This is a genomic window from Saccharopolyspora mangrovi (genome assembly GCF_035320975.1).
GTDB lineage: Bacteria > Actinomycetota > Actinomycetes > Mycobacteriales > Pseudonocardiaceae > Saccharopolyspora > Saccharopolyspora mangrovi.
In genome coordinates this window covers 63115-120785 of sequence record NZ_JAWLNX010000020.1, presented here as the reverse complement: position 1 = coordinate 120785, position 57671 = coordinate 63115, and the positions used below count along the sequence as shown (strand labels likewise).

Here is a 57671-nt window from a genome sequence, read left to right as displayed (position 1 = left end):
ACTCGATGGATCCGGCGACCGTCAGCACCTCGCGGACCTGCGCGGTCAGCGCGGGGTGGGCGGCGGCCAGTTCCTCGTCGGTGAGCTCGTCGAGGCCGACGCCGCGCGTCTCGGCGGTGCGCACGCACTCCCCCGACGCCTCGTGGGCGACCCGGAACGGAACGCCTTGGCGCACCAGCCACTCGGCGATGTCGGTGGCGAGGGTGAAACCGGCGGGGGCGAGTTCGGCCATCCGCTCGGTGTGGAAGGTGAGGGTGCCGAGCATCCCGCTCATCGCGGGCAGCAGCAGGTCCAGCTGCTCGACGGAGTCGATGACCGGTTCCTTGTCCTCCTGCAGGTCCCGGTTGTAGGCGAGCGGGAGCGCCTTGAGGGTGCTCAGCAGGCCGGAGAGGTTGCCAATGAGCCGGCCGGACTTGCCCCGGGCGAGTTCGGCGACGTCGGGGTTCTTCTTCTGCGGCATGATCGAGCTGCCGGTGGCCCAGGCGTCGTCGAGGGTGATGTAGCCGAACTCGGCGGTGTTCCAGATGATCACCTCTTCGGCAATCCGGGAGAGGTTGACCCCGAGCATGGCCAGGCAGAACGCGGCCTCGGCGGCGAAGTCGCGGGCCGCGGTGCCGTCGATGGAGTTGTCGGTGGCTCCCCGGAAGCCCAGGTCGGCGGCGATGGCCTGCGGGTCCAGGCTCAGCGAGGAGCCGGCCAGTGCGCCGGAGCCGTAGGGCGAGTAGGCGGTGCGGGCGTCCCAGTCGCGGATCCGGGAGACGTCGCGCAGCAGGGCCTGGCAGTGCGCGAGCAGGTGGTGCCCGAGCAGCACCGGCTGGGCGTGCTGCAGGTGGGTGCGGCCGGGCAGCACCGCGTCCGGGTGCGCGGCGGCCTGCGCGACGAGCGCGTCGACGACGTCGAGGACGCCCGCGGCGACGCGCCGGTTGGCGTCCCGCAGCCACATCCGGAACAGGGTCGCGACCTGGTCGTTGCGGGAGCGGCCGGCGCGCAGCTTGCCGCCGAGGTCGGCGCCGACGCGCTCCAGCAGGCCGCGTTCGAGGGCGGTGTGCACGTCCTCGTCGTCGATGACCGGGGTGAAGGCGCCGGATTCGACGTCGGCGGCGAGGGTGTCGAGCCCGGCGAGCATGGCGTCGAGCTCGTCCTGGGTCAGCAGCCCGGCGCGGTGCAGGACGCGGGCGTGGGCGCGCGATCCGGCGATGTCGTAGGGCGCCAGCCGCCAATCGAAGTGCGTCGACAGGCTCAGCGCGGCCATCGCCTCGGCCGGGCCGGAGGCGAAGCGGCCGCCCCAGAGCTTGGTGGGCTCACTGCCTTGCTGCGTCACGTTCGGTTCCTCGGTGCTCTCTCGGTTGGTTGCGGGCAGTTCCAGGTCAGACTGCCCATGATCGATGTCCCGGTCAGTCCTCACCAGTACTGACCGCGGGAGACCGCGCCCTAGTCCTCATCCTCGGGTTCGAGGCCGCCCGCTGCCATCGCGGTGAAGCGCTCGGCGAGTTCCTTGCCGGTCAGGGGCTCGCGAGCGACGATCATGACGGTGTCGTCGCCCGCTATCGAGCCCACGACCTCGTTGAGCGCGGCGCGGTCGATGGCGCTGGCCAGGAACTGGGCGGCGCCGGGCGGTGTGCGCAGCACCGTGAGGTTGCCCGACCCGTCGGCGCTGGCGAGCAGTTCGCCGAGCAGCCTGCTCAGCCGCGAAGTGCCGCCCTGGACGCCGCGCACAGGACTGCCGTCCTCCGGGATGACGTAGACCGCCGCCCCGCCGTCCGGGCCGCGCAGCTTCACCGCGCCGAGCTCGTCGAGGTCCCTGGACAGCGTGGCCTGGGTGACCTCGATGCCGGCGTCGCCGAGCAGCTTGGCCAGCTCGGTCTGGCTGCGGATGTCCAGCGAGGACACGAGTTCGACGATGCGCGCCTGCCGCGCGACCCGCGTCGTGCTCATGATCGTCGCACCAGCCAGGCCAGCAGGGCCTTCTGCGCGTGCAGCCGGTTCTCGGCCTCGTCGAACACCGCGCTGGCGGGTCCGTCGATCACCTCGTCGGTGATCTCCAGGCCTCGGTGCGCGGGCAGGCAGTGCAGCACGCTGGTGTCGGACTTGCCGGTGGCGGCCAGCAGCTCGGTGTTGACCTGGTACGGGCGGAACGGGCTGACCCGGTCCTTGCCGTCGTTCTCCTGCCCCATCGACGTCCACGCGTCGGTGACCAGCACGTCCGCGCCCTCGACGGAGCTCTGCGGAGTGGTGTGCAGCTCGATCGAGCCGCCGGTCTCGGCCGCGCGCTTGCGGGCGGCTTCGAGCACCCACTCGACCGGGCGGAACCCCTCGGGCGCGCCGATGCGGACGTGCATGCCCGCGGTGGCGCCGCCGACCAGCAGCGAGTGGGCCATGTTGTTGGCGCCGTCGCCGAGGTAGGTCATGGTCAGCCCGGCGAGCTTGCCGTGGCGCTCGCGGATGGTCTGCAGGTCGGCGAGGACCTGGCAGGGGTGGAACTCGTCGGTGAGCGCGTTGATCACCGGCCCGCGCGAGGCCGAGGCCATCGCGTCGATGCGCGCCTGGGCGAATGTCCGCCACACCACGGCGTCGACGTAGCGGGACAGCACGCGCGAGGTGTCCTCGATGGTCTCCTCGCGGCCCAGCTGCATCATCCGCCCGTCCACCACGATCGGCTGTCCGCCGAGCTGGTGAATGCCGACCTCGAAGGACAGCCGCGTGCGGGTGGAGTTCTTCTCGAAGAGCACCGCGATGGACTTGCCCTTGAGCACATCCGACCCGAGCGGGTTGGCCTTGAGCTCGTCGGCGAGGTCGAGGACCTCGGCCTGCTCGTCAGGCGTGAGGTCGTCGTCGCGGAGGAAGTGCCGGGACATCTCAGTTCTCCTTGGCAGCGTTGAGCAGTTCGGGAAGGTCGGTGAGCAGTCGCTGCACCTGCTCACCGCGAACGACCAGCGGCGGGCACAGCCGGATGGCGTCCGGCTGGATGGGGTTGACCAAGTAGCCGCGTTCTTGCGCGGCGGCGGCGACCTTGGCGGAGACGGGCTCGGTGAGGCCGATGGCGATCAGCAGACCGGCGCCGCGCACCTCGCGGACGAGCGGGTGGCCGAGCCCCCGCACACCGTCGACGAGGTCCATGCCGACCTGCTCGACGTGGTCGAGCAGCCCGTCGTCCGCGATGGTGTCGAGCACCGCGAGCGCGGCGGCGCAGACGATCGGGTTACCGCCGAAGGTGGTGCCGTGCTGGCCGGGGTGCAGCAGGTCGCCTGCATCGCCGATGCCGATGCAGGCGCCGATGGGCAGACCGCCGCCGAGGCCCTTGGCGAGGGTGATCACGTCGGGGGTGACGTCTTCGCGCTGGAAGGCGAACCAGAAACCGGTGCGGCCGATGCCGGTCTGCACCTCGTCGAGCACCAGCAGGGCGCCGTTGCGGGTCGCGATCTCGCGGGCTGCGCGCAGGTAGCCCTCGGGCGGGACGACGACGCCGTTCTCGCCCTGGATCGGCTCCAGGAACACCGCGGCGGTGGTGTCGTCCACTTCGGACTCCAGCGCGGCGACGTCGCCGTAGGGCACGTGCACCACACCGGCCGGCATCGGCGCGAACGGCTCCTGCTTGGCGGGCTGACCGGTCAGCGCGAGCGCGCCCATCGTCCGCCCGTGGAAGCCGCCCTGAGTCGCGACGATCTTGGTGCGCCCGGTCAGCCGGGCGATCTTGAACGCGGCTTCGTTGGCCTCGGCGCCGGAGTTGCAGAACAGCACGCGTCCCCGGCCGGTGGCCCCGGCCAGCTCGAGCAGCCGCTCGGCCAGCGTCAGGCCGAGTTCGTGCACGTAGAGGTTGGAAACGTGGCCCATCTTCGCGACCTGGTCGGACACCGCCCGCACGATCGCGGGGTGGGCGTGGCCGAGGGCGTTCACGGCGATGCCGCTGACGAAGTCCAGGTAGGTCTTGCCGTCGGCGTCGGTGAGCTCGGCACCGGAACCGCTGACGAAGGTCAGCTTCGGGGTGCCGTAGTTGTCCATCATGGACGCCTGCCAGCGCTGCATCCCGGTGGCGTTGGTGGTCATGCGTCCTCCGATTCGACGGGGAACACCATCGTTCCCACTCCGGCACTGGTGAAGACCTCGAGCAGGACCGAGTGCGCCAGCCGCCCGTCGATGACGTGCGCGCGCGGCACTCCCCCGCGCACGGCGCGCAGGCAGGCCTCCATCTTCGGCACCATCCCCGAGGCCAAGCCCGGCAGCAGCTCCGCCAGCTGGTCCACGTCGAGCCTGCTGACCAGCGACGACTTGTCCGGCCAGTTGGTGTAGAGGCCTTCGACGTCGGTGAGCACCACGAGCTTCTCGGCGCCGAGCGCGACCGCCAGGGCACCGGCGGCGGTGTCGGCGTTGACGTTGTGCACCACGCCGTCGGCGTCGGGCGCCACCGTGGACACCACCGGGATGCGGCCCGCGCTGATCAGGTCGAGCACGGCCTCGGCGTTGACGTCGACGACGTCGCCGACCAGGCCGACGTCGACCGGTTCGCCGTCGACGGTGGCGGTGCGGCGGGCGGCGGTGAACAGCCGTGCGTCCTCGCCGGACATGCCGACCGCGTAGGGACCGTGCTGGTTGATCAGGCCGACGAGCTCGCGCCCGACCTGCCCGACCAGCACCATCCGCACGACGTCCATCGTCTCCGGCGAGGTCACCCGCAGTCCGCCGCGGAACTCGCCCTCCATGCCGAGCCGGTCGAGCATCGAGGTGATCTGCGGTCCGCCACCGTGCACCACGACGGGGCGCAGGCCCGCGAGCCGCAGGAACACCATGTCCTGCGCGAACGCGGCCTTGAGCTCGTCGTCGATCATGGCGTTGCCGCCGTACTTGATGACGACGGTGGCGCCGTTGAAGCGCTGCAGCCACGGGAGGGCTTCGACGAGGACGCTGGCCTTCTCGGCCGCGGTGGCCAGCCGATCGCTGGTGTCACTGGTCATGAGGAGTACGCGCTGTTCTCTTCGACGTAGTCGTGGGAGAGGTCGGTGGACAGGATCGTGGCCGCGTGCGAGCCGAGGTGCAGGTCGATGACGATCTCGATCTGCCGCCTGGACAGGTCGGCCTCGCTGCGGTCGCGGGCGGTCGCGCCGTCGGCGTAGAGCGTGACTCCGTTGGTGGCGATCTCGACCTTGTCCACGTCGATCTCGGCCTGGGCGCGGCCCAGCGCCATCGCGATGCGGCCCCAGTTCGGGTCGGAGCCGAACATCGCCGTCTTGACCAGGTTGTCCTCGGCGACGATGCGGCCGATGGTCACCGCGTCGGCTTCGCTGACGGCGCCGCGCACGGTGATGTCGATGGTCTTGGTGGCGCCCTCGGCGTCGTCCTGCAGCTGCCGCACCAGGTCCTGGCAGACCTCGGTGAGCAGCGCGGTGAACTCCTCCTGGGAGGCTTCGACGCCCGAGGCGCCGGAGGCCATGACCAGCACGGTGTCGTTGGTGGAGGTGCCGCCGTCGACGTCGAGCCGGTCGAAGGTCACCCGGGTGGCCGCGCGCAGCGCCTCGTCGAGGTCGGCTCCGCTGATCATCACGTCGGTGGTGATGACGCTGAGCATGGTGGCCATGTTCGGCGCGAGCATGCCCGCGCCCTTGGCGAACCCGCCGATCGACCAGCCGTTGTCGTGCGCGCGGTGGGCCTGCTTGGCCTTGCTGTCGGTGGTGAGCACGGCGGTGGCGGCGTCCAGGCCGGACTGCTCACCGGTGTCGAGGGCCTTGGCGGCGGAGTCGACGCCGGGCAGCAGCGCGTCCATCGGCAGGCGCTCGCCGATCAGGCCGGTCGAGCAGACCGCGACCTCGATCGCGCCGACGCCGAGCACGTCGGCGACCTTCTCCGCGGTGGCGTGGGTGTCCTGGAAGCCGCCGGGGCCGGTGCAGGCGTTGGCGCAGCCGGAGTTGAGCACGATCGCGTGCAGCTTGCGCTCCTGCAGCACCTGCTGGGACCACAGCACCGGCGCGGCCTTGACCTTGTTGGTGGTGAACACGCCGGCCGCGGACTGCTGCGGACCGTCGTTGACCACGAGTGCGAGATCGCGCGCGCCCGCTGCCTTGATGCCTGCGGCGATCCCCGCCGCCCGGAAACCGGCGGGACCGGTCACGCTCATTTCTTCTCCTCGGTTCTGGTGGCGGGGCTCACGGCGCGATGCCGGCGGTGGGCAGTCCGGTGGTCTCGGGAAGGCCGAGCGCGAGGTTCATGCACTGCACGGCACCGCCCGCGGTGCCCTTGGTGAGGTTGTCCTCGGCGCCGACCACGATCAGCCGACCGGCGTCCGGGTCGACGGTGACCTGCAGGTGGACGGTGTTGGCACCGAGCGTCGAGGAGGTCTGCGGCCAGGCCCCCTCGGGCAGGACGTGCACGAACGGCTCGTCGGCGTAGGCGTCGAGGTAGACCTTGCGGGCGGTCGCGGTGTCGACGTCGCCGCGCAGCGGGGCGGAGCAAGTGGCGAGGATGCCGCGCGCCATCGGCGCCAGCACGGGCGTGAAGGAGACCTTGACCACCTCCCCCGCCGCCGCGCTGAGGTTCTGGATCATCTCCGGGGTGTGCCGGTGGGCACCGCCGACGCCGTAGACGCTGGCCGAGCCCATGACCTCGGCGGAGAGCAGGTGCGGCTTGAGCGCGCGGCCCGCGCCGGAGGTGCCGGTGATCGCGGTGACCACGGCGTCGGGCTCGACGATGCCCGCGGCCAGGGCGGGCACGACGGCCAGCGACGACACCGTCGGGAAGCAGCCCGCGACGGCGACGCGCTTGCTGCCGCGCAGCCGCTCGCGCGCGCCGGGCAGTTCGGGCACGCCGTAGGGCCAGGTGCCGGGGTGGTCGCCGCCGTACCAGCGGGTCCAGTCCTCGGCGTCGTTGAGCCGGTGGTCGGCACCGCAGTCGATGACCACGACGTCGTCGCCGAGTTCGGCGGCGATGGCCGCGGAGTGCCCGTGCGGCAGCGCGAGGAAGACGACGTCGTGGCCGCGCAGCTGGTCGGCGGTCGTCTCGGTGAGTTCGCGGTCGGCCAGGGGCAGCAGGTTGGGGTGGTGCTGACCGAGGCGGCTGCCCGCGTTGCCCCCCGCCGTCAGCGCGCCGATCTCGACCTCGGGGTGCGCCAGGAGCAGGCGGAGCAGCTCTCCGCCCGCGTAGCCACTGGCACCCGCTACAGCAACCCTCACCGTCATGCGGATGATTATGCACTGCTATGCAAAATCAATCAAACGACTTGTGGCGGCCCGCCCAGTTTCCCACGTCACGTCCCCGCCCGACCTGTGATGTTGCGCCGAGCCCACACCCCCGGCCACCTGCGTCGCGGGGTGCGGCGTCGGGGGCCGGTGGCAGGATCGGCGGGGTGGGTGAGGTCACGGGGTTCCGCGAGGCGGCGTTGCGGCTGCTCGAGGAGCACGCCGTGGCGGAGGACGCGCCCGCGATGCAGCGGTACATGAAGTCGGAGATGCCGTTCGTCGGGGTGCGCAAACCCGCGCGCGTGAGCATCGTCGACGAGCTGTGCCGGCGGTTCCCCTTCACGACGCAGCAGGACCTGGTCGATTCCGCGCGGGCGCTCTGGCGGGACGCGACCTACCGGGAGGAGCGCTACGTCGCGCTCTCGGTGACCGGGCACCGGGCGCAGCGGCGCTTCCAGGACACCGGCGCGCTCGGGCTCTACGAGGAGTTCGTGGTCACCGGGGCGTGGTGGGACTTCGTCGACGAGGTCGCCAGCCGGCGCATCGGACCGCTGCTGCTGAGCGATCCGGACGTGGTGCGCCCGATGCTGCTGCGCTGGTCCACCGACGACGACCGCTGGCGCCGCCGCACGGCGATCATCGCACAGCTGCGCGCCAAGGACCGCACCGACGTCGAGCTCCTGCGCCGCGCGGTCCAAGCCAACCTCACCGATCCCGACTTCTTCCTCCGCAAGGCGATCGGCTGGGCGCTGCGCGAGCACGCCAAGACCGATCCGGAATGGGTCCGCGACTTCGCCGCGAACCACGAGCTGTCCCCGCTGTCCCGGCGCGAAGCCCTCCGCAACATCGGCGGATGACCCGATCTTCACCGTTCGCGATCGCCCGAGCAGGTGCGCGTCACCAAATCACCCGCAATGACGGCATTTCGGGCTCCGGCGTTGACACCGGGTAACTCGCGGGTCATCCAGGTTTCACAGCGCTTGCACGACGTCACAGCACGTGGACCCCCCTGTGGATTCGGTCGGCCCAGGAGGGCATCATCGAGATCGATGACGATGATCCCGCCGCACCCGAACCTGGGGGCCCGCCACGGCGCGGCGCCGATCACGACGTCGTCCTGGGTCGGGCGGCAGGTGCTGTTAAGGCGCGTCGCCGCCGCTGACAGACGCATCCTGGCCGGTTTCGACCAGGACCCCACCCGCGCTCCGTACGCGCAGACCGACGGGTACCGCCACTGGGCGGCGCACCGCGCGAACCACGCCGACTCCCCCGACGACTTCCAGCTGGCCATCGAAACCCGCCGGGACCAGGTCCTCGTCGGCTCGATGTGCACGAGCAAGGCCGACGAACCAGGCGTTTTCAGCTACGGCGTCGGCATCGGCCCGATGCACCGCAGGCACGGCTACGCCGACGACGCGATCATCACGCTGCTCGCGGTCATGTTCGGACGCCGCAAGTTCCGCAAGTGCCAGGTCGGCATCTACCAGGAGAACGTCGCGTCCCTGGCGCTCCACACCAAGCTCGGCTTCCGCGAGGAAGGCCGCACCAGCGAACCCGACTCCCTCTCCGACGGCATGCTGCACCTGGTCATCATGGGCCTCACCGCCGAGGACTTCACCGCGAAGCACCTCCCCCGCAACCACTGAGAACGCGAGAACGGCCCCGTCCCGGGACTTCCCGGGGCGGGGCCGTTCTGCGTGGTGCGTCAGGCGCGGAGGGTGGCTCCGAGGCGGTCGGTTGCGGACTTGACCGCTGCGTCCCTGGCCTCGGTGGCTTCCTCCTGCTTGAGGGTGCGGTCCGGGGCGCGGAAGCGCAGGGCCAGGGCCAGCGACTTCTTGCCCTGCTCCAGCTGCTCGCCCGCGTAGACGTCGAAGAGGCGGACGTCCTCCAGCAGCTCGCCACCGCCGGTGCGGACCGCTTCGACGACGTCGGAGGCCGCGACCGAGGCGTCGACCACCAGCGCCACGTCCATCAGCACCGGCGGGTACGCCGAGATGTCCGGCGCGGTGCGGCGCTCGACCAGCGGCAGCGCGTCGAGGTCGAGCTCCATCGCGCTGGTGCGCTTGGGCAGGCCCAGCGCTTCGACGACCTTCGGGTGCAGCTCACCGGCGTGGCCCACGACCTGCTCGCCGACCAGCAGCTCGGCACAGCGGCCCGGGTGCCACGGGGCGTGCTCGGCGTTGCGGACCGCCAACTCGACGCCGGCGGCCGAGGCCACCACGCGAGCCGCCTGGATGGCGTCCGCCCAATCGGCGGCACGGCCCTTGCCCCACCAGCCGGCCAGCTCGCGCTGACCCGCGAGCACCGTCGCCACGCGCGTGGGCTGCTCGGGCAACGCCGCCAGCAGCCCCGCGATCTGCTCGTCGGTGGGGCGGCCGTCGACGCCGACCTCCGGCACCGCGGGCTGGTCGGCCGACGGCTGGCTGACCTGTCCGATGTGGAACAGCGCGACGTCGCGGTGACCGCGGGAGACGTTGCGCTGCAAGGTGTCCAGCAGGCCCGTCAGCAGGGTCGTGGTCAGCTGCGACTTGTCGCTCTCCAGCGCGTTGAGCACGTTCACCGTGCGGCGGCGCTCGTCGTCCTCGGCGAGGCCGAAGGCGTCCAGCGTCTCCTTGCCGGTGAACGGGAACGGCAGCACCTCGACGTAGCCGGCACCGGCCAGGGCGCGGGAGACCGCGCGCTTGCGGCGCTGCGCGGCCGACAGGCCGTGGCCGGGCGGCGCGGCGGGCAGCACCGACGGGATCGTGTGGTAGCCCTCCAGCCGCAGCACCTCCTCGACCAGGTCGAACGGCTGCGTCAGGTCCGGACGCCAGGACGGCGGGGTCGCGGTGATCAGGCCGACGCCGTCGTCGGAGGTGCCCAGGTCGATCTTGCAGCCGATCTGGGTCAGCCGTCGCGCGGTCACGCCGCGCTCGTAGGAGACACCGGCGACCTTGTCCGGCAGCGCCAGCGGCATCGTCACCGGGGCCGGCGACTTCGGCTCGCCGACGTCGGTGCGGCCTGGTGCGATCGTGCCGTCGCCGTAGCGGACCAGCAGCTGCGCGGCCAGCTCGGCGGCCACCGGCGCCACGGCCGGGTCCACCGTGCGCTCGAAGCGCTTGCCCGCCTCGCTGGGCAGCTTGTGGCGGCGGATGGTGCGGGCGATGTTGGCCGGGTCCCAGTTCGCCGCCTCGATCAGCACGTCGTGCGTGCCGTCGCCGATCTCGGTGCTCTCGCCGCCCATGACACCGGCCAGCGACACCACGCCGGAGTCGTCGGCGATGACGATGTCGTCGGGGTCCAGCGCGCGGACCTGCCCGTCCAGCGTGGTCAGCTTCTCGCCGCTCTCGGCGTGGCGGACCACCAGGTCACCAGCCACCTTCGTCGCGTCGAAGGCGTGCAGCGGCTGACCCAGCTCCAGCATCACGTAGTTGGTGACGTCCACCGACAGCGAGATCGAGCGGATGCCCGCCAGCGCCAGGCGGCGGCGCATCCACCACGGGCTCGGCGCCGTCGGGTCCACGCCGGTGACCCGGCGCAGCACGAACCGCGAGCACGCCTGGGAATCGCGCAGCTCGACACCGCGCGAGGGCTTGTCGTCCTCCGGCACCGGGCGGGTGCCCGGGTCGCCGAACGGCACGTCCAGCGCGTTGGACAGCTCGCGGGCCAGTCCGCGCACCGAGAAGCAGTAGCCGCGGTCGGGCGTGATGGCCAGCTCGATGATCGAGTCGTCGAGCCCGACCAGGTCCACCGCGTCGTCACCGGGGTCGGCCGAACCGGGCGGCAGCACCAGGATGCCGTCGTGGTCCTCGCCGAGGCCCAGCTCCTTGGCGGAGCAGATCATGCCCTCGCTGAGCTTGCCGTAGGTCTTGCGCGAGCTGATCTCGAACTCACCCGGCAGCACCGTGCCGGGCAGCGCGACGACGACCAGGTCGCCCTCGGAGAAGTTGCGAGCACCGCAGATGATGTTCTGCAGCTTCTGCTCGCCCTCCTCGGAGGCGCCGATCTCGACCTTGCAGTACCGGATCGGCTTCTTGAACTCGGTGAGCTCTTCGATCTCGGCGACGCGACCGGCCACGAGCGGGCCGCGCACCTGCGTCAGGTGCTCGACCTCCTCGACCTCCAACCCGATCCGGATGAACGCCTCTGCCAGCGTCTCCGCGGTCGTCTCCTCGGGCAGCTCGAGGTGCTCGGCCAGCCAGGAAACCGGAATCCGCACTTGGTCAGGCCCTTCTCTCGTTCAGGTAAGTGATGTCGGGGACGGTCGTGACGGGTGTCCTCGAAGCGGCGGAGCCGCAGCGCGGATCAACCATCGGCAGACCTGCTAGATGCCGTACGGCTGGGTGAAGCGGATGTCACCCTCGACCATGTCGCGCATGTCCGGGATGCCGTTGCGGAACATCAGGGTGCGCTCCAGGCCCATGCCGAAGGCGAACCCGGTGTAGACGTCGGGGTCGACGCCGCAGGCGCGCAGCACGTTGGGGTTGACCATGCCGCAGCCGCCCCATTCGACCCAGCCGGCGCCGCCCTTCTTCTCCGGGAACCAGATGTCCATCTCGGCCGACGGCTCGGTGAACGGGAAGTACGAGGGCCGCAGCCGGGTCTTGGACTCCGGCCCGAACATCGAGCGGGCGAAGGCGTCCAGGGTGCCCTTCAGGTGCGCCATCGTCAGGCCCTTGTCGACCGCCAGGCCCTCGACCTGGTGGAACACCGGGGTGTGGGTGGCGTCGAGCTCGTCGGTGCGGAAGGTGCGGCCCGGGCAGACCACGTACACCGGCAGGTCGCGGTTGAGCAGCGCGCGGACCTGCGACGGCGAGGTGTGCGTGCGCAGCACCAGGCCGGAGTCCTCCGGCGCCACGTAGAAGGTGTCCTGCATGGTGCGCGCCGGGTGGTCCTTGCCGAAGTTCAACGCGTCGAAGTTGAACCACTCGGCTTCCAGCTCGGGACCCTCGGCGACCTCCCAGCCCATCGCCACGAAGGTGTCCTCGATCTGCTCGGCGAGCTGGGTGATCGGGTGCCGGGCGCCGGTGGGCACGCGGTCCCAGGGCAGCGTGACGTCGACCGACTCCTCGCGCAGCACGCGCTCGTCGCGCTCGGCCTGCAGCGTGGCGCGGCGCTCGTCGAAGGCGCCCTGGATGGCCTCGCGGGCCTGGTTGACGCGCTTGCCCGCTTCGGAGCGGGCCTTGGGCGGCAACGCCCCGATCTCGCGGCGAGCGGTCAGCAGCGGCGAGCGGTCGCCGAGGTGAGCGGGCTTGACCGCGGCGAGCTCGTCCAGATCGGCAGCGGCGACGAAGGCCTTCTTGGCCTCCTCGACCGCGGCGTCCAGCGTCTCCTGCGACAGCGCGGCGACCTCTTTCGGGTCGTACGAGTCGTTGGCTCCAGACATCGTTAGTGCGTGACTCCCGTTGATCCCACAGGCATCATCGGCCAGGTCCCTGTTCTGCCAGGTGGCTGGGCCTGCGAACCTGCTGAGGTTGCATACGACTCTTCGGTGCGAAGCCGCAAGCTGACATGGGCGATTCTAGGCGACGGCGTCCATCGCGTTGCGCGGTGATCCGTTCCGCCCGAGCTCAGCGGTGCTGGGCACGCGCCGAAGCGTAGAGGCAGACGGCGGCTGCCGTGGCCAGGTTCAAGCTCTCCGCCTGGCCGTAGAGCGGCACCCGCAGCGTCGTGTCCAGCTGGGCCTTGACCTCGTCGGACAGGCCGTGCGCCTCGCTGCCGAACACCCACGCGGTGGGTTCGGCGAGCTCACCCGCCCGGTCGGCGGTGTCGAGGTCGCCGGTGGCGTAGCCGTCGGCGCCGACCAGGCGCAGCCCGGCGTCCCGGCAGGCCGCCAGCACCGCGCTCACGTCGCGGTCCCGGGCCACCGGCAGGTGGAACAGGCTGCCGGTGGAGGCGCGCACCGCCTTGCCGTTGTAGGCGTCGACGGTGTCCCCGGCGAACAGCACCGCACCGGCACCGGCGGCGTCGGACACCCGCACCACGGTCCCGGCGTTGCCCGGGTCGGCGATGCCGACCAGCACCGCGACCAGCTCCGGCCGCTGCGCCAGGGCGCTCGCGGGATCGGTGCGGGGCAGGTCGCAGACGGCGACCACGCCCTGCGGGGTGACCGTCTCCGACAGCGACGCGGCGGCCTTGTCGGTCACCTCGTGCACCGGAACGCCGGCCAGCACGGCGCGCTCGGAGAGCTCGGCGTGCCGCGGCTGCTCGGTGACGAACAGCTCGCGCACCCGCAGCCGGTCGTCGGCGTGCGCGGTCAGCGCCTCGCCCACGGCTTGCGCGCCCTCGGCGAGGAACGCGCCGGCCTTCTCCCGGCCTGCGCGGCGGGTGAGCTTACGAGCGACCGCGACCCGGGACGATCGCTCGGTGAGCGGGGTCCCGGGTCGCGGATCGGAAGTGCGTTCGGCGATCAGGCCGCACTCTCCGGCAGGTTCTTGCGCGCCACGTCGACCAGCGCCTCGAAGGCCTGCGGGTCGTTGACGGCGAGCTCCGCCAGGATCTTGCGGTCGACCTCGACCTCGGCCGCCTTCAGGCCCTGCACGAACTTGTTGTAGCTGAGGCCGTGCTGCCGGGTCGCGGCGTTGATGCGGGTGATCCACAGCTTCCGGAACTCGCCCTTGCGGGCGCGGCGGTCCCGGTAGGAGTAGGTCATCGAGTGGAGCATCTGCTCCTTGGCCTTGCGGTACAGCCGGGAGCGCTGACCGCGGTAACCACGGGCCGACTCGAGAACTGTGCGGCGCTTCTTCTGGGCGTTGACCGCCCGCTTGACGCGTGCCACGGGGTCCGTCCTGTTATCTCATCGGGGGCGGCGGTTTCGACCGCCCAATGCGGGTGGCTGGATGGCTTGCGATGCCGGACTACTGCTCCCTCGGGGGTGCAGCGGGGAAGTCGGCGTCAGCGACCCAGCAGCTTGTTGATGCGCTTGACGTCGGCCTTGGCGACGGCTTCGGTGCCCTCGAGGCGACGGGTGACACGGCTGGACTTCTTCTCCAGGATGTGCCGGCGACCGGCCTGCTCGCGCCGCAGCTTGCCCGAACCGGTCACCTTGAAGCGCTTCGAGGTGCCCTTGTGGGTCTTGTTCTTCGGCATCTTCCGTCCTCGTTTCGTACTGGAGCCGGGCGGGGGCGCTGTCGGCGTCCCGACCCGGCCTCACATCACGAGCCCTGGCGCAGTGCTTACGCGTTGGCCTTGGGCTTGGTCTTGTTGGTCTTGTGCGGCGCTAGAACCATGATCATGTTCCGACCGTCCTGCTTCGGGTTCGCCTCGATGAACCCGAGCTCGGAAACGTCATCGGCCAGTCGCTGCAACAGGCGGAAGCCCAACTCGGGCCGCGACTGCTCGCGACCGCGGAACATGATCGTCACCTTGACCTTGTGACCCTGACCGAGGAAGCGGGACACGTGGCCCTTCTTCGTCTCGTAGTCGTGCGGGTCGATCTTCGGCCGGAGCTTCTGCTCCTTGATGACGGTCTGCTGCTGGTTGCGACGCGATTCGCGAGCCTTCTGCGCGCTCTCGTACTTGAACTTGCCGTAGTCCATGAGCTTGCAGACCGGCGGGCGCGCCTGCGGGGCGACCTCGACAAGGTCCAGATCCGCTTCCTGGGCAAGGCGCAGGGCGTCCTCGATGCGGACGATCCCGACCTGCTCACCGTTGGGTCCGACGAGTCGGACTTCCGGAACCCGGATGCGGTCGTTGATGCGCGTCTCGGAGCTGATGGGGCCTCCTCGGTTCGATGGCTGTGTTACTGCACACCACGGCGTGTAGAGCTCACCCCGGAATGCAAAAGTCCCGCCGGCCGTTCGCTCGCGCGAACACCGCGGGACCCTGACTCCAAACCGATCGAACCGGTATCAGCCGATACCGTTCGCACCACCGACGCCACACGGGACGTCGACAGGACCGGAACCCGGCGGCCTCGGCGGCTGCTCGGGTGGGAGCGGGGCTCCACTTTGCCGCCCCCGCCGCAGCGGGGGCTGGTCGTGCGTGTCAGGGTAGCAGGCGTGACCGAACCGCAGCCAACCACTCCCCCGAACACCACGACCGGCGCCGGCGAGCCGGCACACGACGCGGATGTCGACTTCAACGTACGCGACCTCTCCGATGTTCCCAGCGTCGAGGTGATCAGCCGCGCTGCGGTGATGCTGATGTCCGCCGCCGCGGAGAAGCTCGGGCTCGCCGACGAGGACCCCGACACCGCCCCGGTCCGCGACCTCGACGAGGCCCGCCGCCTGATCACCGGGCTGGCCGGCCTGATCACGGCCTCGGTGGAGTACCTGGGACCGCACGCCGGCCCGCTGCGCGACGGCCTGCAGTCCCTGCAGCGCGCGTTCCGCGAGGCCTCGACCCACCCCGACGCCCCGGGCCAGGGCCCGGGCGAGAAGTACACGGGTCCGGTCTACTGACGCTGGCCGAGCTCCCGGGAGATGTCCGCCGCCGTGCGGCTCAGGTCCGGGAGCCAGCCGAGCAGGTCGTTCCAGGACAGGAGCACCTTCGGCACCGAGATGGACATCGCGGCCACCGCTTCGCCCCGGTGGTTGCGGACGGGGGCGGCGATGCAGTGGGTGAACTCCTCGTGCTCGCTGCGGTCCACCGCGTAGCCCTGCGACCGGACCTGCTCCAGCTCCGCGAGGTAGCGGGCGGGTGATTCGATCGTGCTCGGGGTGAGCTTCGGGTACGGGATCCGCTGCGCGAGCCGTTCGCGCTTCTGCTGCGACAAGTCCGCCACCAGCGCTTTCCCCACCGCCGTGCAGTGCAGCGGGGCGCGGCGGCCGATGCGGGAGTACATCCGGACCGGGTGGATGCTGTCGACCTTGTCGATGTAGACGACCTGGTCGTCGTCGAGGGTCGCCAGGTGGACCGTGTGGCCGCTGCGCTCCCCCAACCCGGTCAGGAACGGCCGGGCCACGTCGCGCACGTCGAGGTCGTCCAGCGCCTGGTGGGCCAGGGCGAACACGGTGCTGCCGAGGCGGTAGCGGTGCGCGTCCTCGCGGCGGACGAAGCGTCCGGATTCCAGCGTGCGCAGCAGGCGCATCGCGGTCGTCTTGTGCACGCCGAGCCGCTGCGCGAGGCCGTCGAGGGTCTGCGGACCTTCGGCCAGCGCGGTGAGCGCGGCCAGTCCGCGTTCCAGGCTCTGACTCACCGGCGTCTCCGATCATCGTTGACTCGACGAAGCGGGCAATGCTACACACCAGAGTCGTTCGTCGCGCAACATTCGTTGCAAAATGCGCAATAGGAGGCGGCAGTGCCCGCAGGGATCAACACAGGAGCGGTCCGCGCGTTGCGCGACGAGATCATCGACTGGCGGTTCAAGGGCATGCCGGCGGATTCCTCCGGCACGACGGTGGGCGAGTTCCTGGCGCGGCGGCCGAAGCTGTTCGAGGCCGGTTTCGTCGGACCGCTGCTGACGCTCGACGACGCGGCGATGGAGCACAACCTCCGGACGATGGCGGCCTGGTGCGGCGAGCACGGCTTGGAGATCGCACCGCACGGCAAGACCACGATGGCGCCGCGGCTGTTCGAACGTCAGCTGGAGCACGGCGCGTGGGGCATCACCGCCGCCAACGTCAGCCAGCTGCGGGTGTACCGGGCGTTCGGGGTGCAGCGGGTCCTGTTCGCCAACGAGCTCGTCGACCCGCACGGGCTGGCCTGGCTGTCCTCGGAGCTCGACGCCGACCCGGACTTCTCCTTCTGCTGCTACGCGGATTCGCTGCGCGGGGTCGAGCTGATGGCCGCCGCACTGGCCGAGCACGGCGGGACCCGCCCGGTGGACGTGCTGGTGGAGTTCGGCGTTGCCGGCGGCCGGACCGGCACGCGGACCGCGTCGCAGGCGCGCGCGGTGGCGGCTGCGGTGGCCGCCGAGCCGCGGCTGCGGCTGGTCGGGGTGTCCGGCTACGAGGGCGAGGTGGCGCACGACGTCGAGGCGTCCTCGTTGTCGGCGATCGACGACTACTTGAACGAGTTCCGCGACCTGGTGGCGGAATTCGCCGAGGCCGGCTACTTCGACGGGCTCGGCGAGGTCGTCGTCAGCGCGGGCGGCAGCGCCTACTTCGACCAGGTCGCCGAGGCGCTGACCCGGCCGTGGCCGGAGGGCTTGCCGGTGGTGCCGGTGCTGCGCAGCGGCGGGTACCTGCTGCACGACGACGGCTTCTACCGGGTGCGCTCACCGTTCGGGCGGGAGCACCGGCTGGCCGGGGCCGAGCCGCCGTTCCGGCCCGCGATGCGGATCTGGGCGCAGGTGATGTCGCAGCCGGAGCCGGACCTGGCGCTGCTGACGATGGGGCGCCGCGACGTCTCCTTCGATCAGGGGCTGCCGGAACCGCAGGTGGTCCGGCGCGACGGCGAGGTGTGGGAGTTGGCCGGGGATTCCTGCCACCTGTCCGGCCTGGCCGACCAGCACGCGTTCCTCAAGCTCACCGGGGCCGAGGTGCGGGTCGGCGACTGGATCGGCTTCGGCTTGTCCCACCCGTGCACGGTGCTGGACAAGTGGAGCCTCATCCCGGTCGTCGACGGCGACGAGGTCGTCGACCTGGTCCGCGCCTACTTCTGAGCGGGTGGAAGTTCCCACCGAAACTTCCACCCGCCTCACCCGGCTCAGTCCAGGACGGCGAGGGCGTCGATCTCGCAGAGGAGACCGGCGGGCAGACCGACGTAGACGGTGGTGCGGGCCGGGAAGGGCTCGCCGACGACGCAGGCGTAGACCTCGTTCATCTCGGCGAACTGCGAGGTGTCGGTGAGGTAGACGCGCAGCATCAGCACGTCCTGCAGCGATCCGCCCTCGGCCTCGATGATGGCGATGACGTTGCGCAGGCACTGCTCGGTCTGCTCGGCGACACCGCCCTCGACGACCTTGCCGGTCGCCGGGTCGACCGCGGTCTGACCGGAGACCTGCAGGATGTTGCCCTTGCGCACGCCCTGCGACAGCGGGATGTTCGCCGGTGGCTTGGGAGCGGCGTCGGTGCTGACCACGGTCCTGCTCATGTCGGTGTCCTTCCACGGATTTCGGTGTCGTGAAGCGGGAATTCGGCCGGAATCGATCTCCATTGCTTTCCCGGGGAATGGTACTTACCATTCGACCACCCGGCGCGGACCGAGTGCCCGGCGTGTGACCGGAGGAACAGATCCACTGTGGACATCGTCTTTCGCGGCGCGCGAGTCGTCGACGGTGACGGCGGCCCGGCGTTCCTCGCCGACGTCGGCGTGGCCGGCGGACGCATCGTCGAGATCGCCGGAGCCGGAACGCTGAGCGGCCGCCGCCGCATCGACTCCGACGGGCTCGTGCTGGCGCCCGGGTTCGTGGACATGCACGCGCATTCGGACCTGCGGCTGCTGACCGAACCGGACCACACCGCCAAGGTCTCGCAGGGCGTGACGCTGGAGGTCATCGGCCAGGACGGGCTCTCCTACTCCCCCGTGGACGACGCCACCCTGGACACGTTGCGCACCCAGCTGGCGGGGTGGAACGACGATCCGCAGGACTTCGACTGGAACTGGCGCAGCGTCGCCGAATACCTCGACCGGCTCGACGCCGGCATCGCCACCAACGCCGCCTACCTCGTCCCGCAGGGCACGCTGCGCCTGCTGTGCGCCGGTTACGAGGACCGGCCGGTCACCGAGGACGAGCTCGACCGGATGCGCGAGGTCCTCGCCGACTCGCTCGCGCAGGGCGCGTTCGGGATGTCCTCCGGGCTGACCTACACGCCCGGGATGTACGCCGACACCGCGGAACTGACCGCGCTGTGCGAGGTCGTGGCCGCGCACGGCGGCTACTACAGCCCGCACCACCGCAGCTACGGCGCGGGGGCGCTCGCGGCCTACGAGGAGATGGTCGAGGTCAGCCGCGCCTCCGGCTGCCCGCTGCACCTGGCGCACGCGACGATGAACTTCGGCGTCAACGCCGGTCGCGCCGGAGAGCTGCTGGCGATGCTGGACGCGGCGCTCGACGACGGCTGCGACATCACCCTCGACTCCTACCCGTACCTGCCGGGCAGCACCTCGCTGCACGCGCTGCTACCCAGCTGGGCGATGGCCGGTGGCGTCACCACCACCCTGGAGCGCCTGCGAGATCCCGCGCAGCGGCGGCGGATTCGCGACGTGCTGGAGGTCGAGGGCTCCGACGGGTGCCACGGCGTTCCGGTCGACTGGAACACCATCGAGATCAACGGCGTCCGCGAGTCCGGCAACGCGCACCTCGTGGGCCGCAGCGTCGCCGAGTCCGCGCTGGCCGTCGGCGCGCAGCCCACCGAGTTCTACTTCGACGTGCTCGTCAGCGAGCAGCTCGGCGCGTCGTGCCTGATGCACGTCGGGCACGAGGACAACGTGCGGGCGATCATGCGCCACCGCACCCACACCGCGGGCAGCGACGGACTCCTGGTCGGTGCGCGCCCGCACCCGCGGGCGTGGGGCACCTTCCCGCGCTACCTCGGCCACTACGTGCGGGAACTCGGCGTGCTCGGGCTCGAGGAGTGCGTGCGGAACATGACCTCGCGGCCCGCCGACCGGCTCGGCCTCGCCGACCGCGGCCGCGTCCGGGAGGGCCACGTGGCCGACCTGGTGCTGTTCGACCCCGAGGCGGTCCGAGACACCGCGACCTTCGACCAGCCGCGGCAGCAGGCCGTCGGCATCCCGCACGTGCTGGTCAACGGTGTGCCGGTGATCGACGGCGGGAACCGCACCGACGCACTCCCCGGACGCGCGCTGCGCAAGGACCGCTAGGAGATCCCGTGTTCCTCAACTGGCTGCAGCACGAGACGTCCGGATTGCTCACGTTGTGCGCGGCCGGGATCGCGGTGCTGCTGGTGATGATCATCCGGTTCCGCATCGAACCGTTCATCGCGCTGCTGGTCAGCGGGCTGCTCATCGCCTTGGCCGCCGGGCTGCCCGTCGAGGACGTCGTCGGCACCGCGCAGAAGAGCAGCGATTCGCTGCTCGAAGGCGGTTTCGCCAGCATCCTCGGGCACATCACCGCGATCATCGGTCTCGGCACCATCCTCGGGTCGATGCTGGAGGCCTCCGGCGGCGCGCAGCTGCTGACCCGCAAGCTGCTGGCGGCGTTCGGGGAGAACCGGGCTCCGCTGGCGATGGGGCTGTCCGGGCTGGTCTTCGGCATCCCGGTGTTCTTCGACATCGGCATCTTCGTGCTCGCGCCGCTGGTGTACGTGGTGGCGCGGCAGGGCAAGCGGTCGATCCTGCTGTACTGCCTCCCGCTGGTGGCCGGGCTGTCGATGACCCACGCGTTCCTGCCGCCGCACCCCGGTCCGGTCGTGGCCGCCGGGCTCTTGGGCGTGGACCTGGGCTGGATCATCCTGATGGGACTGGTCTGCGGGCTGCCGGCGTTCGTCGTGGCCGGGCTTCTCTACCCGGTGTGGATCGGCAAGCGGATCGATCTGCCGGTGCCCGCCGACATGCTGGCCACCGCCGACGAGCTCGCGGCCAAGCGCGAGGGGCAGCGCGACCCTTCGCTCGCGGTCGTCGCGCTGATCATCGGGTTGCCGATGGTGCTGATCCTCGGCGCCACCTTCGGCAGCATCACCCTGCCGGAGGGAAGCGCCGTGCTGTCGGTGCTGACCTTCCTCGGGAACCCGACCGTGGCGCTGACGATCGCCGTGCTGCTGTCGTTCTGGCTGCTGGGGACGCGGCGCGGGATGACCGGGCGGGACCTGTCCGAGCTGACCAGCGGTGCGCTGCGCCCGCTGGGGATGTTGCTGCTGGTCGTCGGCGCGGGCGGGTTCTTCGGGAAGGTGCTCGCCGAGACCGGTGTCGGGGACGCGCTGGCCGGGTCGCTGCAGGGCGTGGGGTTGCCGATGATCGTGTCGGCGTACGTGATCAGCAGCGGCCTGCGGATCGCTCAGGGGTCGGCGACCGTGGCGATCGTGACCACCGGCGGGATCGTGGCTCCGCTGGTGGGTTCTGCGGGGTTGTCGCAGGCGCAGCTGGCGTTGATCGCCGTGGCGATCGCGGCCGGGTCGATCATCGCCTCGCACGTCAACGACGGGGGTTTCTGGATCATCTCCCGGTACTTCGGGATTCCCGTCGCCGACATGCTCAAGACCTGGACCGTGCTGGAGACGCTGTTGTCGCTGGTGGCGTTCGGGATGGCTGCGGGGATGTCGCTCCTGGTGGCGTGACGGCACGCCCCTTCGGCGGGGGCCGAGTTAGGCCGTTTTGGTCTAGTCCACCTTGTCCGCGCTGCGACAGACTTCGCTCCTGCTTTGTCGTCCAGCAGGGAGAACGTTGTGGGTGGTTCGTTTTCGCGTCGTGGGTTCTTGAGCGCGGTCGGGGCGTTGGGGGTCGCCGGGGCGACCGCCGGGTGCGCTTCCGCCGCCGGGCGGCAGGGCGCGGCCGCCGCGCACCAGGTGCACCAGGCGCACGCAGGGCTGATGACCTTCATCGGCAGCTACACCAGCTCGCAACCCGCGGGGCGGGGTGTGGACATCGCGATGCGGGACATGAACGGGCTGCTCACGCCCTCCGGAACCCTCCCGGGCGTCGCCGACGCCTCGTTCTTCGCCTGGTCCCCCGACCACGAGTTCCTGTACGTCACCAACGAGCGGCCGCAGGGGTCGATCACCGCGATCGACGTCAGCTCGCACGAACCCCGGCTGATCAACAGCGCGCCCAGCGGTGGGAACGCGCCCACGCACCTGTCGGTGCACCCGAGCGGGGCGTTCATCCTCACCGCGAACTACGGCGACGGGACGGTGGCCGCGCACCGGCGCAAACCGGACGGGAGCATCGGCGAGAACACCTCGCTGGTCGAGCACCCCGGCGCCGAGCCCCACGCGCACCAGGTCCTCGTCGATCCCAGCGGGAAGTGGGTCGTGGCAGTCGATCTCGGGGCCGACTCGGTGTTCGTCCACGCCTTCGAGGGCGGCGAGCTCACCCAGCACCAGCAGCTGACGCTCCCGGCGGGCACCGGTCCCCGGCACCTGGTCTTCGAGGGCACCACGGCCTACCTGCTGGCCGAGCTGAACTCGACGATCACGGTCCTGGGCTGGGACCCCGAGGCGGGCAACCTCACCGCCGGGCAGGTCATCAGCAGCCGCGCGCCCGAGGCCACCGGCGAGAACTTCGCCGCGGAGATCGCGATCTCCCGCGACGGCCAGTTCGTCTACGCCTCCAACCGGGGTGACGACACCATCGCCACCTTCGCGGTGGAGAACGGCTCCCTGGTGTTCAAGGCGGCCACGCCCACCGGAGGCAACTGGCCCCGGCACTTCGCGCTGGACCCCGAGGAGACCTCGCTGTTCGTGGCCAACCAGCGCGCGGGCACCGTCACCCGACTGGCGCGCGACGCCAACACCGGTGCGCTGTCCCCCACCTCGGACAGCTACGCGTGCCCGTCGGTCGCGGCGATCACCTTCCACGGCTGATCCGTCCACAACAGACCCTTCACCGATTTCCCAGTGATGTACGGCAATTTCACAGTGCTCGGCTCGGCCACAGTTCAGCAGCGGAGGACGGTCCGGACCTTGCTCCGGCGAGGTCCGGATCCATAACATCCGCTTTCCCGACACCGGGGCCGACGACCGAGCAGCACAACGGAGACCAGCCATGCGCGCAGGAAAGCCCTCATCGTCGCCGCCGTCGCTGCGCTGCTCGCGGCGTGCGGACCTCCCCAGGTCCAGCAGGCCGGACCGGCCGTCGACGAGCGGTCGGGAACCCTGCGCGTGTGGCTGTTCGACGAGGCCAACCGCGCACCCAAGCAGGCCACTGTGGACGAAGCGGTGGCGCGGTTCGAGCGCGAGCACGCCGGTGTGGACGTCGACGTGCAGTACATCCCGGTGGAGACCAGATCCGAGCGCTTCACCGGCGCCTTCAACGACCCCGCCAGCGCGCCCGACGTCGCGGAGGTCGGCAACACCGACCTCGCGGGCTACGTCGCCGCGGGCGGCCTCGCCGACCTGACCGAGAAGTTGCCGCAGTGGCCCGAATCAGCCGACCTGTCCCCCTCCGCGCTGGACACCGCGCCGACGAGCGGCCCGAGCTCTACGGGATCGCCACCGGCGGCAAGTACCACTACGCGCTGATGCCGTTCATCTGGGCGGCAGGCGGTGCTCTCGCGCGCCAGGAGGGCCAGCGCTGGGTGTCCACCATCGACAGCCCCGCAGCGCAGCGCGGCATCGAGGCCTACGCGAAGCTGATCACCAGCGGGGCCTGCCCGCCCGAGCAGTGCGCCGACATGACCGGCAGCCAGAGCGTGCAGGCCTTCGCCTCCGGCGAGGCCGCGATGACCATCGGCGGCGACTTCAACCGCAAGGCCGTCGACGCTGGCGTGGCGGGCAAGTACGGCGTGGTACCGCTGCCCGGTGACACGACCGGTTCCACCGCACCGGCTTTCGCGGGCGGCAACCTGCTGTCGGTGCTCAAGTCCTCGCAGCGCTCGACGCTGGCGCGCGAGTTCGTCCAGCTGCTCGGCGGCAAGGAGTACCAGCGCAAGATGTACGGCTCGATGGGCAACCTGCCCACGTTCATCGACGTCCAGGGCGAGGTCGCCGATCCCGACCCCGCTGCGGCGCCGTTCGTGATGACCCTGCGCGGCGGGACGCACTTCGTGCCCAGCACCGAGGCGTGGTCGAAGATCGACGCGCAGGGCGTGCTGCCGACGATGGTGCAGCAGATCATCGGCGGAACGCCGGTCGCCGAGGCCACCGCGCAGGCCGCGGCGCAGATGAACGCGGCGTTCGAAGGCCGATGATGGCGCTGCTCTACCTCGCACCGACGGCGCTGCTGCTCGTCGCCATGATGGGCTACCCGCTCTACCAGCTGGTGCAGATCTCGCTGTACGAGTACGGCCAGGCGCAGGCCTCCGGCGGCGCGCCGCTGGAGTTCCTGGGCGCCGGCAACTACCTGGAGCTGCTCGGCGACGCCGAGTTCTGGACGATCCTGCTGCAGACCTGCGTCTTCGCCGCGGTCTGCGTGCTGGGCAGCCTCGCGGTGGGCATCGGACTGGCCGTGCTCGCCACGAGAACCGCGCCGCTGCCCCGGATGCTGCTGTTCCTGGCGGCCATCGGCGCGTGGGCGACACCGGCCGTGGCCGGCTCGACGGTGTGGCTGTTCCTGTTCGACCAGGACTTCGGACTGATCAACGAGGCGCTGACCGGCATCGGCATCAGCGGTGCGGACGGCATGTCCTGGACCTACGACAAGTACCTCGCCTTCGGTCTGGTGGCCGCCGAGGTGATCTGGTGCTCGTTCCCGTTCGTGCTGGTCACCACCTACGCGGGCTTCACCGGGATTCCCGGCGAGGTGGTGGAGGCCGCGGCGCTGGACGGCGCTTCGGCGTGGCGGACCGCGCGCAGCGTGCTGCTGCCGGTGCTGGTCATCGCCACCATCCAGTCGATCATCTGGGACTTCAAGGTGTTCACGCAGATCTACGTGATGACCAACGGCGGCGGCGTGGCCGGGCAGAACATGGTGCTCAACGTCTACGCCTACCAGGAGGCCTTCGCCGCCTCGAACTACGGGATGGGCTCGGCGATCGGCGTGGTGATGACCGCGCTGCTGCTGGTGATCACGCTGCTCCACCTGCGCGCGCAGCGCGGGAACGAGGTCCTGGCATGACCCGAGCTCGGATGACGGCCAACACCGCCGCGATCGTGATCGCGGTGCTGGTGGCGTTCCCGCTGTACTGGATGGTGCTCTCGGCGTTCAAGCCGGGAGCCGAGCTGCAGTCCACCGATCCGCGCCCCTGGACCACCGCGCTCACGCTGGACGGGTTCCGCCGGGTGTTCACAGTGGACGGATTGGGCGGCTACTTCCTCAACAGCCTCCTCGTCGCGGGCGCGGTGGTGCTGCTGTCGCTGCTCATGTCGTTCCTGGCGGCGGTGGCGCTCACCGGCTGACGATCCCGCTGTTCTTCCTGATGCGCCAAGTGGGTTCAGCAGTTCCCGCGTTCGGGCTCAACCACCTCGGCTCGCTCGTGCTGGTGCACCTGGCGTTCAGCCTGCCGCTGTCGATCTGGATGCTGCGGGGCTTCGTGGCGGCGGTCCCGGTCGAGTTGGAGGAGGCCGCCACGCTCGACGGCGCGAGCCGCGCCCGCTTCGTCTGGCAGGTGCTGTTCCCGCTCGTGGCGCCGGGACTCGTTGCCACCAGCGTGTTGTCGTTCATCCACGCGTGGAACGACTTCCTGTTCGCGAAGACCTTCATCATCTCCGCCACCGAGAACCACACGCTGCCGATGGCGATCCTGGTATTTTTCAGCCCGCAGGGTAACGACTGGGGCGCGATCATGGCAGGCTCGACGCTGATGACCATTCCCGTTCTGATCTTCTTCGTGCTCGTCCAGCGAAACCTGGTGTCGGGACTGTCCGGCGCGGTGAAGGGATGAGCTTCGACTCGCTGCTGCCGCCGGACGCGTTCCGCCGCTCCCCCGTCCACGACGATCCGCTGTCGCTGCCGTGCGGGGTGATCGAGGACCACCCGCGCTTCGGCTGGCGCGGCTGCCACCTCGACGTGGCCCGGCACTTCGTGCCCAAGCGGGAGGTGCTGCGGTTCATCGAGCTGCTGGCGATGCACAAGCTCAACGTGCTGCACCTGCACCTCACCGACGACCAGGGCTGGCGCGTCGAAGTGCCGCAGTACCCGGAGCTGACCCGCATCGGCTCGTGGCGCGAGCGGTCCATGATCGGCCGCGGCGAGGTCCCGGAGCACGACCGGCAACCGCACGGTGGCTACTACACCACCGAGGACCTGCTGGAGATCGTCTCCTACGCCGCCGAGCACCACGTCACGGTCGTGCCGGAGATCGACGTCCCCGGGCACGGCCAGGCCGCCATCGCCGCCTACCCCGACCTGGGCACCGGCGGCCCCGTGCCGGTGTGGGACTCCTGGGGCGTCAGCGACCGCATCCTCGCACCTCGGCGCGCGACGGTGGACTTCTTCCGCGACGTGCTCGACCACGTGATGTCGATCTTCCCGTCCACGGTGATCTGCCTCGACGGGGACGAGGTCCCCGGCGCCACCCCGGCGCACGGCGCGCTGCTGCGGCGACTGCTCGACCACGTGCACGCCTGCGGACGCCGCAGCTCCGCGTGGGACGACGCGATGCAGATCGTCTCGCTGCCGCAGGCGACGATCGTGATGGCGTGGCAGGACGCGCAGGCGGTCACCCGCGCGACCGAGGCGGGCAACGACGTGCTGCTGTGCCCGGAAACGCACTTCTACCTCGACCACCGGCAGTCGGACCACCCCGACGAGCCGGTCCCGGTCGGCTACCTCAACACGCTGGAGAACGTCTACGACTACAAGCCGCCGACCGAGCGCGTCCTCGGCCTGCAGGCGCAGGTGTGGACCGAGCACCTGGACTCGCCCGCCCGCATCGACTACGCGACCTCCCCCGGCTCTGCGCGTTCGCCGAGGTCGCTTGGACCAGCGAGCGCGACCCGGCGGAGTTCCGCCACCGGCTCGCCCACCACCACCTGCCCCGCCTGGACGCCTTCGGCGTCGACTACCGCCCCCTCGACGGTCCCTACCCGTGGCAGCTGCGCCCGGGCGTCGAGGGCAGACCGCGATGAGATGAGAGCGCGGGCGGGACCGGTGCGACCAGTCCCGCCCGCGCACCTGCCCGGCCCTAGACTTCGGCCTTGGCGGTCTCGCGCGGTTCCCAGCACTCGACCCCGGTGAGCTCCGGGAGCCGGTCCCGGGTGAAGACCGGGTCGAGGCCCTGGCGCCGCTGGTCGTTGTAGTCGCGCAGCAGCTTCAGCGCGACCGCGCTCAGCGGTGCGATGGCCGCGAGGTTGACCAGCGCCATCACGCCCATCGTGGTGTCGGCGAGGTTCCAGACCAGGTCCGAGGAACCGACCGCGCCCAGGAACACCACGACCAGCACGCCCCACTTGTAGCCGGTCAGCAGCCCGGGCTTGCGGGTCAGGAACCCGACGTTGGACTCGCCGTAGTAGTAGTTGCCCAGCACCGAGGTGAACGCGACCAGCAGGATGATCAGCGTCATCAGGTGCAGCGACCAGTCGCCGAGGTTCGCCTGCAGCGCCTCCTGCGTCAGCGAGGCTCCCCGGTCCTCGTCGCCGTAGGTCGGGTTGGACAGCAGCACGATGAACGCGGTGGTCGAGCACACCAGCAGGGTGTCGACGTAGACGCCGAGGGTCTGCACCAGGCCCTGCTTGACCGGGTGGCTGACCGAGGCGGTGGCACCCGCGTTCGGGGCCGATCCCAGGCCGGCCTCGTTGGAGAACATGCCGCGCCGGACGCCCTGCACGATCGCCGCGCCCAGGCCGCCACCGGCGATCGCCTCGAAACCGAAGGCGTGCGCGAAGATGTCGCCGATCACGCCGGGCAGCGCGTCGATGTTGAGCACCACGATGACCAGGCCGAGCAGGATGTAGAGACCGGCCATGAACGGCACCAGCAGCTCGGCGACGTGCGCGATGCGGCGCACCCCGCCGAAGATGATCAGGGCCGTCAGCGCGACGAGCGCCAGCCCCAGCACCGGCTGCAACCAGCCGTTCGAGCTCATGCCGGTGGCTTCGGCCGAGGTGATCATCGCGTCGACGATCGTGTTGGCCTGCACGGCGGTGAACACGAAACCGAAGGTCACCGTGATGACCACGGCGAACAGCACGCCCATCCAGCGCGCCCGCAGCCCGTGCAGCATGTAGTAGGCGGGGCCGCCGCGGAAACCGGCCTTGTCCCGCACCTTGTACAGCTGCGCCAGGGTGGACTCCACGAAGCTGGCCGCTCCCACGACCAGGCCCATCATCCACATCCAGAACACCGCGCCGGGGCCGCCGAGCGCGATGGCGGTGGCCACACCGGCGATGTTGCCGGTGCCGATGCGGGCGGCGGCGGAGATCGCGAACGCCTGGAACGACGAGATCGCCTTCCCGCCGTCCTCGGCGGTCTCGGCCTTGCCGCCCATCGCGCGCACCATCTCCGGGATCATCCGGATCTGGACGGCTTTCGAGCGAACGGTGAAGTACAAGCTCAGCACCGCGAGCACGGGGATGATCAGGTACAGCCAGAACGTGTCGTTCAGCGCGACGATCGCGTCGTTGAGCGCTTCCACGGGCACTCCCTTTCCGCATGTGGCGCGGGAACATTCGGGTCAGCGGACACCAGAGGTGCGGCGCCCGATGACTTTCACCGCGGGCAGTCCAAGCGCGGGCCGCCATGTGGTGGCGACCCGCGCATTGGCGGAAAGGTTACAAACGCACCGCGACCGGGCCCCCGGCGGGTGCCCGTCCGGTGCTCAGCCCAGCGCTTCGGCGAGGAAGCGGCCGGTGTGGCTGTCCTCGATCTCGGCGATGTACTCCGGCATGCCCTCGGCCACCAGCAGGCCACCGCCGTTGCCGCCCTCGGGTCCCATGTCCAGGATCCAGTCGGCGGTCTTGATGACGTCGAGGTTGTGCTCGATGACGATCACCGTGTTGCCCTTGTCGACCAGGCCGTTGATCACGCCGAGCAGCTTGCGGATGTCCTCGAAGTGCAGGCCCGTGGTCGGTTCGTCGAGGATGTAGACCGTCTTGCCGGTGGAGCGCTTCTGCAGCTCGCTGGCCAGCTTCACGCGCTGCGCCTCACCACCGGACAGCGTCGGAGCCGGCTGACCCAGCCGCACGTAGCCCAGGCCGACGTCGACCAGCGTCTTGAGGTGCCGGTGGATCGCGTTGATCGGCTCGAAGAACTCCGCGGCCTCCTCGATCGGCATGTCGAGGACCTCGGCGATCGTCTTGCCCTTGTAGTGCACCTCCAGGGTCTCCCGGTTGTACCGGGCGCCCTTGCACACCTCGCACGGGACGTAGACGTCGGGCAGGAAGTTCATCTCGATCTTCAACGTGCCGTCACCGGCGCACGACTCGCACCGGCCGCCCTTGATGTTGAACGAGAACCGGCCCGGCTGGTAGCCGCGCACCTTGGCCTCGGTGGTGGCCGCGAACAGCTTGCGGATGTGGTCGAACACGCCGGTGTAGGTGGCCGGGTTGGACCGCGGGGTGCGGCCGATCGGCGACTGGTCGACCTGCACCAGCTTGTCGACGTGCTCCAGGCCCTTGACCCGCGTGTGGCGGCCGGGCACCTGCCGCGCGCCGTTGAGCTTGTTCGCCAGCACCGACGCGAGGATGTCGTTGACCAGCGTCGACTTGCCCGAACCGGACACACCGGTGACCGCGGTGAGCAGCCCCAGCGGGAACGACACGTCGATCTTGCGCAGGTTGTGCTCGCGGGCGCCGACCACGGTCAGCTGCCGCTTGCGGTCCGGGACCCGGCGCTCGGTGGGCACCGGGATCTCCTTGCGCCGCGCCAGGTACGCGCCGGTCAGCGACTGCTTGTTCTTCAGCAGCTCCTTGTAGGGGCCGCTGTGCACGACCTCGCCGCCGTGCTCGCCCGCGCCGGGGCCGATGTCGACGACCCAGTCGGCGCTGCGCACGGTGTCCTCGTCGTGCTCGACGACGATCAGCGTGTTGCCCAGGTCGCGCAGCCGGCTCAGCGTCTCCAGCAGGCGGTGGTTGTCGCGCTGGTGCAGTCCGATCGAGGGCTCGTCGAGCACGTAGAGCACCCCGACCAGGCCGGAGCCGATCTGGGTGGCCAGCCGGATGCGCTGCGCCTCACCACCGGAGAGCGTGCCCGCGGCGCGGTCCAGCGACAGGTAGTCCAGCCCGACGTCGAGCAGGAAGCCCAGCCGCGCCTGGATCTCCTTGAGCACCGCACCGGCGATCATCTGCTCGCGCGGGCCCAGGACCAGCGCGTTGAGGAAGTCAGCGCACTCCTGCACGCTCAGCGCGCTGACGTCGGCGATGGAGAGCTCGTCGTGCTCGTTCTCCATCGTCACGGCCAGGATCTCGGGCTTGAGCCGGGTGCCGTCGCAGGCCGGGCACGGCACGTCGCGCATGTAGCCCTCGTACTTCTCGCGCGCGTAGTCCGACTCGGTCTGCTCCAGCCGCCGCTCCAGGAACGGGATGACGCCCTCGTAGCTGGCGTAGTAGGAGCGGGTGCGGCCGTAGCGGTTGCGGTAGCGCACGTGCACCTGGTCGTCGGTGCCGTGCAGCACCGCCTTCTTGACCTTGGTGGGCAGCTGCCGCCACGGGGTGTCCATCCGGAACCCGATGGCCTCCGACAGGGAGGTCAGCAGCCGGGTGAAGTACTCGGCAGTGTGCCCGCCCGCCCACGGCGCGATGGCGCCGTCGCCGAGCGAGAGGTCCTCGTCGGGCACGACCAGCTCGGGGTCGACCTCCTTGCGGATGCCCAGACCCGCGCACTCCACGCAGGCGCCGTAGGGCGAGTTGAAGGAGAACGAGCGGGGTTCGAGCTCGTCGACGCCCAGCGCGTGCCCGTTCGGGCAGGCCAGGTTCTCGGAGAACTTGCGCTCGCGGGCCGGGTCGGTCTCGTCGAGGTCGACGAACTCGATCAGCACCAGCCCGTCGGCCAGCCGCAGCGCGGTCTCGACCGAGTCGGTCAGCCGCTGCTTGGCGCTGGACTTGACGGTGAGCCGGTCGATGACCACCGCGATGTCGTGCTTCTCCTGCTTCTTGAGCTTCGGCGGCTCGTCGAGCGAGTGCACCGCGCCGTCGACGCGGGCGCGGGCGTAGCCGGAGGAGCGCAGCTGCTCGAAGAGGTCGACGTACTCGCCCTTGCGGCCGCGCACCACCGGCGCCAGGACCTGGAACTTGGCCCGCTCGGGCATCTCCAGCACCTGGTCGACGATCTGCTGCGGGGTCTGCTTGCTGATCGCCTCACCGCAGGTCGGGCAGTGCGGCTTGCCCGCGCGGGCGTAGAGCAGCCGCAGGTAGTCGTAGACCTCGGTGATGGTGCCCACCGTGGACCGCGGGTTGCGGCTGGTGGACTTCTGGTCGATCGACACCGCTGGGGACAGGCCCTCGATGAAGTCCACGTCGGGCTTGTCCATCTGGCCGAGGAACTGCCGCGCGTAGGCCGACAGCGACTCGACGTAGCGGCGCTGTCCCTCCGCGAAGATGGTGTCGAAGGCCAGGCTCGACTTGCCCGAGCCGGAAAGCCCGGTGAACACGATCAGGCTGTCCCGGGGCAGGTCGAGGTCGATCCCGCGCAGGTTGTGCTCACGGGCGCCGCGAACGACGAGGCGGTCAGCCACGGTGATCCCTTCGGAAAGTTCTGGTGTTGCGCGAGCGCGCCGACTGCGAGCGGCCGCCTGCTTCGGGCAGCGGGACCGCCGGCGCGGCATCGAGTCGCGACGTTGCGACGTCCATGCTATTCGGGGCCACCGACAGTCTCGGATCGACGGCATCCGGTTCCAGGCGGGTCGCCCGGCTGTCACCCCAACGTGTGAGATGTTGCGCGATCCAGCGGTGGCTGCCCCCTCACGACGATACGCAATGTCCCCCGGATTGGGCACTGTCCCCGGCGTCGCCAGCGCGTTTACGCTCGGAGCTTCACATTCAGCGAACTTCTCCTCTCCCCACGCGAGGTAGAAACATGGCTGACATCGCTCTCGGCACGGGCCGGTGGTCCGCTGCCGACCTGACCGACGAGGTCACCGACCACCTGGCCCGCATCGACCACGCGACCGAGGTGCTGGTGCGGTCCGTGACCGGTCTCGACGAGCTCTCCGTCCGGCAGCCGAGCCTGCTGCCCGGCTGGAGCCGCGCGCACGTGATCACCCACCTCGCGCGCAACGCCGACGCCTGCTCGAACCTGCTGCTGTGGGCGCGCACCGGCATCGAGCACCCGATGTACGCCAGCCGCGACGATCGGGACCAGGCCATCCAGCAGGGCGCCTCGCGCAGCCACCAGCTGCTGCTGGAGGACCTGGTGGCCTCCAGCGACCGGTTCGCCGCGGCCGCCCGGTCGCTGCCCGCCTCCGACTGGACCGCGGAGGTCACGCTCGCCCTCGGCGAGGTCATCCCCGCGCTGCACGTGCTGCGGATGCGGTTGCTGGAGGTCTGGGCGCACCTGGTGGACCTCGACCACGACGTCGACCACGCCGACATCCCGGTGGCCGACGCCGAGCGCCTGCTGGAGGACGTGGCGCAGCAGTTCGGCGGCCGTCACGACGTCCCGGCGCTGTCGCTGGAGGTCGACTTCGGCACCCACCGGCGCACCTGGGACCTCCGGGGCACCACCTCCGAGCCGGCCAGGGTCTCCGGCGAACCGGGACCGGTCCTGGGCTGGTTGCTCGGGCGCACCGGGCCCGAAGACCTCCGCGGCGAGGCACCTGAACTCCCGCCCTGGATGTAGCTGCTCGGCCAGCGACCTCCCCGCGCTCCGCTTAGTTTCTGTCCCGGGCGCGGGGGAGGGGAGGTCGATGCCGCACGAGACGCTGTCCAGCATCGCCGTGGTGGTGATCGCGGCGACGGTGGCACCGATGTTCTCCGACCGGCTCGGCCGGTGGATCGCCATCCCGTCGGTGGTGCTGGAGATCCTCTTCGGCGTGCTCATCGGGTCGCAGGTGCTCGGGTGGGCGCGCGAGGACGAGATCGTCGGCTTCCTCGCCGACTTCGGCTTGGCGATGCTGATGTTCCTCGCCGGCTACGAGCTCAAGCTCTCCGAGGTGCGCGGGAAGCCGATGCGGCTGGCCGCCCTCGGCTGGCTGGTCTCGCTGGTGCTGGGGCTGGGGTTCGGCGCGCTGGTGCACGGGTTCACCCAGGCGACGCTGATCCTCGGGCTCGCCCTGACCACCACCGCCCTGGGCACCACGCTGCCGATGGTGCGCGACGCGGGACTGCTCGACACTCCCCTGGGCACGCGCGTGCTGGCGGTGGGCGCGCTGGGCGAGTTCGGGCCGATCGTGGCGGTCGCGCTGCTGCTCAACGACCAGAACCCGGTGCGCACGCTGCTGTTCCTCGGCGCCTTCGGCGTGGTGGCGGCCCGGGCCCTGTGGGTGGCGTCGAACCGCAGACCGGCCGGGCTCAGCCGCCTGATCCGCACCACGCTGGGCACCAGCGTGCAGTTCGCGGTGCGGCTGTGCGTGCTCGTCGTGGTGCTGATGGTGTGGCTGGCCGACGGGCTCGGGCTGGACATGCTGCTCGGCGCGTTCGTGGCCGGGCTGGTGGTCCGGCTGTTCCTCGACGCGGGCGATCCGGACGAGGGCGAAGTGGTCGAGAGCAAGATCGAGGCCTTCGGCTTCGGGTTCCTCGTGCCGTTCTTCTTCGTGGTCAGCGGGATGCGCTTCGACCTGCGGGCGCTCCTGGACCAGCCGAGCGCGTTCGCTCTCGTACCGCTGTTCCTCGTGCTGTTCCTGGTGGTCCGCGGGCTGCCCGTGCTGGTGCTGCACCGGCGGGACCTGCCGGCGCGGCCGCGCCGTTCGCTGGCGCTGCTGGGTTCGGCGGCGCTGCCGATGGTCGTCGTGATCACCACCATCGGCACCGAGACCCACCAGCTCCCGACCAGCACGGCATCGGCGCTGGTCGGCGCGGCCATGCTCAGCGTGCTGATCTTCCCGCTGGTCGCGCTGCGCGGGTCGCGCGCCTGACCAGGCGCTCCGACGCGCGGAGCGGGCACGCCCGATCTTGGCAGCGCTGCGCGGCTGGTGGGCGATAGGCTCACCGGCGTGGAGCTTCAAGCTGAGTACACCGGACACGTGGAGCCCGGCGGCGCTGCGGCGCGCCGGGAGCTGGACGCGCTGACCATCACCAAGATCTCGGTCGGCCCGATGGACAACAACGCCTACCTGCTGGTGTGCAAGAGCACCGGGGACGCGTTGCTGGTGGACGCGGCCAACGACTCCGAGCGGCTGAGCGACCTGCTCGGTCACGACGAGCGACGTCCCCGGCTGCGCACGATCGTCACCACCCACCAGCACGGCGACCACTGGCAGGCGCTGGGCGCGGTGGCCGGGGCGACCGGCTGCTTCACGGTGGCGCACCCGGCCGATGCCGATGAGCTGCCGGTGCCGCCGGACCGCCTGGTCGAGCACGGCGACACCATCGCGGTCGGCGACTCCGAGCTGTCGGTGATCCACCTGCGCGGGCACACCCCGGGTTCGATCGCGCTGGTCTACCGGGACCCGAACGGTCACCCGCACCTGTTCACCGGCGACTCGCTGTTCCCGGGCGGCGTGGGCCGCACGACCTCGCCGGAGGACTTCAGGTCGCTGGTCGACGACGTGGAGAACCGGATCTTCGCCGAGCTGCCGGACGACACGTGGTTCTACCCGGGCCACGGCGACGACTCCACCCTCGGCGCCGAGCGCCCCAAGCTCCCCGAGTGGCGCGAACGCGGCTGGTGACCGGCCCGGTGGGAGGTTTCAGCTGAAACCTCCACCGCTGCTCGCGCGGGTGACGTGGCTGCGTTCGTCGGTGCCCCCGCTTAGGCTGGCCTCGGGAGCTGAGCACCGGAGGTCGTCGTGAGCGAGGCCGTGACGCTGGACGTCGGGGGCACCGAGGTGTCCGTGTCGCACCCGGACAAGGTGTTCTTCAAGACGCGCGGTGAGACCAAGCTGGACCTCGTGAACTACTACCGGGCGGTGGCCGGTCCGCTGCTGAGCACGCTGGGCGGGCGGCCGCTGCTGATGGAGCGCTTCCCGGACGGCGCGAGCGGCAAGTCGTTCTTCCAGAAGCGGGTGCCGGCCTCGGCGCCGGAGTGGCTGCGCACGACCGTGGTCGAGACGCCCAACGGGACCACCAGCGATGCCCTGGTCGCCGCCGACCTCGCGCACATCGCCTGGGCGGTCAACATGGGCTGCCTGGGCTTCCACGTGTGGCCCTACCAGTCCGGACATCCGGAGATCATCGAAGAGTTGCGCATCGACCTCGACCCCTCGCCCGGTGTCGGCTTCGCCGAGGTCTGCGAGGCCGCCGCCCGGACCCGCGAGTTCCTCGACGAGGACGGCATCGACGTGCGGCTGAAGACGTCCGGCTCGCGCGGCCTGCACCTCTACGTCTCGCTGCGCCCGGAGTGGGACAGCTACCGGGTCCGCGCCGCCGCGGTCGCGCTGGCCCGCGAGCTCGAACGCCGCCACCCCGACCTGATCACCGCGAAGTGGTGGAAGGAGGAGCGCGGCCGCCGCGTGTTCGTCGACTTCAACCAGAACGCCCCGCACAAGACGGTTTTCGGCGCCTGGTGCGCGCGGCCGAGGGTGGGCGGTCAGGTGTCGGCTCCGATCGCCTGGGACGAGCTGGAGGGCGTCGACCCCGATCAGCTGACCATCGCCACGGTGCCCGCCAGGGTCGCCGAGCGCGGCGACCCGTGGGCCGATGCCCGGCCGCAGTCGATCGAACCGCTGCTGGAACGCTACGACCGGGACATCGCCGCCGGGCTGCAGGACGCGCCGTGGCCGCCGGTGTACCCGAAGCAGCCCAACGAACCACCCCGGGTCGCACCCAGCAGGGCGAAGCGCGACTGACCGAGAACCGTTGACTTGTACCCGTTTTCGCTAGACCGACATGCGAGGGACCTCGCGGACCGCCTCGGCGACCCGCCGGGCCTCGGAGTTGCAGTCGTCGCAGGTCTTCCACAGCCAGGCCTCCCGGGTCGCGTCGGCCACGACCTCCTGGCTGCACAGGGTGTTGACGAGCATGCCGCTCGGGTAGGCGTTGCCCCACGGTCTCTTGTCCAGGCTCGCGTGCCGCCGCCCGTCCGCCGGCACCCAGTGAAATGGATACATCACGATCCCCCTCTGCCGTCGCCGCGCCGCCAGCTCGCGGCGCGGAACGAGGACCGCACCGAAGCCCCTCCCGGCCCCGCTGCGGTCCCGATCAAACCGGGACCAATGCTCGTGGTCCCGGGACCACTGCGGCAATTCCCCGAACGGATGACGCCATTCGGCGGTCGCGTCGGTGCGTGATCGCGCAGTTTCCCAGACCTCGACCCACCGTGCCGCGCAATTGCGGACCTGAAATAAGCTGTGGTGCATGAGCGAGACCACTCCGGCACCGCGGGCGTACGTTCTCGGTGCGGAAATCCGGGACGCGCGGTCGCGTTCCGGTCTCGGGCTGCGCCAGTTGGCAGGACGTCTCGACGTTTCGCACTCCGTCGTGGTCCGCTGGGAGCGCGGCGAACGAGTCCCCTCCACCGAGTCCGTGTCAGCCGTCTGCGCGGTGCTGGGCTTATCCAGCCCGGCTCGCGATCGGCTGCTCAAACTCACCCGAGAGGCCCAGGCCGAACCACCCAACTCGGTGTCGGTCGGATCAGCCGGTGAGGCCGATCAGCTCACCGCGCTGCTGGAGTTCGAACGGATCGCCACGGCGATCACCGACGTCTCCCCGATCCTCATCCCCGGTCTGCTGCAGACCACCGACTACGCCCGGGCGATCATGGGCACCGGAATCCCGGAGCACGAGGTCTCCACGCGCGTGGCGGTCCGGCTCGGCCGGCGCGAGGTCATCACCCAGCGCCACGAACCAGTGCGGTACACGGCCTTCCTGCTCGAATCGGTCCTGCACCAGCCCATCGGTGGCCGGGCCGTGCTGATCGACCAGCTGCGGCACGTCCGCGACATGAGCGACCGCGACAACATCGACATCAGGATCATCCCGCTGTCCGCGGGGTGGACCCCTGCACACGCCGGACCTTTCGTGCTCCTGGAGTTCACCAAGGCTTCCCCGGTCGTGCACCTCGAACACCACAGGTCCAGCGCGTTCCTGCGAGATCCCGGCGACGTGACGGCTTTCGTCAAGGCCGGGAAGGACCTGGGGCAATTCGCGATGAGCAGCGACGACTCGGTTCGCCTCGTCGACGAGATCATCCACCGAGAGGAGACAACACCGTGACGTTGCTGCAGTCGCCGGTCGGTTGGCGCAAGTCCAGCCGGAGCAGCCAGGAGACCAACTGCGTCGAGGTCGGCCGCGTCATCGGCGGTGCCGCCGTGCGCGACACCAAGGACCGCGCCGGGGGCCTCTTAACGGCCAACTCGGCGCAGTGGCGCTACTTCGTCAGAGCGATCAAAACAGGTCGCTTCGACAGATAGCCGCCGCTCCGCTGGCGAAGACCGGGAGCGTTCCGCCGGGCGCGGAGCGCTCCCGATTCATGCTCGCCGGATCAGGTCAGCCTGCTGACCACGTGGCGGGTGGCGTCGGCCAGCAGCGCGTTGTTCGCCTGGTCGTTCTCCCGGGGACGACCGGTGAGCAGCGAGATGACGATCGGCGTGCCGGTGTCGGTCCAGGTCACCGCGATGTCGTTGGCGACCCCGTAGGCGCTGCCGCCGCCGGTCTTGTCGGCCGTGCGCCAGCCGGCGGGAACTCCCGCGCGGATCCGGGGGCCGCCGGTGGTGTTGGCCAGCATCCAGGCGGTCAGCTGCTCGCGTTCGGGGCCGCCGAGGACGTCGCCGAGCAGGAGCCCCTGCAGGCCGTCGGCCAGCGCCCGCGGGCTGGAGGTGTCGCGCTCGTCGCCGGGGATCGCGGTGTTGAGCTCGACCTCCCAGCGGTCCAGCCTGGTCACAGGATCGCCGATGGAACGGGCGAACTCGGTGATGGCCTGCGGCCCGCCGAGCTCGCGCAGCAGCAGGTTGGCTGCGGTGTTGTCGGAGTGCTGCACCGCCGCCGCGCACAGCTCGCCGACGGTCATGCCGGTTCCGACGCGGGTTTCGGTGATCGGCGAGTTCTTGACGAGCTGGCCCGCGTCGTAGCGGAGGACGCGGTCGAAGTAGCCGCCGGCGAGGCCGTGGGCGCGCAGCAGCGCCGCGGACGCGTAGACCTTGAACGTCGAGCACATCGCGACGCGCTCGTCGGCGCGGTGCTCGAGGGTGCGCCCGGTGGCGGTGTTGCGCGCGAACAACCCCAGCCGCGCGTCGTAGCGCCGTTCGAGCTCCACCAGCACCGGGTCGGGACCCTGAGCAGGGGCGGGTGCGGGTGCTGCGGCGGGGGTCCGTGGCGCGCAGGCCGCCACCGGCGCGGCCAGCAGCGCCGCCAGGACGGACCTGCGACCCACGCGGAATTCGTTGTGCTGCAACTGCTTTCCCTCCAGTAGAAGCGATGCCCCCAATCAAGCACCCGCCCACCGATAGCGCCAATAAGAAGGTGCACCCGCCCCGATAGCCCTTCGATATCGACCCAGCTGAACCCCCCAGGAGAAGCCGAACCCCCGCCCGAAAATTCATCCGGAATCTCTCCCGCCCGGAGCGTCCGCCCCCTGGAGCAGGGCAGTTCTGGTCATCATCGGCCGGACACTTCGGACATTGATCATGAGCGGCTCAGGCGAAAACCGGCGCCTGGGACGCTCAGAGACGACCGGAGCGGAGGTCGGTGACCGCGATCCGGGCGCACTCGGCGATGGCCGCGTCCACTCGGGGCAAGGCCGGGTCCGCTCGGGCCGCGAGGGTGAACACCGCGACCGCCACCGGGGCCTCGCCGTCGAACTCCACCACCGAGACCTCGTTGCGGATCGCGCCGATCGTGCCGGTCTTGCCCGAGACGTGAACCCCCTGGAACGGGAAACCAGCGCGGACCCGGTGCATCCACGCCTGCTGGCCGAGCAGCCTGCGGACGAAGGCGCACTGCTGCGGCGAGGCCACCGCGTCGGCCCAGATCAGCTCCAGCAGCCGGGTCATCTCGCGAGGTGTGGTCGCGCTGGCGTAGGAGGGGTCGTAGGCGCGGACGGTGCGGGCCTCGTCGTTGTCGGCGAGCAGCGAGAACGCCTCCGCCGCACTGGTCGTGCCCATCTCGCGGGCCAGCGCGGCGTGCGAGTCGGCGGTGCCGCCGACCACCCGGGTCCGCTCCAGACCGAGGTCGTCGAGCGCCGCGGCCACCGCCGGCAGGCCGATCGCGCCGAGGACGACGTCGGCAGCGGCGTTGTCGGACACCGCGATCATCGAGGCCGCGAGGTCGCGCCAGGACATCCGCACCGGGTCCTGGAAGATCGACACCCCGGTCGGGCCGGGCGTGCAGGAGGTGGGGTCGAGGCGGACGGCCCCGCGCGGGTCGAGGGTTCCCGCGTCGAAGGCCCGGGCCAGCGCGACCAGCAGCGGCAGCTTGTAGACGGAGGCGGTGACCACGAGTTCGTCGGCGCCGAAGCCGAGCTCGTGATCGCCGCCGTCGAGCCGGATCGCGTGCACCCAGCCCTGCGCTCCGGCGTCGGCGAGCACCTCCCGGATGCGCTGCTCGGCGCTCACAGCTGCTCCCGCAGCGCGGATTCGAGCGCCGCGCACACCTCGGGCTGCGGCGACGGGTCGGGCCAGACGACCCGGACGCGCAGCGCGAGCTCGTCGCCCGCGGCGGCGACCGCGACGCCCGGGGCACGCACCTCGGGGTCGGTGCTGAGCGCGAAGGCCCGTCCGGCGGCGACGGCGCTGAGCGCGTCGCGGTCGCCCGGCGCGGGCAGGAATTCGGGGTCGAGTCCCCGTTCCCGCAGCGTGTCCACCAGCAGGTCGAAGGCGGCGGTGCCGTGCGCGCGCGGAGCGGTCGCGCAGGCCAAGCCGCGCAGCGCGCGGATCGACGGCTTCTTCGCCGCCGGGTGCTCGGCGGGCACCAGCAGCCGGCGCGGGATCTTGATCACCGGGGAGGTGCCGAGGTCGCCGAGCAGCGCGGGGTGGTGCACGACCGCGCAGTCCAGGCGTCCCCCCGCCACGGCGTCGACGAGCTCGACGGTCGGGGCCGTGCTGACGATGACGGTGCGGGCGTGCGGATCCGGTGCGCGCAGGGCAGCGACCAGGCCCGCGACCTGGCGATCTCCGAGCGCGGGGAGGACGCCGATGCGCACCGCTCCCCGGTTGTCCCGCTGCCTGCTGGCGGCCTCGGCGAACTCGTCGGCACCGGCCAGCAGCGACCGCGCTCGGGGAAGCAGGTCGGCGCCGGCGGTGGTCAGCCGAACTCCGCGGGAGCCCCTGGTCAGCAGGGTGACGCCGAGGCGGTTCTCCAGCCGCTGCACGCCCTGGGACAGCGGTGGCTGGGTCATGCCGAGCCGGTCGGCGGCGTGTCCGAAGTGGCCTTCCTCGGCGACCGCGACGAAGAACCGGAGATGACGCAGCAGGTCCACACCACCGATCCAAGCACAAGGCCCGGAGCGCGGTCGCGCGCTCCGGGCCTCGCTGGATCTCGCAGGTCAGGGAGCGTGGTAGAGGGCGCTGCCCTTGACGTACTCCTCCCACGGGACGGTCCAGTCCCAGATGTCGCCATCGGCCTTGGTCAGCGGTTTCTCCGTGCCCACGATCTCGACCGGGTCTCCGATCTGGGTGAATTCGAGGAACCACCTGCCGTCGGTGGCGGAGAGGTTGACGCAGCCGTGGGTCACGTTGCTGTTCCCCTGCGCCCCCGTGCTCGCGGTGTTGGTGTGCACGTACTCGCCGTTGTTGGAGATGCGGACGGCGTTGGGCAGCACCTCGTCGTAGGCACCGGCGCTGCCGCGGGACGGCCCGCCCCAGCTCCAGGAGTTCATCCGCACCGAGTCCTGGCGTTCTGTGGCGACGTGGATGCCGTACTGCGTCGGGTAGGACGACCGACCGTAGGAGGCGTCCATCTTCCGGATCTCCTGGCCGTCCTGGTAGACGGTGAAGGTGTGGTTGTCGATGTCGCCGACGGAGCGCTGATCGCGGCCGATGGTGAAGTTCGACTCGAAGTTCTTGTCGCCCATGACGCCGCCGCCGGTGTCGACGCCGTAGAGGTTGGCCTTGACCTTCACCTGAGTGCCGGCCTTCCAGTAGTCCTTGGGCCGCCAGTTGACCTGGTCGTCGGAGTACCAGTTGAACGAGCCCTCGGTGGGCACGGAGGTCTCGATCTGCAGGCGGCGTTCGACGGCGGCGCGATCCTTGACGGGCTTGTCGAAGTAGATGGAGACCGGCATCGCGATGCCGACGGTGTCGCCGTCGCTGGGCCGGGTCCGGTCGACGTTGACGATGTCGGTCGGGGCCGCGGTGGTGAACGTCGAGTTCAGCGGGATCGACGGGCGGCCTTCCTTGTCGTGGGCCACGGCCTGCACGTGGTAGGTGGTGCCGAAGGCCAGTGGTGCGTTGATCTGCCACTTGTGTCCGCTGCGGTCGATCTCGCCGGGCACCGGAGCGCCGTTGGCGGTCACGTTGACCGAGGTCAGGACGCCCCGCTGCGCGGTGAGCACCAGCGGGTCACTGGGCGCCAGCTGCGCCGTCTTGTCCGGGATCGAGGTCGTCACCGACGCCTCGGATGGATCTGGTCCGCCGCACGCCGTCAACGCGCACGCGACCAGGCTCGCGATGACTAGTTGGCACGCAACAACCCCCCGCATACCGGCCTCCCCAAGCCCTGCACCGTCTTGTTGGTAATCAGTAACTGTCCGGGCGGTGAGCGGGGTTCTCAACACGATCAAGCGCCGCTACGTGGACGATCCACGAGTCCGAACCGTCCTCCGTTGACCAGCGCGGGACTACGACGCGCCGTAGAACGTCCCATCGTGTGGATTGGCGTCGGCAACCGCCGCTTACCAACTACCCGCAGTCGACTGCAAGCACGACACACGCTGATCAAGTAATCCGATCGGTGGACATCATGATCGTCGCCGAAACCGGGGGCACTCGAACGGACCAACGTCAACGCGGACGAGAAGCCTCCGCAGCGGCGCCGCGAGCGACCGCAGGCCGCTGTCCAGCGAGGTCATCGCGGTCGGAATCGGTCAGGACTTGTCGTTCTTGTCGTCCTCGTCGACGATCTCGGCGTCGACGACGTCGTCCTCCTGCGAGCCGGACGTAGAGTCCGACGTGCTCGCCCCGGCGGATTCCTGACCCGGAGCCGACTGGCCGTAGATGGCCTGGCCCAGGGTTTGCGACTTGGCGGCCAGGGCATCGGCGGCCGTGCGGATGCGCTCGGCGTCACCGCCCTTGAGGGCTTCGTTGACCTCGTCGATGGCCTCCTGCACCTGGGACCGGGTGTCCTCGGGGATCTTGTCGGCGTTGTCGGTGAGGACCTTCTCGGTCTGGTAGACGAGCGTCTCGGCCTGGTTGCGGGTCTCGGCCTCCTCGCGGCGCTTGCGGTCCTCGTCCGCGTGGGTCTCGGCGTCGGAGACCATCCGCTCGATGTCCTCCTTCGGCAGCGCCGAGCCACCGCTGATCTTGATGGACTGCTCGCGCCCGGTGCCGAGGTCCTTGGCGGAGACGTGCACGATGCCGTTGGCGTCGATGTCGAAGCTGACCTCGATCTGCGGCACACCGCGCGGCGCCGGCGGCAGGCCGGTCAGCTCGAACATGCCGAGCTTCTTGTTGTGCGCGGCCATCTCCCGCTCGCCCTGGAACACCTGCACCATGACCGAGGGCTGGTTGTCGTCGGCGGTGGTGAAGGTCTCCGAGCGCTTCGTGGGGATCGTGGTGTTGCGCTCGATCAGCTTGGTCATGATGCCGCCCTTGGTCTCGATGCCCAGCGACAGCGGGGTGACGTCGAGCAGCAGGACGTCCTTGACCTCACCGCGCAGCACACCGGCCTGCAGCGAGGCGCCCACGGCCACGACCTCGTCCGGGTTGACGCCCTTGTTGGGCTCCTTGCCCCCGGTCAGCTCGCGCACCAGGTCGGTCACCGCGGGCATCCGCGTCGACCCGCCCACCAGCACCACGTGGTCGATGTCGCCGACCTTGATCCCGGCGTCCTTGACGGCGTTGCTGAACGGCTTGCGGCACCGCTCCAGCAGGTCGGAGGTGATCCGCTCGAACTCGGCGCGGGACAGCGTCTCGTCCAGGAACAGCGGGTTCCTCTCCGAGTCGACGGTGATGTAGGGCAGGTTGATGCTGGTCTGCGAGGAGGAGGACAGCTCGATCTTGGCCTTCTCGGAGGCCTCCTTGATCCGCTGCATCGCCATCGGATCGCGGGTGAGGTCCACCCCCGAGGAGGACCGGAACCTCTCCACCAGCCACTCGACGATGCGCTCGTCCCAGTCGTCACCCCCCAGGTGCGTGTCACCGGAGGTCGCCTTGACCTCCACCAGCCCCTCCCCCACGTCCAGCAGCGAGACGTCGAAGGTGCCGCCACCGAGGTCGAACACCAGGATGGTCTGCTCCTTCTCGCCCTTGTCCAGGCCGTAGGCCAGGGCCGCGGCGGTGGGCTCGTTGATGATGCGCAGCACGTTGAGGCCGGCGATCTGACCGGCTTCCTTGGTGGTCTGCCGCTGCGCGTCGTCGAAGTAGGCGGGCACGGTGACCACAGCATCGGTCACGTCCTCGCCGAGGTAGGACTCGGCGTCGCGCTTGAGCTTCATCAGCACGCGCGCGGAGATCTCCTGCGGCGTGTAGTCCTTGCCGTCGATGCCGACCTTCCAGTCGGTGCCCATGTGCCGCTTGACCGACCGGATCGTGCGGTCGACGTTGGTGACCGCCTGGTTCTTGGCGGGCTGTCCGGTCAGCAGCTCGCCGTTCTTGGCGAAGGCCACCACCGACGGAGTCGTGCGCGACCCCTCCGAGTTGGCGATGACGGTGGCCTCGCCTCCCTCCAGGACGGAGACCACGGAATTGGTCGTGCCCAGGTCGATCCCGACCGCGCGCCCCATGCGTGCACACCTCCCGGCCGCTACCTGCGGATTCTCGAGGCGGAACACCCCAAGTATGCGAACCGGGCGGTGGCGCGTCCACCTCCGGCCGGGCTCAAGGCGCGGGCGGGCTGACCGGGGCCGGGACCGGGTAGCGGATGGCGTGCTGCGAACCGCGCACGCCGGTGGGGCTGCCCGCGGGTTCCTCGCAGGCCAGGTCGTAGTTGGTGGGGCCGTCGGTGGTGTCCGAGCCGTGCTTGCGCGGAGTGCCCTCGTAGCCCTTGGTGCAGGCAGGCGGGTTGAACATGTTGAGCACCAGTCCGAGGCGGCCGGTGCCGTCCGGGGACAGGGTGTGGGTGAACGCCGAGATCATCGGCAGCGCGACCAGCGCCTGCTCCAGCGCGGGTTCGCGCACGCTGGTCAGCTGCATCGTGGTGAGCAGGTTGGCGGCCACGATGCCGAAGTCGGTGCCCATCGAACGCGTGAGCTCCTGCATCTCGGTGGCCGCGCCCGGCGCCTCCTGGATGGTCTTGCGCAGGTCCGGGTCGGACTGCTTGAGCTGCCCGGAGATCTGCCGCAGCCCGGAGCTGAACTCGGTGAGGTTCTGGCCCTGCTCCTGCTGGGTGCGCAGCACGACGTCGCTGTTGTCCAGCAACCCGGTGGTCTGCGGCAGGTTCTGCTGCGCGGCGGTGGTGAACGAGCTCGTGGTGTCGAGCAGCTGCTGCAGGTGGGAGCCGGTTCCGTCGAAGGCGGTGCCGACCTCGGTGACCACCGTGCGCAGCTTGTCGGTCGGCACACCGGCCACCAGCCGGTCGACGTTGACCAGCAGCGATTCCGGCGCGGGCGGGATGGCGGTGCGCTCGATCGGGATGACCGAGCCCGCGTCGAGGTAGGGGCCGTCGCGGCGTTGCGGCTGCAGGTCGATGTACTGCTCGCCGACGGCGGAGCGGTTGGCGACCACGGCGCGCGCGTCGTCGGGGATCTGCGGTGCGCCGTCGTTGATGTGCAGGTCGGCGGCGATGCCGTCGTGGGTCAGCCGCAGCGCGGTGACCCGGCCGACGGCCACGCCCCGGTAGCTGACCTCGGAGTTGGTGAACAGGCCGCCGGATTCGGCCAGCTGCACGGTCACCGGGTAGCCGTTGGAGCCGAACAACCGGTCCAGCCCGGCGTAGCGCCCACCGACGAAACCGACGCCGAGCACGGCGATGACCAGGAACAGCGCCAGCTGCACCTTGACCTTGCGGGCGACCATCTACGACCCTCCTCCGGACAGTCCCGGCAGCAGCCCGCCGTCCGGCTGCGTTCCGGGGATCGGCAACGGCGGCAGCGCGGGTGCGCCCGGTGGCAGCGGGATGTTGGCACCGGATTGCCCCGAGTCGGAAAGACCCGGGATCGGGATGGGCGGGCCCGAGGAGCGCGCGAAGTTCTCGTAGAGCGCGGACAGGTCCAGGTCGATGAACACGTTGGTGTTCACGAAATCGCCCTTGAGCGGGACCATCGCGTACTCCGGGAACGGGTAGGTCGACAGGAACGCCATCGCCTTGGGCAGGTCGGTGCCGGTCTTGGCGAGCTGCTGCAGCGTCGGCGCGAGCGCCTGCAGGTCGGCCACCAGGTCCTCGCGGCTGGCGTCGACGGTGCGGGTGGCGGTGCCGGAGAGCTTGTCCAGCGACTGCAGCATGCCGACGAGCTGGCCGCGCTGGGCCTCGATCTCGCGCAGGCCCGGGGACAGCCCGTCGAGGGCGGTGTTGATGTTGCCGGTCTGCTCGCGCAGGTTCGCCGACAGCCGGTTGAGCCCGTCGAGGGCCTTGGTGATCTCGCCGCGCTGGTGGTCGAGCCGGGTGACCACGTCGTTGACGTTGCCCAGCAGCGAGCGGATCTCCTCCTCGTTGCCGGTGAAGGCCTTGTTCAGCTCCTGCACGATGGTCTGCAGCTGTTCGATGCCACCACCGTTGAGCAGCAGCGACACCGCGCCCAGCACCTCTTCGATCTGCGGGTTGCGGTTGGTGCGCTCGATCGGGATCACCGCGCCGTCGGCGAGCTTGCCGGTGGCGTTCTCCGGTGGCGGGGTCAGCTCGACGAACTTCTCCCCCAGCAGGCTGGACTGGCGCAGCCGCGCGTAGGCGTTGGCCGGCAGCCGCACGTCGCCGTTGACCCGGAGGGTGACCAGCGCGGTGGTGTTGTCGGCGCTGAGCTCGATGCGGTCGATGCGCCCGACGGCGACGTCGTTGACCTTGACGCTGGCCTGCGGAACCAGGTCGAGCACGTCGTGGAAGTGCGCGGTGACCGCGTACGGGTGGTCGCCGAGTTCGGCGCCCCCGGGCAGCGGCGTGTTGTAGAGGCCGGTGAAACCGGCTGTGCCGCAACCGGAGAGCAGCAGCACCGACAGCGATCCGGCCAGCAGCGCGCGACGTGTGGCGGTCATGGCGTCCCCGCCCCTCGTTTCATCGCGTCGACCAGCGGCAGCGGCACCGGGTTCGGCCCCTTTCCGAGCTGGTCGGGAACGTCGCCGGCACCCGTCTGGAGCTTGCCCAGCACGTCGGCGACCGACGGCAGCGGCGCCACTCCCTGCACGACCGGGTTGAGCCGCTCGCAGGTGTCGCGCAGCGACTGCGGGAGCGGTTCGGGCAGCGGGCTCGCGTTGGCGATCAGCCTGCACACCATCAGGATCGGCGGCTGCGCGAGCTCCTGCGGGTTCCAGCGCGAGGCCACGGTGCCGGAGGCGGAGTCGTAGGCGTTGATGAAGTTCGTCGTGGCCAGCGGCATCAGGTCCAGCACCTCGGCCAGCGCCTGCCGCTGGTCGACCAGCGCCTGGGTGACGCCGGTGAGGTTGCGGACGTTGGAGGACATGTGGTCGCGGTTGTCGTGCACGAACCGCTGCACGTCGTCGAGCGCGATGGCCAGCGAGTGCAGCGAGGTGCCCAACTGCTCGCGCTCGGAGGCGAGGTAGCCGGTGGTGTCGGCCATCCGGCCGTAGAGCTCGCGGATCTGCTTGTCGCTCTGGGCGAGCGTGCCGGTGAACTGGTTGAGGTTGTCCACCGTGGCGAACAGGTCGTCCTGGTTCTCCGACAGCGTCGCCGAGAGCTCGCCGAGCCGCTTGATGGTGGTGTTGAGGTCTTGGCCGTTGCCGTCCACCGTGGCCGCCGTGGTGTTGAGGACGTCGTTGAGCGCGCCCTCGCGGTTGGCGCCGTCGGGACCGAGCGCGGTCGAGAGCGCGTTGACGCTCTTGTAGAGCTCGTCGAGCTCGGCCGGGGTGGCGGTGCGCTTGCGGTCCAGCACCGCGCCGGAGGCCATCACCTCGCCCTGCGTGTAGGCGGGCGTGAGCTGCACGTACCGGTCGCTGACCAGGCTGGGGGCCACGACCACGGCGTTGGCGTCGGCGGGGATGCGCACTCCGTCGTCGACGTGCATGTCGACCCGCACCACCGGCCCCTCGGGCGTGACGGTGTCGATCTGGCCGACCTTCACGCCCAGCACCCGCACGCTGGACCCGGCGTAGAGGCCGACGGCCTTGTCGAAGTAGGCGGTGATGGTGGTACCGCTGGCGGACAGCGTCCACCACAGCACTCCTGCGGTGACCAGCGCCAGCGCGCACAGCGCGGCGATCACGCGGGTGATCCTGCTCATCGGCCGCCTCCCTCGGGAACCGGGAGCTCGCACTCGGGGGTGTTGGTCTGGATCGGCCCGGCGTGGATCGGCGGTGGCAGCAGACCGCAGAAGTAGCCCTCGAACCAGCGGCCGTTGCTGATGGTGTTGTTGAAGCCGCGCACGTAGGGCTGCAGCGCGCCGATGGCCTTGTTCAGGTTGTCCTGGTTGCGCTTGAGCATCGCGGTGAGCTGGTCGAGCTGCTCGAGGGCCGGCCGCATCTGCTCCTGGTTGTCGGCGACCAGGCCGCGCAGCTGGTGGGAGAGGTTCTCGGTGCCGACCAGCAGCCCGCTGATGGCCTGCTTGCGGGCCTGCACCTCCGACAGCAGCAGGTTGCCGTCGGAGACGAGCTTGCTGACCTGCTGGTCGCGGTCGGCGACGATGCCGGAGACGTTGCTCGCGTTGTGCAGCAGGTCGGCGAGCTGCTGGTCGCGGGAGGCGATGGTCTGCGACAGCTGGGAGAGACCGGTGACGGCCTGGTCCATGTGCTGGGGCGCGCCGCGCATGGTGTCGGACATGACCCGGAAGCTCTCGGCGAGCTTGGCGCTGTCGAGCTGCCCGGTGGTCTGGGTCAGCTGGTCGATGGCGTCGGGGATGTCGAACGGAGAACTGGTGCTGCGCAACGGGATCGGCTCGGAGAGCTCCTCGTTGCCGGCCGGTTGCAGGCCGAGGAACTTCTCGCCGAGCAGCGTCTTGATCTGGATGTCGGCGCGGCTGCGGTCACCGAGCTCGCGTCCGTCCACTGTGAACTTGACGAGCACCCGGTTGCCGTCCAGCGCGACCTCGTCGACCTCGCCGACCTTCACCCCGGCGATCTGCACCTCGTTTCCCGGTTCCAGACCCGCGGATTCGGCGAAGTGGGCCGAGTAGGAGTTGCCGGAGCCGATCAGCGGGAGGTCCTTGGCGGAGAACGCGGTCAGCGTCCCGAGCACCAGCAGCGCGATGGTGACGAGGCCGACGGTGACCTGGTTGCGGGCCCGCAGTGGTTTCATCGGCACCTCTCCGGCAACTGGGTCGTCGGCACGGGCAGGATCGGGACGTTGATCTTGAGCTGGTCGATGCGGATGTTGCCGCTGACCTGGCAGGAGTAGTAGTTGAACCAGCCGCCGTAGCTGACCGTGCGGGTCAACCGGTCCAACCGGCCCGGCATCGTCTGCAGCGTGTGCTCCAGCAGCGGCAGGTCCTTGTTGAGCAGCCCGGTCACGTCGCGCAGCGCGGCGATGTCCTGCTGCAGCGGCGGTCTGGCCTGCTCGACGAGTCCCGCGGTGGTGTTGGTGAGCTCGTCGAGCGCGCCGATCGCCTCGCCGACCGGCTCGCGCTGCTCGGCCAGCCCGGTGGTCAGGCGCTGCAGCGCGTCGATGAGCTCGGCCAGTTGCGGACCGCGCTCGTTGACGTTGCCGAGCACGGCGTTGAGGTTGTCGATGACCTGGCCGATGACCTCGTCCTTGCGCGCCAGCGTGCCGGTCAGCGAGGCGGTGTGCGCCAGCAGGCTGTCGACGGTGCCGCCCTCGCCTTGCAGCACCTTCACCAGTTCGCCGGAGAGCTGGTTGACGTCCTGCGGGTTGAGGGCCTGGAACAGCGGCTGGAAGCCGTTGAACAGCGCGGTGAGGTTCAGCGCCGGGTGGGTGCGCTCCAGCGGGATCTCGCCGCCGGGCGGCAGCACGTCCTGCGGATCGCGCAGCGGCGCGTCCAGCGCGAGGTAGCGCTGACCGGCGATGTTGCGGAACTTGACGGTGGCCTGCGCGTCTCTCGGGAGCTTGCGGGCGGTTTCGACGTCGAAGCGCACCAGCGCGTGCCGGTCGCCGACGACCTCCAGCTCGGTGATCCGGCCGACCTTGACCCCGGCGATGCGCACGTCGTCGCCCTCGCCGAGCCCGGAGGCGTCGGCGAAGCGCGCGGTGTACTCCTCCGCGTCGCCGGAGGAGTTGGCGGCGATGGTGGACACCAGGATGCCGGTCAGGGTCAGCGTGACCGCCACGAAGGCGATCAGCTTGATCAGCGGTGCGGTGATCGACCTCATCGCACGGTCACCTCCGCGTTCCGGAACAGCGGTCCGACCAGCAGGCTCGTCCAGTCCGGCACCGCCTTGGGCTGGACCTGCAGGCGCGGCGCCATCAGCGCGGCGAGCAGGTCGCGCTCGGGCTGGGAGTTGGCGACCGAGGAGCTCGCCGACTGCGGCGAGGTGGAGGCCGGTGCGGTGGACTTCTTCCACGGGAACACCGCGTCCCGGTCCAGCGGCGGCTCGGGCTTGGTGGAGCCGTCGTTGAGCGGGCCGCCCGGCGGGTACTGCGGGAACGTCTCCGGCGCCTCGACGAACGGGTAGCAGCGCGGGCCGCGGTGCTCCAGGTTCTTCGGGTCGTCCACGCCCGGCAGGTACTTGCCCCGGCTGCCGGTGATCTCCAGGGTCATCCGCGCCATGTTCGGGGTGTCGGTCCCCTTGCCGAAGGTCAGATCGGCGTTCTTGGTGCCCGCCTGGAACTGCTGGAGCATGCACGGGTATTGCGGCGAGTACTTCGCCAGCAGCTCCAAGGTGGACCGCGAGGTCCCGGCCAACCGGATGAAGTTGTTGCCGTTGGCCGACAGGAACCGGTCCATCTCACCGCTGGCGCTGGTCAGCGCGCCGGTCATCTGCTGGAGCTGACCGCGCTGCTCGACGACGGTCCGGCTGGTGGTGGTCAGGTCGTTGACCGCCTGCATCAGGTCCGGTGCGGCGTCGGCGTAGTTCTCGGCGACGTCGTCGACGCGGCTGATCACCGACTCCATCTTCGGCAGCGAGGGGTCGAAGTCCTGCAGGTAGCGGTCCAGCTGCACCAGCGTCTCGCCGAGCTGCTCGCCGCGCCCCTCCAGGGCTTGGGAGACCGCGTTGAGCGTGGTGGAGACCTGCTGCGGCTGCACCGCCTGCAGCACCGGCATCAGGTCGGACAGGACCTTCTCGACCTCCATCGCCGAGGCGCTGCGGTCCTGCGGGATGACGTCGCCCGCGCTCAGGGTGTCCGATGTGGACTGCTTCGGGATGTCCAGGGCCACGTAGCGCTCGCCGAAGAGGGTCTTCGGCAGCAGCCGTGCCGAGGCGTTGGCCGGGATCATGCCCGCCTCGTCCGGCTGCAGCGCGAGCCTCAGGACGGCGTGGCCGTTGCCGGCGTCGATGGCACGGACCTCGCCGACCACCACGCCGCGCACCTTGACGTCGGCGCCCGGCATCATCTGGTTGCCCGCGGTGTCGGTGCGCACCGTCACGGCGACGAACCGGGTGAACGCCTTGTTGTACATCCCGATCGTGCCGGCCAGGAACAGCCCGGCGACGACCAGGAACGCGATCCCCATCGCCTGGTAGCGGCGTCTGCTGCGCACTTCGATCATCCGGCTATCCGAACCGTCGTGGTCGATCCCCAGATCGCCAAGCTGCAGAAGAAGTCCAGCACCGTGACCAGCACGATCGAGGTCCGCACCGCGCGGCCGACGGCGACGCCGACCCCGGCCGGGCCGCCGCTGGCGGTGTAGCCGTAGTAGCAGTGCGTCAGGATCACCGCGACGCTGAAGACCATCACCTTCCCGAAGGACCACAGCACGTCCTCCGGTGGCAGGAACAGGTGGAAGTAGTGGTCGTAGGTGCCCGCCGACTGCCCGTAGACCCACACCGTGATCTGCCGCGACGCCAGGTAGGAGCCCAGCAGGCCCACCACGTACAGCGGGATGACGGCGGCGACCCCGGCCAGCACCCGGCTGGTCACCAGGTACGGAACGCTGCGCACCCCCATCACCTCCAGCGCGTCGATCTCGTCGGAGATGCGCATCGCGCCCAGCTGCGCGGTGAACCCGCAGCCGACGGTGGCCGACAGCGCCAGGCCCGCCGACAGCGGCGCGACCTCGCGGGTGTCGAAGTAGGCGGCGATGAAGCCGGTCAGCGCGGCGGTGCCGAGCTGGTTCAGCGAGGAGTAGCCCTGCAGGCCGACGACCGCGCCGGTGGCCATCGTCATGCCGACCATGACCCCGAGGGTGCCGCCGATGATCGCCAGCGCCCCGCTGCCGAAGACGACCTCGGTGAGCAGCCGCAGCGTCTCCTTGCGGTACTTGGCCAGCGTGACCGGCACCAGCGCCAGCGCGCGCACGTAGAACGACAGCTGCCAGCCGAGGTTGGCCAGCACGTCACCGGGTTTGGCCGCGGCCTTGGCGATGCGGCGCTGCATGGGGGTCGGTGTCGGCGGTGGTGCCGTGTCCAGGACTGCCATCTCACAACCCCTTCGGCGGCACGAGTTGCAGGTAGATGCCGGTGACCAGGAGGTTGATCATGAACAGCAGCAGGAAGGTGATGACCACCGCCTGGTTGACCGCGTCCCCGACGCCCTTCGGCCCGCCGGAGGGGTTGAGCCCCCGGTAGGCGGCGACCACGCCGGCGACGAAGCCGTAGATGGCGGCCTTGACCTCGCTGACCCAGATGTCGGGCAGCGACGCCAGCGCGTTGAAGCTGGCCAGGTAGGCGCCGGGCGTCCCGCCCTGCAGGACCACGTTGAAGAAGTAACCGCCGAGCACACCGACGACGCTGACCAGGCCGTTGAGCAGCAACGACACCAGCACCGCACCGAGCACCCTGGGCACGATCAGCCGGTGGATCGGCGAGATGCCCAGCACCTCCATCGCGTCGATCTCCTCGCGGATGGTGCGCGCGCCGATGTCGGCGCACACCGCCGAACCACCGGCACCGGCCACCAGCAGCGCGGTGATCAGCGGGCTGGCCTGCTGCAGGATCGCCAGCGCGCTGGCGGCACCGGTGAACGACTGGGCGCCGATCTGCTGGGTCAGCGACCCCAGCTGCATGGCGATCACCGCGCCGAACGGGATGGCCACCATCGCGGTCGGCAGGATGGTGACGCTGGCGAAGAACCAGGCCTGCTGGATCCACTCGCGCACCGCGAACGGCCTGCGCGGCGTGTAGCGCACGACCTCCCAGGCCAGCGTGGCGATCTTGCCCACGTGGCCGAGGGCCGTCGAGACTCCGGCGACCGGGGCGGTCATGACCGCCGCTCCTCGATACCCATGCTTCCTCCCGGCCTCGTTGACGGAAAAGGTGCTGCGTGCCGCCTGTGAGCCCGGCGGGATGGGCGCTGCGCGCTACGGAACGGCGAGGACGTCGTTGGCCGCGAAGGACTTCTCCGGATCGCGGTCGGCGAAGTAGGCACCCAGACCGGATTCCAGGTCCTCCTGCGTCCAGAGCTCGCCGGAGGCGGCGAACTTCCGCTCGATCGTGGGCGGCGCGAGCAGCGCGACGACTCCGCTGTGCACCACGAAGACCTGGCCGCTGATGGCCTGCGCGGACGGCCCGGCGAGGTAGGTCACCAGCGGGGCGACGTGCTCGACCGACATCGGGTCCACGCCCTCGCCGGGCGCGTCGCCGAAGGTCTCCGCGGTCATCGCGGTGCGCGCCCGGGGGCAGATCGCGTTGGCGCGCACGCCCATCCGCGACATCGCGCGGGCGGTGGAGACGGTCAGCGCGGCGATGCCGCCCTTGGCCGCGGCGTAGTTCGGCTGGCCCGCCGAGCCGAGCAGGAACGCCTCGGAGGCGGTGTTGATGATGCTGCCGCTGGTGGCGCCGGTGTCCTTGTACTCCTGGCGCCAGTGCGCGGTGGCGTTGCGCGACAGCAGGAAGTGGCCGCGCAGGTGCACCCGCAGCACGTCGTCCCACTCCTGGTCGCTCATCTTGAACAGCATCCGGTCGCGCAGCAGGCCGGCGTTGTTGACCACCACGTGCAGCCCGCCGAGGCGTTCGGTCGCGGCGGCCATCATCTGGGCGGAGACCTCGGAGTCGGAGACGTCGCCGACGACCGCGACGGCCTTGGTGCCGATCTCCTCGATCTCGGCGACCACGGCGTGCGCCGCGTCGGTGACGTCGTTGACCACCACGTTCGCCCCGGCGCGCGCCAGCGCGAGCGCTTCGGCCCGACCCAGCCCGGCACCGGCTCCGGTGACGATCGCTACCTTTCCGTCCACACTCGACACTTGCGCCTCACCTCGGGTCGAAAGTGACGATCTGGCGCACCACGGCGTTGTCGCCGCTGCGCAGTGCCGCCAGCCCGTCGTTGATGTCCGCCAGCGGCAGCCGCCGGCTGATCATGCCTTCCAGATCCAGCAGCCCCGCCCGCCACAGCTCGACCATCCGGCCGGTGTCCCGGCGTGGGTCGGCGGAACCGTAGAAGGAGGGGACGATGTTGCGTTCGTTGATGAACAGCTCCTGGGCGGAGAACTCGACCTTCTGCTCCTCGCTGCCCGCGCCGACGATCACCGCGGCGCCGCCGCGACGCGCCGCGTCGTAGGCGGCGCGGATGGTCGCGGCCAGGCCGACGACCTCGAAGGCGTAGTCGAAACCGCGTCCGCCGGTGAGCTGCTGGCGCAGGTCGGCCAGCCCGTCCGGCGTGGTGGCGTGCGTGGCGCCGAAGCGCAGCGCCGCCTCGTGTTTGGCGACCACCGGGTCGACCGCGACGATGCGCGAGGCACCGGCGATCCGCGCGCCCTGGATGACCGAGATGCCCACCCCGCCGCAGCCGATGACGACCACGGTGGCCCCAGGTTCGACCTGCGCGGTGTTGACCACCGCGCCGACGCCGGTCAGCACGCCGCAGCCGATCAGCGCGGCGATCTCGTAGGGCACGTCGTCGTCGACCTTGATCGCGGCTTCGGCCGGGATCACGAGCTCTTCGGCGAAGGTGCCGCAGCCGGCGAAGCCGAAGGCGGGCTCGCCGCCGACCTCGAAGCGCGGCGAGACGAAGGCGTCGACCGTGTGCACCTCGCACAGGTGCGGCTGGCCGCCCAGGCACACCGGGCAGCGGTTGCACGGCGGCACGAAGGAGAGCACGACGCGGTCCCCGGCCTGGAGGTGGTCGACCTTCCCGCCTGCGGCGATGACCTCGCCCGCGCCTTCGTGGCCCATGATCCCGGGGGCGAGCGCGGGCAGTCCGCCGCTCATCGCGGACAGGTCGGTGTGGCAGATGCCGGAGGCCCGGACCCGCACGCGCACCTCGCCGGGCCCCACCTCGGTGGTGGCCACGTCCGAGCGCACGTCGAGTTCGGGGTCGCCGATCTGCTTCAGCACCGCTGCCTTCACCGGCTCGCTCCTCACCAGATCAACCCCGCCACGGCGCGGGGAGGTGTTAGCCAACACACACTAGAATGTGTTCTCGATAGGTATCAAGTGCCGTGCCCAGATGGCCCGACTTCGCAGGAAATTCAGCCACAGCGCCGCGCAATGGTAGATAAAACCCGTTCTACACGATCGGACCTTTCGGTCACCTTCAGGTCACGGCGGCGACCACCCGGTGGCCCTGGTCACTCAACGAGCCGGAGCAACCCGGGGTCACTGCTCCATTCGGACGCGCCGCGACATCCTCTCTAGAACACGTTGCACATTCGATAGCGGAGCGGTGACCGTGTGGTCTCGACCTGATCGCGCGGCGCGGTCTATGATTTTAGAAACGTGTTTCACAAAGCGCGTCCCACCCCGGGAGGATGCATGCGCATCGCCTACACGCCCGAGCACGAGAAGCTGCGGGAGGAACTGCGCGCCTACTTCGCCGATCTGATGACGCCCGAGCTGCGCGAGGAGCTCTCGCAGGGCGACTACGGCGACGGCGGGGCCTACAAGCAGCTCGTGCGGCAGATGGGGGCCGACGGCTGGCTGGCGCTGGGCTGGCCCGAGGAGTACGGCGGGCAGAACCGCAGCATGCTGGAGCAGCTGATCTTCACCGACGAGGCCGCCATCGCGGGCGCACCGGTGCCGTTCCTGACGCTCAACAGCATCGCGCCCACGATCATGCGGTTCGGCACCGACGAGCAGAAGTCCCAGTTCCTGCCCGAGATCGCGGCAGGCGAGATCCACTTCGCCATCGGTTACTCCGAACCCGAGGCGGGCACCGACCTGGCCTCGCTGCGCACCACCGCGGTGCGCGACGGCGACGACTACGTGATCAACGGCCAGAAGATGTGGACCAGCCTGATCCAGTACGCCGACTACGTCTGGCTGGCCTGCCGCACCGATCCCGACGCGCGCAAGCACCGCGGGCTGAGCGTGCTCGTCGTGCCCACCTCCTCCCCCGGCTTCTCCTGGACCCCGGTGCGCACCGTGTCCGGGCCGACCACCAGCGCGACCTACTACTCCGACGTGCGGGTGCCGACGTCGTCGCTGGTGGGAACCGAGAACGAGGGCTGGCCGCTGGTGACCAACCAGCTCAACCACGAGCGCGTCGCGCTCACCTCCGCGGCTCCGCTGCAGCTGGCGCTGACCGAGGTGCGGGACTGGGCGGCGCAGACCCGGTTGTCCGACGGGCGGCGGGTCATCGACCAGGAGTGGGTGCAGCAGCACCTCGCGCGGGTGCACGCGGGCGCGGAGTTCCTGAAGCTGATGAACTGGAAGATCGCCACCACCGCCGAGAAGCACCCCGACCCGGCCGCCGCGTCGGCGACGAAGGTGTTCGGCACCGAGTTCGCCACCGAGGCCTACCGGCTGCTCATGGAGGTGCTGGGCACCGCCGCCTACGTGCGCTCGGGTTCGAAGGGCGCCGCGCTGGCCGGGCGCATCGAGCGGATGCACCGATCGGCGCTGATCCTCACCTTCGGCGGCGGGACGAACGAGGTGCAGCGCGACATCATCGCTGCCGTCGGCCTCGGCCTCCCTCCCGCGAAGCGCTGACCAGGACCAGTTCTCGCCAGAACTACCCGCGATCGAAGTCCTCTTCGCCCGGACGCTTCGGGCGCGAACTGCCCACTCCCGCACACCACCTCCCTGGAGGCGACATGGACTTCACCTTGACCGAGGCCCAGGAGGACCTGGCCGGGCTGGTCGGCCGCATCCTCGGCGACAGGGCCACCAACGAGCGGCTGCGCGAGGTCGAGAAGCAGGACGACCGCTTCGACCGGGCGCTGTGGGCTGAACTGGCCAAGGCCGACGTGCTCACCGCCGCGCTCCCCGAGGGCGGTTTCGGGTTGCTGGAGCAGTGCAGCGTGCTGATCGAGATCGGCCGCGCCGTGGCTCCGGTCCCCTACCTGCCGTCGATCACGATGGGCGCGACGACGCTGGCCGAATCCGGCACCGACGAGCACCGGCGGCGCTGGGTCGAACCCGCCGCGCGCGGCGAGGTCGTGCTCACCGCCGCGCTGACCGAGGACGGCGGCGCGGACCCCGGCTCCCCCACCACCCGCGCCGAGCGCGACGGGGATGACTGGGTGCTCACCGGCACGAAGGTCAACGTTCCCGCAGGTCCCATCGCCGATCTCGTGCTCGTTCCCGCCGCCACCGACGACGGACCCCGGATCTTCCTGGTCAGGCCCGGCGAGCCGGGTGCCGAGATGCAGCGGCAGGAGATCGTCGACGGCGACGGCGAGGGATGGCTGGCGCTGTCCGGCGTGCGCATCAGCGACGGGGACGTGCTCGGCGCCGAGGCGCTGCACCAGCTGATCGTCCGGGCGACGATCGGCGTGTGCGCGGTGCAGGTGGGCGTGCTCTCCGGTGCGCTGGAGCGGACCAGCGCCTACGCCGGCGAGCGGGTGCAGTTCGGCCGCCCGATCGGCAGCTTCCAGGCCGTCGCGCAACGGCTGGCCGACGGGTTCATCGACGTCGAAGCCGCCAAGCTGACGCTGTGGCAGGCCGCCTGGCTGGCCTCCGAAGGCCTGCCCTGCGCCGAAGAGGCCGCCACCGCGAAGTTCTGGGCCGCCGAGGCCGGACACCGGTTGGCGCACACCGCAGTTCACGTGCACGGCGGGGTGGGCATCGACCTCGACCACGAGCTGCACCGCTACTTCGTGGCGGCCAAGCGCGGCGAGTTCACCCTGGGGGGCGCGACCGCGCAGCTGCGCCGGATCGGCGCGGGCCTGGCGGCGCGATGAGCTCCCCGCTGGAGCGGCCGGAGGTCATGCCCACGATCACCGAACTGCTGCTGGCCAGGGCTGATGACCACAGCCCCGGGCTGCGCACCGACGACTGCGAGTGGACCTGGGCCGAGCACGTGCGGCACAGCGCCGAGCGCGCCGCGCTGCTGCGCGAGCTGCTGCCGGACGGCGAGCCGCCGCACGTCGGCGTGCTGCTGGACAACGTCCCGGAGTTCTCGTTCCTGCTGGGCGGCGCGGCGCTGTCGGGTTCGGTGGTGGTCGGCCTCAACCCGACCCGCCGGGGTGCCGCGCTGGAGCGCGACATCCGGCTGTCCGACTGCCGCATCGTGCTCGCCGACCCCGGGTACGCGCCCCTGCTGGAAGACCTTGCCCTGGAAGGGGTTCAGGTGTTCGCGCTGGACTCGTGGCGCCACGAGATCACCCACCGCGCAGGTTCGCCGCTGGATCCGGTGCCCGCCACCGGCGACGACCTGCTGGCCCTGGTGTTCACCTCCGGCACCGGTGGCGACCCGAAGGCGGTGCGCTGCACGCACGCCAAGATCGCCTTCCCGGGCCGGATGCTGGCGGACCGCTTCGGGCTCGGCGGCGCCGACGTCGCCTACGTCTCGATGCCGATGTTCCACTCCAACGCGCTGATGGCGGGCTGGTCGGTCGGCCTGGCCGCGGGGGCGGCCCTGGCGCTGCGGCCGAAGTTCTCCGCCTCGGGCTTCCTGCCGGACGTGCGCCGGTTCGGCGCGACCTACGCCA

General features: G+C 70.5%; 50 protein-coding genes and 3 pseudogenes (2 of these 53 only partly in view). 20 read left to right on the top strand and 33 right to left on the bottom strand.

The features are described 5' to 3' along the window. The 7 genes from argH to argC all read right to left on the bottom strand — a co-directional run. Nucleotides 1–1321, bottom strand: the 5' portion of a protein-coding gene (argH, locus tag R4I43_RS25070) for an argininosuccinate lyase (RefSeq protein ID WP_324268147.1). Its footprint begins 101 nt before the window's first position; 1321 of the gene's 1422 nt are visible here — the first part of the coding sequence; it begins with the start codon at nucleotides 1319–1321; the stop codon falls past the left edge of the window. Between the two features lie 110 nt (nucleotides 1322–1431). Continuing rightward, nucleotides 1432–1935 (bottom strand): arginine repressor, encoded by a 504-nt coding sequence (locus tag R4I43_RS25065; RefSeq protein ID WP_324268146.1) that lies wholly within the window; start codon nucleotides 1933–1935, stop codon nucleotides 1432–1434. Further along, nucleotides 1932–2855 carry an ornithine carbamoyltransferase gene (gene argF, locus R4I43_RS25060; protein WP_324268145.1) on the bottom strand — a complete coding sequence of 308 codons (924 nt, stop codon included), beginning with the start codon at nucleotides 2853–2855 and terminating at the stop codon, nucleotides 1932–1934. The genes R4I43_RS25065 and argF overlap by 4 nt, the downstream gene beginning before the upstream one ends. A 1-nt stretch (nucleotide 2856) precedes the next feature. Next, a complete protein-coding gene (locus R4I43_RS25055) occupies nucleotides 2857–4044 on the bottom strand; it encodes an acetylornithine transaminase (protein ID WP_324268144.1) in 1188 nt (395 codons plus the stop codon). After that, nucleotides 4041–4949: an acetylglutamate kinase gene (gene argB / locus R4I43_RS25050; RefSeq protein ID WP_324268143.1), complete on the bottom strand. Its 909-nt coding sequence runs from the start codon at nucleotides 4947–4949 to the stop codon at nucleotides 4041–4043. Before argB ends, R4I43_RS25055 begins: the two co-directional genes overlap by 4 nt. Then, nucleotides 4946–6106, bottom strand: a complete 1161-nt coding sequence (gene argJ / locus R4I43_RS25045) for a bifunctional glutamate N-acetyltransferase/amino-acid acetyltransferase ArgJ (protein ID WP_324268142.1) — start codon at nucleotides 6104–6106, stop codon at nucleotides 4946–4948. The genes argB and argJ overlap by 4 nt, the downstream gene beginning before the upstream one ends. 28 nt (nucleotides 6107–6134) lie before the next feature. Then, complete coding sequence (gene argC / locus R4I43_RS25040; protein WP_324268141.1) at nucleotides 6135–7163, bottom strand: N-acetyl-gamma-glutamyl-phosphate reductase; 1029 nt, start codon at nucleotides 7161–7163, stop codon at nucleotides 6135–6137. A gap of 167 nt (nucleotides 7164–7330) precedes the next feature. Here argC and R4I43_RS25035 point away from each other — a divergent pair, with 167 nt between their 5' ends. Then, a complete protein-coding gene (locus R4I43_RS25035; RefSeq protein WP_324268140.1) occupies nucleotides 7331–8020 on the top strand; it encodes a DNA alkylation repair protein in 690 nt (229 codons plus the stop codon). A gap of 192 nt (nucleotides 8021–8212) precedes the next feature. After that, on the top strand, nucleotides 8213–8809 hold the full coding sequence (locus R4I43_RS25030) for a GNAT family N-acetyltransferase (RefSeq protein WP_324268139.1): 597 nt from the start codon (nucleotides 8213–8215) through the stop codon (nucleotides 8807–8809). 59 nt (nucleotides 8810–8868) lie between these two features. Here the strand turns inward: R4I43_RS25030 and pheT are convergent, their stop codons facing one another. The 6 genes from pheT to infC all read right to left on the bottom strand — a co-directional run bounded on the left by pheT (nucleotide 8869) and on the right by infC (nucleotide 14857). Further along, nucleotides 8869–11361 (bottom strand): phenylalanine--tRNA ligase subunit beta, encoded by a 2493-nt coding sequence (pheT, locus tag R4I43_RS25025; protein WP_324268138.1) that lies wholly within the window; start codon nucleotides 11359–11361, stop codon nucleotides 8869–8871. A gap of 105 nt (nucleotides 11362–11466) precedes the next feature. Beyond that, the gene (gene pheS / locus R4I43_RS25020) at nucleotides 11467–12528 is read right to left on the bottom strand and encodes a phenylalanine--tRNA ligase subunit alpha (protein ID WP_324268137.1); all 1062 of its coding nucleotides are present in this window, start codon (nucleotides 12526–12528) and stop codon (nucleotides 11467–11469) included. A gap of 184 nt (nucleotides 12529–12712) precedes the next feature. Beyond that, nucleotides 12713–13552 (bottom strand): TrmH family RNA methyltransferase, encoded by an 840-nt coding sequence (locus R4I43_RS25015; protein WP_324268158.1) that lies wholly within the window; start codon nucleotides 13550–13552, stop codon nucleotides 12713–12715. Further along, nucleotides 13552–13920, bottom strand: coding sequence for a 50S ribosomal protein L20 (gene rplT / locus R4I43_RS25010; RefSeq protein ID WP_093415812.1), 369 nt, complete (start codon nucleotides 13918–13920; stop codon nucleotides 13552–13554). Before rplT ends, R4I43_RS25015 begins: the two co-directional genes overlap by 1 nt. Nucleotides 13921–14036: 116 nt before the next feature. Further along, nucleotides 14037–14231 carry a 50S ribosomal protein L35 gene (gene rpmI, locus R4I43_RS25005; protein WP_093415814.1) on the bottom strand — a complete coding sequence of 65 codons (195 nt, stop codon included), beginning with the start codon at nucleotides 14229–14231 and terminating at the stop codon, nucleotides 14037–14039. Between the two features lie 86 nt (nucleotides 14232–14317). Beyond that, nucleotides 14318–14857: a translation initiation factor IF-3 gene (gene infC, locus R4I43_RS25000; RefSeq protein WP_093416880.1), complete on the bottom strand. Its 540-nt coding sequence runs from the start codon at nucleotides 14855–14857 to the stop codon at nucleotides 14318–14320. A 285-nt stretch (nucleotides 14858–15142) separates the two neighbouring features. On the opposite strand from infC, the gene R4I43_RS24995 reads away from it, so the two are divergent. Next, on the top strand, nucleotides 15143–15544 hold the full coding sequence (locus R4I43_RS24995; protein WP_324268136.1) for a DUF1844 domain-containing protein: 402 nt from the start codon (nucleotides 15143–15145) through the stop codon (nucleotides 15542–15544). Here R4I43_RS24995 and R4I43_RS24990 read toward each other — a convergent pair. Next, complete coding sequence (locus R4I43_RS24990) at nucleotides 15538–16281, bottom strand: IclR family transcriptional regulator (RefSeq protein WP_324268135.1); 744 nt, start codon at nucleotides 16279–16281, stop codon at nucleotides 15538–15540. The genes R4I43_RS24995 and R4I43_RS24990 overlap by 7 nt on opposite strands. Nucleotides 16282–16455: 174 nt before the next feature. On the opposite strand from R4I43_RS24990, the gene R4I43_RS24985 reads away from it, so the two are divergent. Beyond that, nucleotides 16456–17688: an amino acid deaminase gene (locus R4I43_RS24985; protein WP_324268157.1), complete on the top strand. Its 1233-nt coding sequence runs from the start codon at nucleotides 16456–16458 to the stop codon at nucleotides 17686–17688. A 44-nt stretch (nucleotides 17689–17732) separates the two neighbouring features. Here R4I43_RS24985 and R4I43_RS24980 read toward each other — a convergent pair whose 3' ends face one another. Continuing rightward, on the bottom strand, nucleotides 17733–18119 hold the full coding sequence (locus R4I43_RS24980) for a RidA family protein (protein ID WP_324268134.1): 387 nt from the start codon (nucleotides 18117–18119) through the stop codon (nucleotides 17733–17735). 147 nt (nucleotides 18120–18266) lie between these two features. On the opposite strand from R4I43_RS24980, the gene R4I43_RS24975 reads away from it, so the two are divergent. The 7 genes and pseudogenes from R4I43_RS24975 to R4I43_RS24945 form a co-directional block, all read left to right on the top strand. Beyond that, nucleotides 18267–19853 (top strand): N-acyl-D-amino-acid deacylase family protein, encoded by a 1587-nt coding sequence (locus tag R4I43_RS24975; protein WP_324268133.1) that lies wholly within the window; start codon nucleotides 18267–18269, stop codon nucleotides 19851–19853. 8 nt (nucleotides 19854–19861) lie between these two features. After that, nucleotides 19862–21265 carry a GntP family permease gene (locus R4I43_RS24970; protein ID WP_324268132.1) on the top strand — a complete coding sequence of 468 codons (1404 nt, stop codon included), beginning with the start codon at nucleotides 19862–19864 and terminating at the stop codon, nucleotides 21263–21265. 138 nt (nucleotides 21266–21403) lie between these two features. Further along, on the top strand, nucleotides 21404–22510 hold the full coding sequence (locus tag R4I43_RS24965; protein ID WP_324268131.1) for a lactonase family protein: 1107 nt from the start codon (nucleotides 21404–21406) through the stop codon (nucleotides 22508–22510). A 201-nt stretch (nucleotides 22511–22711) separates the two neighbouring features. Continuing rightward, nucleotides 22712–23835 (top strand): annotated as a pseudogene (locus R4I43_RS24960) (extracellular solute-binding protein). Further along, nucleotides 23835–24701, top strand: coding sequence for a carbohydrate ABC transporter permease (locus R4I43_RS24955; RefSeq protein WP_324268130.1), 867 nt, complete (start codon nucleotides 23835–23837; stop codon nucleotides 24699–24701). Before R4I43_RS24960 ends, R4I43_RS24955 begins: the two are co-directional and overlap by 1 nt. Further along, nucleotides 24698–25467, top strand: a pseudogene (locus R4I43_RS24950) (carbohydrate ABC transporter permease). The gene R4I43_RS24955 and the pseudogene R4I43_RS24950 overlap by 4 nt, the downstream one beginning before the upstream one ends. Before the next feature lie 11 nt (nucleotides 25468–25478). After that, nucleotides 25479–26653: pseudogene (locus R4I43_RS24945) on the top strand (beta-N-acetylhexosaminidase); the annotation flags it as partial. A gap of 56 nt (nucleotides 26654–26709) precedes the next feature. Here the strand turns inward: R4I43_RS24945 and R4I43_RS24940 are convergent. Together R4I43_RS24940 and uvrA are read right to left on the bottom strand one after the other, a co-directional pair. Beyond that, entirely contained in the window at nucleotides 26710–28158 is a 1449-nt protein-coding gene (locus R4I43_RS24940) for an alanine/glycine:cation symporter family protein (protein WP_324268129.1), read from the bottom strand. Nucleotides 28159–28341: 183 nt separating this feature from the next. After that, complete coding sequence (uvrA, locus tag R4I43_RS24935) at nucleotides 28342–31194, bottom strand: excinuclease ABC subunit UvrA (protein ID WP_324268128.1); 2853 nt, start codon at nucleotides 31192–31194, stop codon at nucleotides 28342–28344. A 341-nt stretch (nucleotides 31195–31535) separates the two neighbouring features. On the opposite strand from uvrA, the gene R4I43_RS24930 reads away from it, so the two are divergent. The 4 genes from R4I43_RS24930 (at nucleotide 31536) to ligD (ending at nucleotide 35403) form a co-directional block, all read left to right on the top strand. Further along, nucleotides 31536–32297 carry a maleylpyruvate isomerase family mycothiol-dependent enzyme gene (locus R4I43_RS24930; RefSeq protein WP_324268127.1) on the top strand — a complete coding sequence of 254 codons (762 nt, stop codon included), beginning with the start codon at nucleotides 31536–31538 and terminating at the stop codon, nucleotides 32295–32297. Nucleotides 32298–32364: 67 nt separating this feature from the next. Further along, the gene (locus R4I43_RS24925) at nucleotides 32365–33531 is read left to right on the top strand and encodes a cation:proton antiporter (protein ID WP_324268126.1); all 1167 of its coding nucleotides are present in this window, start codon (nucleotides 32365–32367) and stop codon (nucleotides 33529–33531) included. 78 nt (nucleotides 33532–33609) lie between these two features. Next, nucleotides 33610–34287, top strand: coding sequence for an MBL fold metallo-hydrolase (locus tag R4I43_RS24920; RefSeq protein ID WP_324268125.1), 678 nt, complete (start codon nucleotides 33610–33612; stop codon nucleotides 34285–34287). A gap of 117 nt (nucleotides 34288–34404) precedes the next feature. Continuing rightward, nucleotides 34405–35403: a non-homologous end-joining DNA ligase gene (gene ligD, locus R4I43_RS24915; RefSeq protein WP_324268124.1), complete on the top strand. Its 999-nt coding sequence runs from the start codon at nucleotides 34405–34407 to the stop codon at nucleotides 35401–35403. A gap of 30 nt (nucleotides 35404–35433) precedes the next feature. Here ligD and R4I43_RS24910 read toward each other — a convergent pair whose 3' ends face one another. Further along, entirely contained in the window at nucleotides 35434–35664 is a 231-nt protein-coding gene (locus R4I43_RS24910) for a zinc finger protein (RefSeq protein ID WP_324268123.1), read from the bottom strand. 247 nt (nucleotides 35665–35911) lie between these two features. On the opposite strand from R4I43_RS24910, the gene R4I43_RS24905 reads away from it, so the two are divergent. Next, nucleotides 35912–36769: a helix-turn-helix domain-containing protein gene (locus R4I43_RS24905; RefSeq protein ID WP_324268122.1), complete on the top strand. Its 858-nt coding sequence runs from the start codon at nucleotides 35912–35914 to the stop codon at nucleotides 36767–36769. A 2-nt stretch (nucleotides 36770–36771) separates the two neighbouring features. Then, the gene (locus R4I43_RS24900) at nucleotides 36772–36966 is read left to right on the top strand and encodes a DUF397 domain-containing protein (protein WP_132675331.1); all 195 of its coding nucleotides are present in this window, start codon (nucleotides 36772–36774) and stop codon (nucleotides 36964–36966) included. A 71-nt stretch (nucleotides 36967–37037) separates the two neighbouring features. On the opposite strand, the gene bla is transcribed toward R4I43_RS24900, so the two are convergent. The 15 genes from bla to R4I43_RS24825 form a co-directional block, all read right to left on the bottom strand. After that, nucleotides 37038–37925 carry a class A beta-lactamase gene (gene bla, locus R4I43_RS24895; protein ID WP_407691309.1) on the bottom strand — a complete coding sequence of 296 codons (888 nt, stop codon included), beginning with the start codon at nucleotides 37923–37925 and terminating at the stop codon, nucleotides 37038–37040. A 289-nt stretch (nucleotides 37926–38214) separates the two neighbouring features. Beyond that, the gene (locus tag R4I43_RS24890; RefSeq protein WP_324268120.1) at nucleotides 38215–39105 is read right to left on the bottom strand and encodes a serine hydrolase; all 891 of its coding nucleotides are present in this window, start codon (nucleotides 39103–39105) and stop codon (nucleotides 38215–38217) included. After that, on the bottom strand, nucleotides 39102–39968 hold the full coding sequence (locus R4I43_RS24885; RefSeq protein WP_324268119.1) for a LysR family transcriptional regulator: 867 nt from the start codon (nucleotides 39966–39968) through the stop codon (nucleotides 39102–39104). The genes R4I43_RS24890 and R4I43_RS24885 overlap by 4 nt, the downstream gene beginning before the upstream one ends. A 66-nt stretch (nucleotides 39969–40034) precedes the next feature. Then, a complete protein-coding gene (locus R4I43_RS24880; protein WP_324268118.1) occupies nucleotides 40035–41096 on the bottom strand; it encodes a L,D-transpeptidase in 1062 nt (353 codons plus the stop codon). A 477-nt stretch (nucleotides 41097–41573) separates the two neighbouring features. After that, a complete protein-coding gene (dnaK, locus tag R4I43_RS24875; RefSeq protein ID WP_324268117.1) occupies nucleotides 41574–43430 on the bottom strand; it encodes a molecular chaperone DnaK in 1857 nt (618 codons plus the stop codon). A 94-nt stretch (nucleotides 43431–43524) separates the two neighbouring features. Continuing rightward, nucleotides 43525–44661, bottom strand: a complete 1137-nt coding sequence (locus tag R4I43_RS24870; RefSeq protein WP_324268116.1) for an MlaD family protein — start codon at nucleotides 44659–44661, stop codon at nucleotides 43525–43527. Beyond that, nucleotides 44662–45831: an MCE family protein gene (locus R4I43_RS24865; RefSeq protein ID WP_324268115.1), complete on the bottom strand. Its 1170-nt coding sequence runs from the start codon at nucleotides 45829–45831 to the stop codon at nucleotides 44662–44664. Next, on the bottom strand, nucleotides 45828–47033 hold the full coding sequence (locus R4I43_RS24860; RefSeq protein ID WP_324268114.1) for an MCE family protein: 1206 nt from the start codon (nucleotides 47031–47033) through the stop codon (nucleotides 45828–45830). The genes R4I43_RS24865 and R4I43_RS24860 overlap by 4 nt, the downstream gene beginning before the upstream one ends. Beyond that, nucleotides 47030–48043, bottom strand: a complete 1014-nt coding sequence (locus tag R4I43_RS24855) for an MlaD family protein (protein ID WP_324268113.1) — start codon at nucleotides 48041–48043, stop codon at nucleotides 47030–47032. Before R4I43_RS24855 ends, R4I43_RS24860 begins: the two co-directional genes overlap by 4 nt. Next, nucleotides 48040–49071 carry an MCE family protein gene (locus tag R4I43_RS24850; protein WP_324268112.1) on the bottom strand — a complete coding sequence of 344 codons (1032 nt, stop codon included), beginning with the start codon at nucleotides 49069–49071 and terminating at the stop codon, nucleotides 48040–48042. Before R4I43_RS24850 ends, R4I43_RS24855 begins: the two co-directional genes overlap by 4 nt. Continuing rightward, entirely contained in the window at nucleotides 49068–50411 is a 1344-nt protein-coding gene (locus tag R4I43_RS24845; RefSeq protein ID WP_324268111.1) for an MCE family protein, read from the bottom strand. Before R4I43_RS24845 ends, R4I43_RS24850 begins: the two co-directional genes overlap by 4 nt. Then, nucleotides 50408–51238, bottom strand: a complete 831-nt coding sequence (locus R4I43_RS24840; protein ID WP_324268156.1) for an MlaE family ABC transporter permease — start codon at nucleotides 51236–51238, stop codon at nucleotides 50408–50410. The genes R4I43_RS24845 and R4I43_RS24840 overlap by 4 nt, the downstream gene beginning before the upstream one ends. A 43-nt stretch (nucleotides 51239–51281) precedes the next feature. Next, nucleotides 51282–52064, bottom strand: a complete 783-nt coding sequence (locus R4I43_RS24835) for an MlaE family ABC transporter permease (RefSeq protein WP_324268110.1) — start codon at nucleotides 52062–52064, stop codon at nucleotides 51282–51284. A 96-nt stretch (nucleotides 52065–52160) separates the two neighbouring features. Then, complete coding sequence (locus R4I43_RS24830) at nucleotides 52161–53045, bottom strand: 3-oxoacyl-ACP reductase (RefSeq protein WP_324268109.1); 885 nt, start codon at nucleotides 53043–53045, stop codon at nucleotides 52161–52163. A 7-nt stretch (nucleotides 53046–53052) separates the two neighbouring features. Further along, nucleotides 53053–54147 carry a zinc-binding dehydrogenase gene (locus tag R4I43_RS24825; RefSeq protein ID WP_324268108.1) on the bottom strand — a complete coding sequence of 365 codons (1095 nt, stop codon included), beginning with the start codon at nucleotides 54145–54147 and terminating at the stop codon, nucleotides 53053–53055. Nucleotides 54148–54552: 405 nt separating this feature from the next. Between R4I43_RS24825 and R4I43_RS24820 the strand changes: the two genes are divergently transcribed. From R4I43_RS24820 to R4I43_RS24810, 3 genes are all read left to right on the top strand, one after another. After that, nucleotides 54553–55728, top strand: coding sequence for an acyl-CoA dehydrogenase family protein (locus tag R4I43_RS24820; protein WP_324268107.1), 1176 nt, complete (start codon nucleotides 54553–54555; stop codon nucleotides 55726–55728). A gap of 104 nt (nucleotides 55729–55832) precedes the next feature. Then, entirely contained in the window at nucleotides 55833–56921 is a 1089-nt protein-coding gene (locus R4I43_RS24815) for an acyl-CoA dehydrogenase family protein (protein WP_324268106.1), read from the top strand. Next, nucleotides 56918–57671 carry the start of a long-chain-fatty-acid--CoA ligase gene (locus R4I43_RS24810; RefSeq protein ID WP_324268105.1) on the top strand. The gene runs 836 nt beyond the window's last position, so 754 of the gene's 1590 nt are visible here — the first part of the coding sequence; its start codon is at nucleotides 56918–56920; its stop codon lies beyond the right edge, outside the window. The genes R4I43_RS24815 and R4I43_RS24810 overlap by 4 nt, the downstream gene beginning before the upstream one ends.

Coding starts and splice junctions, on each gene's coding strand:
- R4I43_RS24980 (WP_324268134.1), bottom strand. CDS start 18,119: ATGAGCAGGACCGTGGTCAGCACCGACGCCGCTCCCAAGCCACCGGCG.
- R4I43_RS24870 (WP_324268116.1), bottom strand. CDS start 44,661: ATGGTCGCCCGCAAGGTCAAGGTGCAGCTGGCGCTGTTCCTGGTCATC.
- R4I43_RS25065 (WP_324268146.1), bottom strand. CDS start 1,935: ATGAGCACGACGCGGGTCGCGCGGCAGGCGCGCATCGTCGAACTCGTG.
- R4I43_RS24955 (WP_324268130.1), top strand. CDS start 23,835: ATGGCGCTGCTCTACCTCGCACCGACGGCGCTGCTGCTCGTCGCCATG.
- R4I43_RS24820 (WP_324268107.1), top strand. CDS start 54,553: ATGCGCATCGCCTACACGCCCGAGCACGAGAAGCTGCGGGAGGAACTG.
- R4I43_RS24835 (WP_324268110.1), bottom strand. CDS start 52,064: ATGACCGCCCCGGTCGCCGGAGTCTCGACGGCCCTCGGCCACGTGGGC.
- argJ (WP_324268142.1), bottom strand. CDS start 6,106: ATGAGCGTGACCGGTCCCGCCGGTTTCCGGGCGGCGGGGATCGCCGCA.
- R4I43_RS24850 (WP_324268112.1), bottom strand. CDS start 49,071: ATGAGGTCGATCACCGCACCGCTGATCAAGCTGATCGCCTTCGTGGCG.
- rpmI (WP_093415814.1), bottom strand. CDS start 14,231: ATGCCGAAGAACAAGACCCACAAGGGCACCTCGAAGCGCTTCAAGGTG.
- argF (WP_324268145.1), bottom strand. CDS start 2,855: ATGTCCCGGCACTTCCTCCGCGACGACGACCTCACGCCTGACGAGCAG.
- R4I43_RS24840 (WP_324268156.1), bottom strand. CDS start 51,238: ATGCAGCGCCGCATCGCCAAGGCCGCGGCCAAACCCGGTGACGTGCTG.
- R4I43_RS24925 (WP_324268126.1), top strand. CDS start 32,365: ATGCCGCACGAGACGCTGTCCAGCATCGCCGTGGTGGTGATCGCGGCG.
- R4I43_RS24845 (WP_324268111.1), bottom strand. CDS start 50,411: ATGATCGAAGTGCGCAGCAGACGCCGCTACCAGGCGATGGGGATCGCG.
- R4I43_RS24860 (WP_324268114.1), bottom strand. CDS start 47,033: ATGAGCAGGATCACCCGCGTGATCGCCGCGCTGTGCGCGCTGGCGCTG.
- R4I43_RS24930 (WP_324268127.1), top strand. CDS start 31,536: ATGGCTGACATCGCTCTCGGCACGGGCCGGTGGTCCGCTGCCGACCTG.
- R4I43_RS24815 (WP_324268106.1), top strand. CDS start 55,833: ATGGACTTCACCTTGACCGAGGCCCAGGAGGACCTGGCCGGGCTGGTC.
- pheS (WP_324268137.1), bottom strand. CDS start 12,528: ATGTCTGGAGCCAACGACTCGTACGACCCGAAAGAGGTCGCCGCGCTG.
- R4I43_RS24855 (WP_324268113.1), bottom strand. CDS start 48,043: ATGAAACCACTGCGGGCCCGCAACCAGGTCACCGTCGGCCTCGTCACC.
- R4I43_RS24910 (WP_324268123.1), bottom strand. CDS start 35,664: ATGTATCCATTTCACTGGGTGCCGGCGGACGGGCGGCGGCACGCGAGC.
- argB (WP_324268143.1), bottom strand. CDS start 4,949: ATGACCAGTGACACCAGCGATCGGCTGGCCACCGCGGCCGAGAAGGCC.
- R4I43_RS24985 (WP_324268157.1), top strand. CDS start 16,456: ATGCCGGCGGATTCCTCCGGCACGACGGTGGGCGAGTTCCTGGCGCGG.
- R4I43_RS24905 (WP_324268122.1), top strand. CDS start 35,912: ATGAGCGAGACCACTCCGGCACCGCGGGCGTACGTTCTCGGTGCGGAA.
- R4I43_RS25030 (WP_324268139.1), top strand. CDS start 8,213: ATGACGATGATCCCGCCGCACCCGAACCTGGGGGCCCGCCACGGCGCG.
- dnaK (WP_324268117.1), bottom strand. CDS start 43,430: ATGGGGCGCGCGGTCGGGATCGACCTGGGCACGACCAATTCCGTGGTC.
- R4I43_RS24865 (WP_324268115.1), bottom strand. CDS start 45,831: ATGACCGCCACACGTCGCGCGCTGCTGGCCGGATCGCTGTCGGTGCTG.
- R4I43_RS25055 (WP_324268144.1), bottom strand. CDS start 4,044: ATGACCACCAACGCCACCGGGATGCAGCGCTGGCAGGCGTCCATGATG.
- argC (WP_324268141.1), bottom strand. CDS start 7,163: ATGACGGTGAGGGTTGCTGTAGCGGGTGCCAGTGGCTACGCGGGCGGA.